Origin of the sequence: Pseudomonas sp. A-1, assembly GCF_004801855.1 — a bacterium.
GTDB lineage: Bacteria > Pseudomonadota > Gammaproteobacteria > Pseudomonadales > Pseudomonadaceae > Geopseudomonas.
Window position 1 is genome coordinate 1 of the sequence record NZ_SSTC01000025.1, and the last position, 54,297, is coordinate 54,297.

56 protein-coding genes and 2 tRNA genes (1 of these 58 only partly in view) are annotated in these 54,297 nt (G+C 69.3%); 29 read left to right on the forward strand and 29 right to left on the reverse strand.

Going from position 1 to position 54,297, the window contains the following annotated elements:
* Window positions 1–281: cold-shock protein (locus E5198_RS07645; protein ID WP_305956036.1), on the forward strand; the 281-nt coding region annotated here is incomplete at its 5' end.
* Between the two features lie 87 nt (window positions 282–368).
* Here E5198_RS07645 and E5198_RS07650 read toward each other — a convergent pair.
* The 9 genes from E5198_RS07650 to E5198_RS07690 form a co-directional block, all read right to left on the reverse strand.
* Window positions 369–575, reverse strand: a complete 207-nt coding sequence (locus E5198_RS07650; protein WP_136489407.1) for a SlyX family protein — start codon at window positions 573–575, stop codon at window positions 369–371.
* On the reverse strand, window positions 572–1,006 hold the full coding sequence (locus E5198_RS07655; protein ID WP_136489408.1) for an HIT domain-containing protein: 435 nt from the start codon (window positions 1,004–1,006) through the stop codon (window positions 572–574). Before E5198_RS07655 ends, E5198_RS07650 begins: the two co-directional genes overlap by 4 nt.
* Window positions 1,007–1,063: 57 nt before the next feature.
* Window positions 1,064–2,530, reverse strand: a complete 1,467-nt coding sequence (locus E5198_RS07660; protein ID WP_178084050.1) for an ATP-binding protein — start codon at window positions 2,528–2,530, stop codon at window positions 1,064–1,066.
* Entirely contained in the window at window positions 2,527–3,186 is a 660-nt protein-coding gene (locus E5198_RS07665; protein WP_136489409.1) for a response regulator, read from the reverse strand. The genes E5198_RS07660 and E5198_RS07665 overlap by 4 nt, the downstream gene beginning before the upstream one ends.
* 100 nt (window positions 3,187–3,286) lie before the next feature.
* A complete protein-coding gene (locus E5198_RS07670; RefSeq protein ID WP_136489410.1) occupies window positions 3,287–3,943 on the reverse strand; it encodes a TRAP transporter TatT component family protein in 657 nt (218 codons plus the stop codon).
* Window positions 3,944–4,059: 116 nt separating this feature from the next.
* A complete protein-coding gene (locus tag E5198_RS07675) occupies window positions 4,060–4,851 on the reverse strand; it encodes an SDR family oxidoreductase (RefSeq protein WP_136489411.1) in 792 nt (263 codons plus the stop codon).
* Complete coding sequence (locus E5198_RS07680) at window positions 4,838–5,512, reverse strand: TenA family transcriptional regulator (RefSeq protein WP_136489412.1); 675 nt, start codon at window positions 5,510–5,512, stop codon at window positions 4,838–4,840. The genes E5198_RS07675 and E5198_RS07680 overlap by 14 nt, the downstream gene beginning before the upstream one ends.
* Window positions 5,509–6,990, reverse strand: a complete 1,482-nt coding sequence (locus E5198_RS07685; RefSeq protein WP_136489413.1) for an AMP-binding protein — start codon at window positions 6,988–6,990, stop codon at window positions 5,509–5,511. Before E5198_RS07685 ends, E5198_RS07680 begins: the two co-directional genes overlap by 4 nt.
* Window positions 6,974–7,672, reverse strand: a complete 699-nt coding sequence (locus tag E5198_RS07690; RefSeq protein ID WP_178084051.1) for a thermostable hemolysin — start codon at window positions 7,670–7,672, stop codon at window positions 6,974–6,976. The genes E5198_RS07685 and E5198_RS07690 overlap by 17 nt, the downstream gene beginning before the upstream one ends.
* Window positions 7,673–7,930: 258 nt before the next feature.
* Between E5198_RS07690 and E5198_RS07695 the strand changes: the two genes are divergently transcribed.
* From E5198_RS07695 to E5198_RS07705, 3 genes are all read left to right on the forward strand, one after another.
* Window positions 7,931–9,238, forward strand: a complete 1,308-nt coding sequence (locus tag E5198_RS07695; protein ID WP_136489414.1) for an OprD family porin — start codon at window positions 7,931–7,933, stop codon at window positions 9,236–9,238.
* Between the two features lie 156 nt (window positions 9,239–9,394).
* Window positions 9,395–11,110, forward strand: a complete 1,716-nt coding sequence (locus tag E5198_RS07700; protein WP_136489415.1) for a proline--tRNA ligase — start codon at window positions 9,395–9,397, stop codon at window positions 11,108–11,110.
* A gap of 8 nt (window positions 11,111–11,118) precedes the next feature.
* Window positions 11,119–12,072, forward strand: coding sequence for a hypothetical protein (locus E5198_RS07705; RefSeq protein WP_136489416.1), 954 nt, complete (start codon window positions 11,119–11,121; stop codon window positions 12,070–12,072).
* On the opposite strand, the gene E5198_RS07710 is transcribed toward E5198_RS07705, so the two are convergent.
* Both E5198_RS07710 and E5198_RS07715 read right to left on the reverse strand, forming a co-directional pair.
* Entirely contained in the window at window positions 12,073–13,413 is a 1,341-nt protein-coding gene (locus tag E5198_RS07710) for a diguanylate cyclase domain-containing protein (protein WP_136489417.1), read from the reverse strand. It abuts the gene before it with no gap.
* 129 nt (window positions 13,414–13,542) lie between these two features.
* The gene (locus tag E5198_RS07715; RefSeq protein WP_136489461.1) at window positions 13,543–14,016 is read right to left on the reverse strand and encodes a TlpA disulfide reductase family protein; all 474 of its coding nucleotides are present in this window, start codon (window positions 14,014–14,016) and stop codon (window positions 13,543–13,545) included.
* A 198-nt stretch (window positions 14,017–14,214) separates the two neighbouring features.
* Here E5198_RS07715 and E5198_RS07720 point away from each other — a divergent pair, with 198 nt between their 5' ends.
* Window positions 14,215–14,586 (forward strand): hypothetical protein, encoded by a 372-nt coding sequence (locus tag E5198_RS07720; protein WP_136489418.1) that lies wholly within the window; start codon window positions 14,215–14,217, stop codon window positions 14,584–14,586.
* A 3-nt stretch (window positions 14,587–14,589) separates the two neighbouring features.
* Here the strand turns inward: E5198_RS07720 and E5198_RS07725 are convergent, their stop codons facing one another.
* Entirely contained in the window at window positions 14,590–15,825 is a 1,236-nt protein-coding gene (locus tag E5198_RS07725) for a YihY family inner membrane protein (protein WP_136489419.1), read from the reverse strand.
* 106 nt (window positions 15,826–15,931) lie between these two features.
* Between E5198_RS07725 and arsC the strand changes: the two genes are divergently transcribed.
* Genes arsC through E5198_RS07740 form a run of 3 tightly spaced genes read left to right on the forward strand, consistent with a single transcriptional unit; the run spans window position 15,932 to window position 17,287 of the window.
* Complete coding sequence (gene arsC, locus E5198_RS07730) at window positions 15,932–16,285, forward strand: arsenate reductase (glutaredoxin) (RefSeq protein ID WP_136489420.1); 354 nt, start codon at window positions 15,932–15,934, stop codon at window positions 16,283–16,285.
* Window positions 16,282–16,878 carry an NAD(P)H:quinone oxidoreductase gene (wrbA, locus tag E5198_RS07735; RefSeq protein ID WP_136489421.1) on the forward strand — a complete coding sequence of 199 codons (597 nt, stop codon included), beginning with the start codon at window positions 16,282–16,284 and terminating at the stop codon, window positions 16,876–16,878. The genes arsC and wrbA overlap by 4 nt, the downstream gene beginning before the upstream one ends.
* A 1-nt stretch (window position 16,879) precedes the next feature.
* The gene (locus E5198_RS07740) at window positions 16,880–17,287 is read left to right on the forward strand and encodes a DUF2069 domain-containing protein (protein ID WP_136489422.1); all 408 of its coding nucleotides are present in this window, start codon (window positions 16,880–16,882) and stop codon (window positions 17,285–17,287) included.
* Between the two features lie 58 nt (window positions 17,288–17,345).
* Here E5198_RS07740 and hda read toward each other — a convergent pair whose 3' ends face one another.
* The 3 genes from hda to E5198_RS07755 are packed head-to-tail and all read right to left on the reverse strand — an operon-like array spanning window position 17,346 to window position 20,223.
* Complete coding sequence (hda, locus tag E5198_RS07745; RefSeq protein ID WP_136489423.1) at window positions 17,346–18,050, reverse strand: DnaA regulatory inactivator Hda; 705 nt, start codon at window positions 18,048–18,050, stop codon at window positions 17,346–17,348.
* Window positions 18,047–19,141: an AI-2E family transporter gene (locus tag E5198_RS07750; protein WP_136489424.1), complete on the reverse strand. Its 1,095-nt coding sequence runs from the start codon at window positions 19,139–19,141 to the stop codon at window positions 18,047–18,049. The genes hda and E5198_RS07750 overlap by 4 nt, the downstream gene beginning before the upstream one ends.
* A gap of 38 nt (window positions 19,142–19,179) precedes the next feature.
* Complete coding sequence (locus E5198_RS07755; protein WP_136489425.1) at window positions 19,180–20,223, reverse strand: DUF2066 domain-containing protein; 1,044 nt, start codon at window positions 20,221–20,223, stop codon at window positions 19,180–19,182.
* 160 nt (window positions 20,224–20,383) lie between these two features.
* Between E5198_RS07755 and purM the strand changes: the two genes are divergently transcribed.
* The 4 genes from purM (at window position 20,384) to E5198_RS07775 (ending at window position 23,226) form a co-directional block, all read left to right on the forward strand.
* Window positions 20,384–21,442, forward strand: a complete 1,059-nt coding sequence (gene purM, locus E5198_RS07760) for a phosphoribosylformylglycinamidine cyclo-ligase (protein WP_136489426.1) — start codon at window positions 20,384–20,386, stop codon at window positions 21,440–21,442.
* Window positions 21,442–22,107, forward strand: coding sequence for a phosphoribosylglycinamide formyltransferase (purN, locus tag E5198_RS07765; RefSeq protein ID WP_136489427.1), 666 nt, complete (start codon window positions 21,442–21,444; stop codon window positions 22,105–22,107). The genes purM and purN overlap by 1 nt, the downstream gene beginning before the upstream one ends.
* Before the next feature lie 36 nt (window positions 22,108–22,143).
* Window positions 22,144–22,854 carry a DUF3108 domain-containing protein gene (locus E5198_RS07770; RefSeq protein WP_136489428.1) on the forward strand — a complete coding sequence of 237 codons (711 nt, stop codon included), beginning with the start codon at window positions 22,144–22,146 and terminating at the stop codon, window positions 22,852–22,854.
* A gap of 105 nt (window positions 22,855–22,959) precedes the next feature.
* Window positions 22,960–23,226 carry a Rho-binding antiterminator gene (locus tag E5198_RS07775; protein WP_136489429.1) on the forward strand — a complete coding sequence of 89 codons (267 nt, stop codon included), beginning with the start codon at window positions 22,960–22,962 and terminating at the stop codon, window positions 23,224–23,226.
* 9 nt (window positions 23,227–23,235) lie between these two features.
* On the opposite strand, the gene E5198_RS07780 is transcribed toward E5198_RS07775, so the two are convergent.
* The 5 genes from E5198_RS07780 to cysM form a co-directional block, all read right to left on the reverse strand.
* On the reverse strand, window positions 23,236–23,778 hold the full coding sequence (locus E5198_RS07780; RefSeq protein ID WP_136489430.1) for a DUF2058 domain-containing protein: 543 nt from the start codon (window positions 23,776–23,778) through the stop codon (window positions 23,236–23,238).
* A 79-nt stretch (window positions 23,779–23,857) separates the two neighbouring features.
* Window positions 23,858–24,691, reverse strand: a complete 834-nt coding sequence (gene mazG, locus E5198_RS07785) for a nucleoside triphosphate pyrophosphohydrolase (RefSeq protein WP_136489462.1) — start codon at window positions 24,689–24,691, stop codon at window positions 23,858–23,860.
* Window positions 24,692–24,698: 7 nt separating this feature from the next.
* Window positions 24,699–26,945: a GTP diphosphokinase gene (gene relA, locus E5198_RS07790; protein ID WP_136489431.1), complete on the reverse strand. Its 2,247-nt coding sequence runs from the start codon at window positions 26,943–26,945 to the stop codon at window positions 24,699–24,701.
* Window positions 26,946–27,045: 100 nt separating this feature from the next.
* A complete protein-coding gene (rlmD, locus tag E5198_RS07795; protein WP_136489432.1) occupies window positions 27,046–28,410 on the reverse strand; it encodes a 23S rRNA (uracil(1939)-C(5))-methyltransferase RlmD in 1,365 nt (454 codons plus the stop codon).
* Between the two features lie 69 nt (window positions 28,411–28,479).
* Window positions 28,480–29,385 (reverse strand): cysteine synthase CysM, encoded by a 906-nt coding sequence (gene cysM, locus E5198_RS07800; protein WP_136489433.1) that lies wholly within the window; start codon window positions 29,383–29,385, stop codon window positions 28,480–28,482.
* Between the two features lie 176 nt (window positions 29,386–29,561).
* On the opposite strand from cysM, the gene E5198_RS07805 reads away from it, so the two are divergent.
* Genes E5198_RS07805 through E5198_RS07820 form a run of 4 tightly spaced genes read left to right on the forward strand, consistent with a single transcriptional unit; the run spans window position 29,562 to window position 34,233 of the window.
* Window positions 29,562–32,345 (forward strand): response regulator, encoded by a 2,784-nt coding sequence (locus E5198_RS07805; RefSeq protein ID WP_136489434.1) that lies wholly within the window; start codon window positions 29,562–29,564, stop codon window positions 32,343–32,345.
* Window positions 32,346–32,357: 12 nt separating this feature from the next.
* The gene (locus E5198_RS07810) at window positions 32,358–33,344 is read left to right on the forward strand and encodes a 2-hydroxyacid dehydrogenase (RefSeq protein WP_136489435.1); all 987 of its coding nucleotides are present in this window, start codon (window positions 32,358–32,360) and stop codon (window positions 33,342–33,344) included.
* Window positions 33,345–33,391: 47 nt separating this feature from the next.
* A complete protein-coding gene (locus E5198_RS07815; RefSeq protein ID WP_136489436.1) occupies window positions 33,392–33,829 on the forward strand; it encodes a hypothetical protein in 438 nt (145 codons plus the stop codon).
* A complete protein-coding gene (locus E5198_RS07820) occupies window positions 33,829–34,233 on the forward strand; it encodes an META domain-containing protein (protein ID WP_136489437.1) in 405 nt (134 codons plus the stop codon). Before E5198_RS07815 ends, E5198_RS07820 begins: the two co-directional genes overlap by 1 nt.
* A gap of 1 nt (window position 34,234) precedes the next feature.
* On the opposite strand, the gene dinB is transcribed toward E5198_RS07820, so the two are convergent.
* On the reverse strand, window positions 34,235–35,287 hold the full coding sequence (dinB, locus tag E5198_RS07825; protein ID WP_168772495.1) for a DNA polymerase IV: 1,053 nt from the start codon (window positions 35,285–35,287) through the stop codon (window positions 34,235–34,237).
* A 219-nt stretch (window positions 35,288–35,506) separates the two neighbouring features.
* On the opposite strand from dinB, the gene E5198_RS07830 reads away from it, so the two are divergent.
* The 7 genes from E5198_RS07830 to tsaA all read left to right on the forward strand — a co-directional run bounded on the left by E5198_RS07830 (window position 35,507) and on the right by tsaA (window position 41,019).
* A tRNA-Met gene (locus E5198_RS07830) sits at window positions 35,507–35,583 on the forward strand.
* Window positions 35,584–35,716: 133 nt separating this feature from the next.
* A tRNA-Met gene (locus tag E5198_RS07835) sits at window positions 35,717–35,793 on the forward strand.
* A gap of 138 nt (window positions 35,794–35,931) precedes the next feature.
* Entirely contained in the window at window positions 35,932–36,474 is a 543-nt protein-coding gene (locus tag E5198_RS07840; RefSeq protein ID WP_136489439.1) for a cytochrome b, read from the forward strand.
* A gap of 141 nt (window positions 36,475–36,615) precedes the next feature.
* Window positions 36,616–37,941: a 30S ribosomal protein S12 methylthiotransferase RimO gene (gene rimO / locus E5198_RS07845; protein WP_136489440.1), complete on the forward strand. Its 1,326-nt coding sequence runs from the start codon at window positions 36,616–36,618 to the stop codon at window positions 37,939–37,941.
* A gap of 107 nt (window positions 37,942–38,048) precedes the next feature.
* Window positions 38,049–38,762, forward strand: a complete 714-nt coding sequence (locus E5198_RS07850) for a ZIP family metal transporter (RefSeq protein ID WP_136489441.1) — start codon at window positions 38,049–38,051, stop codon at window positions 38,760–38,762.
* A gap of 250 nt (window positions 38,763–39,012) precedes the next feature.
* Window positions 39,013–40,221 carry a tryptophan synthase subunit beta gene (gene trpB / locus E5198_RS07855; protein WP_136489442.1) on the forward strand — a complete coding sequence of 403 codons (1,209 nt, stop codon included), beginning with the start codon at window positions 39,013–39,015 and terminating at the stop codon, window positions 40,219–40,221.
* A 99-nt stretch (window positions 40,222–40,320) separates the two neighbouring features.
* On the forward strand, window positions 40,321–41,019 hold the full coding sequence (tsaA, locus tag E5198_RS07860; RefSeq protein ID WP_136489443.1) for a tRNA (N6-threonylcarbamoyladenosine(37)-N6)-methyltransferase TrmO: 699 nt from the start codon (window positions 40,321–40,323) through the stop codon (window positions 41,017–41,019).
* A 116-nt stretch (window positions 41,020–41,135) separates the two neighbouring features.
* On the opposite strand, the gene fpr is transcribed toward tsaA, so the two are convergent.
* On the reverse strand, window positions 41,136–41,912 hold the full coding sequence (gene fpr, locus E5198_RS07865; protein WP_136489444.1) for a ferredoxin-NADP reductase: 777 nt from the start codon (window positions 41,910–41,912) through the stop codon (window positions 41,136–41,138).
* 122 nt (window positions 41,913–42,034) lie between these two features.
* Here fpr and E5198_RS07870 point away from each other — a divergent pair, with 122 nt between their 5' ends.
* Window positions 42,035–42,961, forward strand: coding sequence for a LysR family transcriptional regulator (locus E5198_RS07870; protein WP_136489445.1), 927 nt, complete (start codon window positions 42,035–42,037; stop codon window positions 42,959–42,961).
* A gap of 16 nt (window positions 42,962–42,977) precedes the next feature.
* On the opposite strand, the gene E5198_RS07875 is transcribed toward E5198_RS07870, so the two are convergent.
* Complete coding sequence (locus tag E5198_RS07875; protein ID WP_136489446.1) at window positions 42,978–43,346, reverse strand: diacylglycerol kinase; 369 nt, start codon at window positions 43,344–43,346, stop codon at window positions 42,978–42,980.
* Between the two features lie 68 nt (window positions 43,347–43,414).
* Complete coding sequence (erdR, locus tag E5198_RS07880) at window positions 43,415–44,065, reverse strand: response regulator transcription factor ErdR (protein WP_136489447.1); 651 nt, start codon at window positions 44,063–44,065, stop codon at window positions 43,415–43,417.
* A gap of 192 nt (window positions 44,066–44,257) precedes the next feature.
* Between erdR and E5198_RS07885 the strand changes: the two genes are divergently transcribed.
* On the forward strand, window positions 44,258–45,163 hold the full coding sequence (locus E5198_RS07885; RefSeq protein ID WP_136489448.1) for a DMT family transporter: 906 nt from the start codon (window positions 44,258–44,260) through the stop codon (window positions 45,161–45,163).
* Here E5198_RS07885 and E5198_RS07890 read toward each other — a convergent pair.
* A complete protein-coding gene (locus E5198_RS07890; RefSeq protein ID WP_136489449.1) occupies window positions 45,136–45,849 on the reverse strand; it encodes a tRNA-uridine aminocarboxypropyltransferase in 714 nt (237 codons plus the stop codon). The genes E5198_RS07885 and E5198_RS07890 overlap by 28 nt on opposite strands.
* A 195-nt stretch (window positions 45,850–46,044) precedes the next feature.
* Here E5198_RS07890 and E5198_RS07895 point away from each other — a divergent pair, with 195 nt between their 5' ends.
* Entirely contained in the window at window positions 46,045–46,449 is a 405-nt protein-coding gene (locus E5198_RS07895) for a quorum-sensing-regulated virulence factor family protein (RefSeq protein WP_136489450.1), read from the forward strand.
* A gap of 52 nt (window positions 46,450–46,501) precedes the next feature.
* Here the strand turns inward: E5198_RS07895 and E5198_RS07900 are convergent, their stop codons facing one another.
* Complete coding sequence (locus tag E5198_RS07900) at window positions 46,502–48,907, reverse strand: xylulose 5-phosphate 3-epimerase (RefSeq protein ID WP_136489451.1); 2,406 nt, start codon at window positions 48,905–48,907, stop codon at window positions 46,502–46,504.
* Between the two features lie 122 nt (window positions 48,908–49,029).
* Between E5198_RS07900 and E5198_RS07905 the strand changes: the two genes are divergently transcribed.
* Together E5198_RS07905 and E5198_RS07910 are read left to right on the forward strand one after the other, a co-directional pair.
* Complete coding sequence (locus tag E5198_RS07905; protein WP_136489452.1) at window positions 49,030–50,433, forward strand: MBL fold metallo-hydrolase RNA specificity domain-containing protein; 1,404 nt, start codon at window positions 49,030–49,032, stop codon at window positions 50,431–50,433.
* A gap of 27 nt (window positions 50,434–50,460) precedes the next feature.
* On the forward strand, window positions 50,461–51,555 hold the full coding sequence (locus tag E5198_RS07910) for an LOG family protein (protein WP_136489453.1): 1,095 nt from the start codon (window positions 50,461–50,463) through the stop codon (window positions 51,553–51,555).
* A 70-nt stretch (window positions 51,556–51,625) separates the two neighbouring features.
* Here the strand turns inward: E5198_RS07910 and recX are convergent, their stop codons facing one another.
* The 3 genes from recX to E5198_RS07925 all read right to left on the reverse strand — a co-directional run bounded on the left by recX (window position 51,626) and on the right by E5198_RS07925 (window position 53,729).
* Window positions 51,626–52,087, reverse strand: coding sequence for a recombination regulator RecX (gene recX / locus E5198_RS07915; RefSeq protein WP_136489454.1), 462 nt, complete (start codon window positions 52,085–52,087; stop codon window positions 51,626–51,628).
* A 6-nt stretch (window positions 52,088–52,093) separates the two neighbouring features.
* On the reverse strand, window positions 52,094–53,143 hold the full coding sequence (gene recA, locus E5198_RS07920; RefSeq protein ID WP_136489455.1) for a recombinase RecA: 1,050 nt from the start codon (window positions 53,141–53,143) through the stop codon (window positions 52,094–52,096).
* Window positions 53,144–53,228: 85 nt separating this feature from the next.
* Complete coding sequence (locus E5198_RS07925; protein ID WP_136489456.1) at window positions 53,229–53,729, reverse strand: CinA family protein; 501 nt, start codon at window positions 53,727–53,729, stop codon at window positions 53,229–53,231.
* Between the two features lie 74 nt (window positions 53,730–53,803).
* On the opposite strand from E5198_RS07925, the gene mutS reads away from it, so the two are divergent.
* Window positions 53,804–54,297: the 5' end (the start) of a DNA mismatch repair protein MutS gene (gene mutS, locus E5198_RS07930; protein ID WP_178084052.1), read on the forward strand. The gene runs 2,086 nt beyond the window's last position; the window shows 494 of its 2,580 coding nt (coding positions 1–494); the start codon lies at window positions 53,804–53,806; its stop codon lies off the right edge, out of view.

Sequence of the window (54,297 nt, forward strand, 5' to 3'; positions counted from 1 at the left end):
AGCGCGCCCCGCAGCGCCCGGCGCCGAGCGCCAGGCCGGCCGCCGCCACCAGCCGCGGCGAGGCGAGAAGCCCGCGCGAAGCCGGCACGGTGAAGTGGTTCAACACCTCCAAGGGCTTCGGCTTCATCTCCCGCGACAGCGGCGACGACATCTTCGTGCACTTCCGCGCCATCCGCGGCGACGGCCACCGGGTGCTGGTCGAGGGCCAGCGCGTGGAGTTCACCGTGGTCCAGCGCGACAAGGGTCTGCAGGCCGAGGACGTGCAGATCCTCGAGGACTGAGCCCCTTCGCAACGACAGCGCCCGCCAATCGGCGGGCGCTGTCGTTTGCGGACTCGGTCATTCGCGACCCGGTCATTCGCGACCTGCTCAGTAGTGCGGCGGCGGCGCCTCGTCCTCGGCGGGACCGATCTGGCCGACCAGCTCGGCCTGGCGCGCGGCCAGCGCGGCGATCTGGCGCTGCAGCAGATCGATCAGCCGGCCCTGGGCGAGCAGCTCGTCGCTGAGCTGCTGCAGGGTGTCGTCCTGGAAGGCCAGGCGGGTTTCCAGTTCGGTGACGCGCAGCTCCAGACTCATGCGGCCTCCGGGGCGAAGCGGAAGTCCTCGGGATCGAGCACCAGGCGCAGCTTGGCGCGCACCTCGCGGACCTGCTCCGCGGTGTAGGGCTGCGCCGGCTGGCGCCCCCACACCGGCGCCGGCCAGGCGGCGTCGTTGCGCCGCCGCACGATCACGTGCATGTGCAGCTGGCTGACCACGTTGCCGAGGGTGGCGACGTTCATCTTGTCGGCCTTGAAGGTGTCCTTGAGCAGCTCGGCGAGCAGCAGGGTCTCGCGCCACAGCGAACGCTGGTCGGCCGCGTCGAGCTGGAACAGCTCGCTGACCTCCTCGCGGCGCGGCACCAGGATGAACCAGGGATAGCTGGCGTCGTTCATCAGCAGCAGGCGGCACAGGGGGAAGTCGCCCATGTGCAGGGTGTCCTGCTCCAGGCGCGGATCGAGGGCAAACATGGCTGCATCTCCTTGGGATGGGGTGGCGATGCGCGCCAGTGTGCCACAGCTGCCCCCTCAGCTGGCCGGCGACAGGCCGCGCGGCAGCCACACCTCGACCTGCAGCCCGCCGAGGGGCGACTCCGCCAGCTGGATCTCGCCGCGATGCAGCTCGACGATGCGCTGCACGATGGACAGCCCCAGGCCGGCGCCCTGCCCCTCGCCCTGGCGATAGAAGCGGCGGAACAGCAGCTCGCGCTGCTCGGCCGGCACGCCCGGGCCGCTGTCGGCCACCCGCAGACCGACGCGCTGCGCCTCGGCCTGCAGGCTGACGGCGATGCGCCCGCCCGGCGGCGTGTACTGCACGGCATTGCCGACCAGATTCTGCAGCAGGGTGCCGAGGCTCGGCGCATCGCCCAGCAGGCGGTGGTCCGCCATGTCGTCGCAGTCGAAGCTCAGCTCCTGGTCGCGCTCCAGCGCCAGCGGGATCAGCTCGGCCAGTTCGCCGCGCACGTAGCTCGCCAGGTCCAGCTCGGCCATGCCCAGCTGGCGGGCAGCCGGCTCCAGGCGCGCCAGGGTCAGCAGCTGGGTCACCACGCGGGTGGCGCGCTCGACCCCGGCCACCAGCTGGCGCAGGGCCGCCTCGCGGTCGGCGGCTTCCGGCGCCTCCAGAGCGTTCTGCGCGTGGATGCGCAACACCGCCAGCGGCGTGCGCAGCTCGTGGGCGGCGTCGGCGAGGAAGCGCTTCTCCCGCTCCAGCAGGGTGGTGACCTGGAGGAGCAGGCGGTTGAGTGCGGCGACCATCGGCTCCAGCTCCTGGGGCAACGGCGCCAGGGTCAGCGGGGCGAGGTTTTCCGCATCGCGCGCCTTGATCAGCCCGACCACCTGCTGCAGCGGCCGCAGGCCGAGGCCGACCGCCGACCATACCAGCAGCGCCAGCAGCGGCAGGCCGACAAGGTCGGGCAGCAGGCTGCGCAGGGTGATGCTGCCGACCAGTTCGCCACGCACATCCTCGCGCTCGGCGACCAGGATCCAGTGGCGGTCGGCCAGGTCCTGGCGCACGAACAGCCGCCACTTCGCATCCGCCAGGCTCAGCGTGTGGTAGCCGACCAGCCGCTCGGCCCGGGCGGCCAGCGACACGCCTGCCGGCGCCTGCGCGCCGGTCTGCTGCAGCAGGCTGGCCAGCAGCCCGGGGGGTGCGCTGGCCGACTGCAGCAGCACCTGTCCCCGCCCGTCGAGCACCTGGAAGGCCAGCTTGGTTTCGTAGCGGTGTCCCTCGACGAGCGCCGGGCCACCATCCGGCTCGTCCCGCACGCGCAGGGCGGCATCCAGCGCCTGCTGCAGGGTCGCACGCAGCGCCGGCGACAGCTCGCCGCCGACCATGCCCTCGAGCAGACGCGCACTCTGCGCCAGCTGGGCATCGAACAGCTCCTCGATCTCGTGCTTGGCGTCGCTGTAGCTGAGCCAGGAGATCACCGTCAGCGCCAGGATCAGCACCCCCAGCACCCGCGCCAGGGTGCGCGAGCGGATCGAGCGCAGCCTCACGCCTTGTCCACCAGATAGCCGACGCCACGCACGGTGCGGATCAGCTCGGGGAAGAACTTCTTGCGCAGGTGGTGCACGTGCACCTCGAGGGCGTTGCTCTCCACCTCCTCGTCCCAGCCGTAGAGCACCTGCTGCAGCCGGTCGCGGGTCAGCACCCGCCCGGGCTGGGCGAGCAGCTCGTGGAGGAGGAGAAACTCCTTGCGCGGCAAGTTGACCGCCACGCCCTGGAAGGTCACCTGCTGGCTGTCCGGCTCCAGACGGATGCCGCGATACTCCAGCGCCGGCTGGGCGCGACCGAAACTGCGCCGCAGCAGGGCGCGCAGGCGCGCCTTGAGCTCGGCGACGTCGAAGGGCTTGACCAAGTAATCGTCGGCGCCGGCATCGAGGCCGGCGATGCGGTCGCTGGTGGCGTCGCGCGCGGTGAGCACCAGCACCGGCATCGCATTGCCGGCGCCGCGCAGGCGGCGCAGCACCTCCAGGCCATCCATGCGCGGCAGGCCGAGATCCAGCACGCACAGATCGAAATCCTCGTGACTGAGGGCATGCCAGGCGCTGGCGCCGTCCTGCACCCAATCAACGGTATAGCCCTCGGGCTTGAGCGCAGTGCGGATACCCTCGCCCAGCCCCCTGTCGTCCTCCACCAGCAAAATCCGCATCCACGCCTCCTCGATTCGGGACCCTGACCGGCACGAAAACGCCGGGCGGGCGAGAGTATCGCACCCTCGCCGACCCGGCGCTCGAATCGTCGCCGGCGACTCAGCGCAGCTTGGCCCGCGCCTTCTCCAGCAGTGCCTGGGCCTCCTTGCGGCGGCCGGCGTCGGCCACCTCGCGCCCCGGGCGCGGCGGTGCCGCCAGCGCCTGCTCCAGCACCTTCTCGGCTTCGGCATAGCGCTTCTCGCGCAGCAGGAAGTCACCGTAGAAGTAGTTGGGGTCGATGCCATCGGGATTGAGAGTCAGCGCCTGCTTGAGCAACTGCTCGGCGCGCTCGTCGTCGCCGAAGCCGACCGGCCAGCCCGGCACCTGATAGTAGAGCGAGCCCAGGCTGGTATAGGCCGAACCATCGAGGGCCTTGGGATCGAGTTCGATCGCCCGCTCGAACTGGCTGCGCGCCTGCTTGACCAGGTCCAGGGCGCCCAGCCCGCCCTTGGCGCCGGCCCAGGTGCTGAGGATGATGCCGTTCCAGATCAGCAGCTCGGGGGCCTGCGGCTCGGCCTTGACGACGGCCTCGGCCTCGCCCGCCAGCCTGGCGAAGGCAGCCTCGCGCTGCGCCTCGGGCAGTTGGTAGTTGATCTCGGCCCAGCGCCCCTGCAACTGCTTCAGGCTCTGCTCGCCGGCAGCGGTGAGGGCGAAGCTCGGCAGGCTGAGCAGCAGGGCGCCGCCGAGGACCAGATTGCGCACGAAGGATTTCGACATGGTTCCACTCCATTCCCGGGATACGTGCCCGCTGGCCGGCCTCGGGCGCAGTCGCCGCGCCCTCGGACCGCACCAGCTCAGCATCGACGACACACAGCCAGCAGGGGCTGCGCCGCTCACGACTTGCCGCGCGCGAAGCGCTGGATGATCGGCAGCTGCTTGCGCAGCGCCTGGTCGACAACCCGCGGCAGCAGGCTGTTGAGACGCACGAAGAGCTTTTCCGGCCAGCCGAGGTAGAGCTCCTCGCTTTCGCGACCGATGGCGGCGACCACCGCCTCGGCCACCCAGGCCGGGTCGTCCATCGCCACCTTCAGCTCGTCGTTCATCGCCACCACGCTCTGCTCGTTCATGCTGGTGCGGGTGGCGCGCGGGGCCACGTACATGACCTTGACCCGGGTGTCGGCCAGTTCGCGACGCAGCGCCTCGGAAAAACCGCGCAGGGCGAACTTGCTGGCGCAGTAGGCCGCGAAGCCCGGATAGCCGATCGAACCGAAGGTCGAGCCGATGTTCACCACCAGCGCCCGCTCCTGCTGGCGCAGCATGGGCAGCAGGCGGTGGGTCAGCTGCAGGGTGGCCGTGACGTTGAGCTGGACCAGGGCGGCGATGGCCTCCTCGTCGTGCTGCTCAAGCAGGCTGAAGTGGTTGACCCCGGCCGCGTTGATCAGCAGGTTGACGCCGCCGATGCGGCGCGCGGCCTGCAGCACCGCATCGCGTCCGGCGCCCTGGGTGATGTCGGCGCACACGCTCTCGGCCCGTCCGCGGCAGCGCTCCACCAGTTGAGCCAGGCGTTCGGGCTGGCGGCCGACTAGCAGCAGCCGCGCGCCACCGGCGCAGAGGTGTTCGGCCAGTTGCTGGCCGATGCCGCCGGTGGCACCGGTCAGCAGGATACGGCACTCAGCGAGTTGCATGCGGGTTCTCCATCGGCAGCGGCAGGCTGCGGAACATGTCGCCGTAGAGACGGTAGACCACCTTGGCGGTGTGCACCACGGCGGCCTGGTCGTCGGCGTCGTCGAGACGGTTCATCAGTTTCTCGAAGAACGCCACGTGGCTGATGTCCAGGCTGCCATGGGAGGTCAGGTAGCTGAACGCCTGCGCCGGCAGCTGCAGGCGTTCCTGGATGATCTCCGCCGCCTGGGTGGCCAGGGCGATGCTGGTACCCTCCAGCACGTTGACCATGCCGAAGAAGCTCACCGGATTGCAGCGGGCGATGCGGTCGTAGACGTAGCTGACCATCAGCTCGGTAGGCAGGTTGGGGGTGGCCCGGCGCACCGCCTCGGCATCCGCCCCGCAGGCGCGGATGTCGTTGAGGATCCACTCCTGGTGGCCGTACTCCTCCTCGATGTACTCGGCGATCGCGCCCCGCAGCCACTCCAGGCGCTCCGGCAGGCGTGCGCCGCAGGCCATCAGCAGCGGCACTGTGTGCTTGACGTGATGGTAGGCCTGACCGAGGAAGGCCACGTAGGTGTCGAGACTGATCCGCCCCGCCAGCACCTCGCCGAAGATCGGCGCCGCCAGCAGGTACTCGCGTTCGGCCTGGGTCTGCTGCTGCAGGGACTCGTAGAAACTCATGGGTGCTGTTCCTCTTGAACTGGGACGCTCGATTCGGCCATCAGACTGGCGATGGCGCTGCGATAGTGCTGAAAGAGCGCGGCGCGGCGCAGCCGGCCGTTGCTGGTGGCCAAGCCGTTGGCCTCGCCGAAGGGCTGATCGGCGCGCAGCCAGCGGTGCGCACGGGCATAGTCGGGCAGGCCGGCGTTGACCGCGTCCAGCGCCGCCTGCAGCTGGGCATCGCTCACCTGTGCCGAGCGCGGCACCAGCACCGCAACGTTGGCCGGCAGCGCCTCGCCGTGCAGCCAGGCCTGGGCGATCGGCAACTGCTGGACCAGCTCGGCCTCGACCCACTCGGGGTTGACGTTGCGGCCGAAGGCGGTGACGAACTGGTGCTTCTTGCGCCCGTGCAGGACGAGGAAGCCATCTTCCCAGTGCCCCAGGTCGCCGGTGCCCAGCCAGGCATCGGTCTGCGCCGGCTCGCCGAGATAGCCGAGGAAGGTCGCCCCGCGCACCAGCACCTCGCCGTCGTCAGCCAGACGCACCTCGGCGTGCGGCAGCGGCCGGCCGACGCTGCCGATGCGGCGCTGCCCGGGGGTGTTCAGGCAGACCACCGAGGCGCACTCGGACAGGCCGTAGCCCTCGAACACCGGCAGGCCCAGCGCCTCGGCGCGCTCCAGCAGCTGCGGCACCACCCGCCCGCCGCCGACGGCGATGAAGTGCAGCGAATCCGGCAGTGCCTGGCCGCCCTCGGCGGCGGTGACCAGCGCCAGCAGCAACTGCGGCAGCAGGATCAGGCTGCTGGGCCGCACCCGCGCCAAGGTGGCGAGAAACGCCGGCAGCTCGAACTGGCTGGCGCCGCGCATGCCGACGCTCGCCAGCGAAGGGATCTCCAGGCAGGCGCCGAGCAGCAGCGGCGCATAGTTGCCGGCCAGGTTCTCCAGCAGCACTGCCAGCGGCAGCACGCACAGATGGCGCTCGATACCGCTGCCGGCGGTGGCCCCGGCGATGCTCTGCGCCACGCCCAGCATGGCTTCGGCCGACAGGCACACGCCCTTGGGCTGGCCGGTGGTGCCTGAGGTGTAGGTGATCTTCGCCGTACCGGCCGGTAGCGCCGCCTGTACCGCCGGCTCGCGCCGGTGCAATGCGCCGCAGGGAACGAAACCCAGGACGGCGAACGCCTGCGGCTCGCTGGCGATCAGCGCATCGACGCCGGCACTTTCCAGCACATGGCGCTGCTGCGACGGCGAGAAGAACCCCGGAACCGGCACGCAGGGCAGGCCGGCGAACAGCGCCGCCAGATCCCAGAACAGCCACTCGGGACCATTGTCCAGCGCCAGGGCCAGACGGCGTACGCCGTGGCGCTCGAGGAGTGCCCGGCGCTCGCCGACCTCATCGAGCAGCTCGGCGTAGCTCCAGCGGCGAGTACCATCATTCAGTGCAGGGCGCGCACCATGGGCGAGCAGCCGCTGGCGAAAACCTTCAACCACAGGCGACATGGGCAAGCTCCCCGTCCAGGCCATGACGCGGCTGGTAGCCCAGCCGCCGGTAGATGCCCAGCGCCTGCAGGCGCTGGTGGGCGGCCAGCACGTCGCCGACCATCACCTGCGGCTGGGTGGCGTAGTAGCTGCCCCAGTCGGCCAGCTCCGCCCCCAGGCGCTGGCCGTCGGCCGGCCCCAGGTGCAGCAGGCTCAGCCCCAGGCGCTGGAAGCTGTTGAGCAGCAGCGGCGTGCCGGTGAAGGCCACCCAGCGAAAGCCCGCGGTGGCCAGCAGCTCGGTGAGCGACACGATCAGCAGGCGCGCATGCCCGCCGCCCAGGGCGGCCAGGTTGCCGACCTCGGCGATCCGCCCGCGCGGCGGCAGGCCACCGCCACCCAGTTCGGCGATGCGCTGCTCGACCGGCGCGTCCAGATAGCGCTCGAGAAACAGCGGGGCGGACTGGCCGCAGCGCACGCCGAGGGCAGCCTGCAACTGCTGCTCCTGATCGTAGAGCCCCAGCAGGCAGGGCATGAAATGGCGCACCCGTGCGCCGTAATGTTCGGCGAAGCGCTCGCCGATGAAGTTTTCCAGCTGTCTGCGACGGCTTGTGCACGGCTCTTGCATGGCGACATGCAAGGCCAGCTCGGCGTTCGTACCGACCGTCGCCAGAAAATCGTCCCGACCAGCCTGAAGCGGTGCCATGAATGGGGCCTCCCCCTCTAGGGTACTGAAGCAATTCTGGTAGGTCAGACTTAACGCAGTCTTAAGTGCGACGAGAGGCGCAACCGGCAGGCCAGACACCGTGACTGCCGCCACGCAGGCGACGAGCGCAGCGGCACTGAACTTCCGCGGGACTTGAGCATCGTGATATAAGCTCTTGCCGACAAAAAGAAAGTAACGGTCCTGTCAGCACCAATCACGGGGCCACAAGCACTTCGCAAAAATCAGGGGCAATTCGTTATGCAATTCAAGAAGTTGAGCATCATCGCACTGGCCGTCGCGGCCGCTTCCGCGCAACTGGCCCAGGCCAGCGAGCAGTCGGAGTCCAAGGGCTTCGTCGAGGACAGCAACCTGGTCCTGCTGAACAAGAACTTCGCCTTCTACCGTGACTTCCACAACAACCCGGGCGGCCAGAACTACCGCAACGAGTGGGCGCACGGCATCCTGGCCACCTACGAGTCGGGCTTCACCCAGGGCACCGTCGGCTTCGGCGTCGACGCCCACGCCATGCTCGGCCTCAAGCTCAACAGCGGCGGCGGCACCAACGGTACCGGCCTGCTGCCGGTCGGTGACGACGGCAAGGCCGACGACGACTATTCCGAGGCCGGTGGCGCCATCAAGGTTCGCGTCTCCAGCACCACCCTGAAATACGGCAACCTGATGCCGACCGGCCCGGTGTTCGCCACCGGTACCGCGCGCCTGCTGCCGGGCACCGCCGAAGGCTTCCAGCTGCTGAGCAACGAGATCGACGGCCTGAACCTCGACGCCGGCCACTTCACCTCGACCAATGACGTCAACTCGTCCAACCACGATGGCGAGATCCTAGCCGCCTATGCCGGCGTCGCCGCGGACTCGGCCGACTACGTCGGCGGCTCCTACAGCATCAACGACGACGTCAGCGTGTCCCTGTACGGCTCCGAGTTCGAAGACGTGTGGCGCCAGTACTACGGCAACCTCAACTACAACATTCCGCTGGGAACCGAGCGCGCGCTGAACTTCGACTTCAACATCTACAAGACCAGCGAAACCGGCGACGAGCTGGTCGGCAAGATCGACAACACCACCTGGTCTCTGGCCGCCGCCTACAGCATGGGCGCGCACAAGTTCACCCTGGCCCACCAGCGCGTCAACGGCGACGAGCCGTTCGACTTCCTGGCCCTGGGCGAAGGCCAGTCCGGCGACTCGATCTTCCTCGCCAACTCGGTGCAGTACTCCGACTTCAACGGCCCGAACGAGAAGTCCTGGCAGGTGCGCTACGACCTCGACATGGCCAGCTACGGCGTGCCGGGTCTGAGCTTCATGGCCCGCTACATCACCGGCGATGACATCGACGGCACCAAGGCCGACCCGACTGGCGCCTACGCTGGCGTGTATGGCGACAACCAGAAGCACTGGGAGCGCAACCTGGAAGCCAAGTACGTGGTCCAGGAAGGCGCCGCCAAGGATCTGTCCTTCCGCATCCGTCACGCCACCCACCGCGCCACCGCCTTCGACAGCGACCTGGACGAAATTCGCGTGATCACCGAGTACCCGCTGGACATCCTGTAACACCCAGCTGCTTGCTCGCTGAAACGGAAGCCCGGCCCTCGCGCCGGGCTTCCGCTTTTCCGGCCCGGCACGGCCCGCCCCCGCCCTGTACGCCACCAGACCCGCGCCGTACAATGCGGGCATTTTTCCGTTCAGCGAAACCGGATCATCCTGCCCATGCGTACCAGCCAGTATCTGATCTCGACCCTCAAGGAAACCCCCACCGACGCCGTGGTCATCAGCCACCAGCTGCTGCTGCGCGCCGGCATGATCCGCAAGCTCGCTTCCGGCCTGTACACCTGGCTGCCGATGGGCCTGCGCGTGCTGCGCAAGGTGGAGAACATCGTCCGCGAGGAGATGAACGCCGCCGGTGCCCTGGAAGTGCTGATGCCGGCCATCCAGCCGGCCGAGCTGTGGCAGGAGTCCGGGCGCTGGGAGCAGTACGGCCCCGAGCTGCTGCGCATCAAGGACCGCCACCAGCGCGAGTTCTGCGTCGGCCCGACCCACGAGGAAGTGATCACCGACCTGGCGCGCAACGAGCTGAACAGCTACAAGCAGCTGCCGATCAACTTCTACCAGATCCAGACCAAGTTCCGCGACGAGATCCGCCCGCGCTTCGGCCTGATGCGCGGCCGCGAATTCCTGATGAAGGACGCCTACTCCTTCCACATGACCCAGGAGTCGCTGCAGGAAACCTACGACCGCATGCACCAGGCGTACTGCAACGTGTTCACCCGCCTGGGCCTGAACTTCCGCCCGGTGCAGGCCGACACCGGCTCGATCGGCGGTACCGGCTCCCACGAGTTCCACGTGCTGGCCGAATCCGGCGAGGACGACATCGCCTTCAGCGACAGCTCCGACTACGCCGCCAACATCGAGAAGGCCGAGGCCATCCCGCGCGAGAAGGCGCGTGGTGCGGCGACCGAGGAACTGCGCCTGGTCGACACCCCCAACGCCAGGACCATCGACGAGCTGGTCGCCCAGTTCGGCCTGGCCATCGACAAGACCGTGAAGACCCTGGTGGTGCACGCCGCCGAGGAAGGCAAGCTGATCGCCCTGATCGTGCGCGGCGACCACGAACTGAACGAGATCAAGGCCGCCAACCACGAGCTGGTCGCCAGCCCGCTGGTGTTCGCCTCCGAAGCCGAGATCCGCGCCGCCATCGGTGCCGGTCCCGGCTCGCTCGGCCCGCTGAACCTGCCGATCCCCTGCGTGATCGACCGCTCGGTGGCGCTGATCAGCGACTTCGCCGCCGGCGCCAACGTCGACGGCAAGCACTATTTCGGCCTCAACTGGGAGCGCGACCTGCCGCTGCCGGCGGTCGCCGACCTGCGCAACGTGGTCGAGGGCGACCCCAGCCCGGACGGCCAGGGCACCCTGGTGATCAAGCGCGGCATCGAGGTCGGCCACATCTTCCAGCTCGGCACCAAGTACAGCCAGGCGCTCAACGTCTCGGTGCTCGGCGAGAACGGCAAGCCGGTGACCCTGATCATGGGCTGCTACGGTATCGGCGTGTCGCGCGTGGTGGCCGCCGCCATCGAACAGAACTGGGACGAGCGCGGCATCCTCTGGCCGCAGGCGCTGGCGCCGTTCCAGATCGCCATCGTGCCGATGAAGTACGAGAACGCCGCGGTCAAGGAAGCTGCCGACCGCCTGTACGCCGAGCTGACCGCTGCCGGCTACGAAGTGCTGTTCGATGACCGTGACAAGAAGACCAGTCCGGGCGTCAAATTCGCCGACATGGAACTGATCGGCATCCCGCACCGCATCGTGGTCAGCGAGCGCGGCCTTGCCGAATCGGTTCTCGAATACAAGGGCCGCCGCGACAGCGAGGCGCAGAACGTGCCGCTCGCCGAGATCCAGGCGTTCCTCGCCGCCCGTATCAACCGCTAACCGAGATCATGCCCAGACGCCACCATCGCCTTGCCGGCGCCGCCCTGTGCGGCGCCGTGCTCCTCACCGGCTGTGCCAACCAGCTGCCCCAGCGCAGCGAACTCGAGGAGCGGGTCGAGCGCAAGCTGCTCGACCACAGCCTGCAGATCGACGCCGGCAGCTCGCCGGTGCTCGAGCTGCCGCAGCGGCGGGTGCGCATCCAGGAGCAGAAGACCTTCGAGGTCACCCCGTTCGAGGTGACGCGCCGCTACCAGCGCTACACCCCCTACCAGCCCTGGCGCGAACTCTACGAGATCCCGCTGGGCGCGCTGGCGGTGGTCGCCGGCATCGGCGCCAACGTGCTCAACGTGCCCCTGCTCGGCCACCTGCCGGAAAGCGCCACCCGCGACTGGATCAGCTACGGCTTCGCCGGCCTCAACCCGCTGATGAACGTCGAGTCCAACGGCCGCGCCCAGCAGAACCTCGCCGCGCTCGACGAGCAGCAGGGCGAGCCCCGTCTGGAATACTCCAGCCTGCCTTGGGCCGAGCGTCCGGTGCAGGTGCAGGTCGGCGAGCAGACCTACGAGCTGACCACCAGCCGTAACGGCGTGCTGCGTCTCAACCTGCTCGACAGCCCGTTCGCCGAGCAGGATCTGGGCCGCATCGCCAGGCTGCAACTGCGCGCCGAGGATCCCCAGGGACAGGCCCGCGCCGAAGTCACCCTGCGGCTCAGCCACAGCCTGCGCGGCCGCCTGCGCGAAGCCCACGAGCTGATCTACGCCGACCTGGAGGGCGACGACGTGGCCCACTGGGTACACCGGGTCAAGCGTCTGTCCGAACTGGGACTGGAAGAGGAAGCCAGCGAGCTGGAGCAGAGCCTGATCGAGCTGACCCGCAACGACCCCGAGCTGCAGCAGGAACTGGTCCAGGCGCTGCTCGAGGATGCCGGCCGGGTGGCCAGCGACACGCCCCGCGGCGACTGATCAGCCTCCGGCGCTTTCCCCCGCCGTCCTGCCGGGAGCGGCCGCGCCGAGGGCCGCCGCTCGCTGCGCCGCACGCTGCTGCTTGGCCACATACATGGCGGCATCCGCCTGGCGGAGCAGCTCGAACTCGCTCTCGCCATCTCCGGGATAGAGCGCGATGCCGATGCTCGGCAGCATGCATGGCGCGCCACCCGCCAGCTCGAGCGGCCGCCCCAGGGCCGCGCGAATCTTCTCCGCCACCTGCGGGGCCTGCTCCGCGTGCAGGATGCCCTCGAGCAGCACCACGAACTCGTCGCCGCCGATGCGCGCCACCGTGTCGCTGGCGCGCACCGTCTGCAGCAGCCGGCGCGCCGTCTCCTGGAGCAGACGGTCGCCGGCTGCGTGCCCCAGGGTGTCGTTGACCCGCTTGAAGTCGTCGAGGTCGAGGTAGAGCAGCGCCAGCAGCTGCCCGCTGCGCCGCGCACGGGCCAGCGCTCCCTGCAAGCGCTCGGAGAGCAGCTCCCGATTGGCCAGGCCGGTCAGGGCATCATGCTGCGCGGCGTGCGCGAGGCGCGCGTAGAGGCGCTTGCGCTCGATGGCGGTGGCGACCTGCGCCGAAACGAACTGCAGCAGTTCGCGCTCCTGCTCGCCGTAGCCGGCACCGCCGGCCGGGCTTTCCAGCAGCAGCGCGCCGATGACGCCCTGCTGGCAGTCGAGCGGGACACCGAGCCAGCAGCCATCGTCCGGCTGCACGCCGGCCTGCAACAGCGCCTGCCGACTGCGAACGATCTGCGCGCACAACTCGACGGCAGCGGCGGACTCGGCGGAGGATGGATAAGCGAGCGTCAGACGCTCGCCGCGCTCATCGCGCAGGGCAACGAAGAAGCCGCGCACCGGCAGCAGCTCGCCGATGATCCGTCGGATCTGCTCGAACAGCGCCAGTAGATCGCTGGCGGCATGGGCCGCCTCGGAGATGGCGTAGAGCGCCGCCTGTAGCCTTTCGGCGCGCCGGCGCGCACTGACGTCCCGCGCCACCGCGATCCGCACGCCGTCGCTCTCCAGCCAGCAGGCCGACCACTGGATATCGGCATAGCGGCCGTCCTTGCGCCGGTAGCGGTTCTCGAAATTGAGCTTGGGCTCGCCGGCCATGATCTCGCGGGCCGCCTGCAGGGTGCGCACGCGATCCTCATCGGCGACCAGCTCGATCATCGGCCGGCCGATCAGCTCCTCCGGCCGGTAGCCGAAGATGCGTTCGCAGGCGGCGCTGACGGCGAGAAAACGCCCCTCGACATCGACCACGCAGATGGCGTCCATCAACAGGTCGACGATCTTGACCAGCGTGGGGTGGTTGCCGTTGTTCATCGCAAGGCCCGGAGAAGTGCCGAAGGTACCCGCCGCGGTGCAGCGCAGGCGCCGAACCGGACGGGGCGTTCGGCGTGACGTATATCACATATCCGTGAACGTGCGCCAACCAGGCCGCACGCGCCGCCGTCATGGCAGCGTAGCCCCCAGCGCGCGCAGCCGCTCGCGCAGGCCCGACGCCGTCTGCTCGCCGCTCAGTTGCTCGCGCGCCCGGCCCTGCGGATCGACCAGCCAGGTCACCGGCAGCACCTGGCTGGGCGCCAGCCCCAGGCGCGGCGCCGGATCCTGCGCCAGGTTGGCGTAGCGGATGCCCAGCGCCTCGACGGCGCGGGCCAGCTCCTCGCCCTGCAGGCCATCGAAGTTCACCCCCACCACCCGCACCGGAGCGCTCTGCAGCTCCTCGGCCAGGCGATTGAGCTCCGGTATCTCCCTGCGACAGGGGCCGCACCATTCAGCCCAGTAGTTGACCACCAGCCAGCGGCCCTCCAACTGCTCCGCAGCCACCGGCCGACCGTGCTGGTCCGGGCCCCAGTCCTCCCCGCCACAGGCGGCCAGCAGCAGGCCGACCGCCAACGGCAGCAGTCTCCGCCATGTCTTCAGCATCATCTCCCTGCCCCCTCGCTTCCCGAGCCACCGCGAGCACATCGGCGCTCCCCGACCACCCTCACGGCCGCCCCACAAAACGACAAAAAACCGACCAACCAGCAAGGGCGAGAATCACAACACCCGAACAGCGCCACAAAACCGCCGAACACGACTACCTATAATGCCGCCGCTCGAGATCATTCAGCGGAGACTACCATGGCATCCCACCACGACCAGCTGCTGCACACCCTGACCACCGCCCAACTGGCCGCCGCAAGCCGCCAGGGCAGCCTGGGCAACGGCCGCGTCCTGGAGCTGGAGATCGCCGCCTGGCTGCACCTGCCCGGTCTCAGCGAGCTGCCGGTGTCGCTGCTGGTCAGCTACCTCGACGGCAACCAGTCACACGAGGTACCGATCGACCACGGTCGCCTCGACATGCGCCAGCGCATCCTGCTCTCCGGCGTGGCGCGCCTGCCGGTGCGGCAGCAGCTCGCCGCCGTCGAGCTGCGCCTGCGCAGTGCCGTCGCGCCGCGCAGCGTGCGCATCGAGGACATCTTCGTGCAGCCCGTGACCAGCGTGCTCATCTGAGACTCAGCTCCCGCCCTTCCCCGCCAGCCACTGCGCCAGGCTGTCGCCGAACCGTTCCGCGCGCGCCTGCTCCAGGGCCTGCAGGGCCTCGCGCAGGCGCGGATACCAGGGTGCCGGCAGCGTCTGCGGCAGACGCTCCGGCAGGCCGGACAGCGCCGGCAGCGGCCAGGGACTGCGCCCCAGCAGCTCGGCCAGCGACAGCCGCGACAGGTCGCGGCACAGCACCCAGTCGCCGCCGCCGGTGGTGCTGACCAGGCGCTCCCCCTCGAGGAAGTCGATCAGCGCCAGCCACTCCTCGTCGTCCACCCCCCAGCCCCGCTGCGCCAGCGCCTCGCGGGAAAGGGCGCGACCGCTCTGCTGGGCCTCGTGGAACTGCGCCAGCACGCCGAGCAGGTTGAGCAGCGCCGGGCGGGCGCGCCCCTCCCAGCTGTCCGGCGAGCCGAGATGGCAGACCAGCTCGGCACCGGCCAGCACGATCAGCCAGCCCAGGTAGATCCACAGCAGGAACAGCGGCACGGCGGCGAAGGCACCGTAGATCAGCTGGTAACCGGGGAACAGACTGACGTAGAGGGCGAAAAGCGCCTTGGCCGCCTCGAACAGCAGGGCGGTGAACACGCCGCCGACCAGCGCGTGGCGCAGGCGCACCCGGGTGTTGGGCACGGCCACGTAGAGCAGGGTGAAGGCGGCGATGCCGCTCAGCAGCGGAGTGAGGCCGAGCAGGGTCGCCGCACCGGGCAACGCCTCGGGGCCGGAAAGGAACTTCAGCGAGGTGACATAGGTGCTGGCGGCGAAACCGGCGCCGAGCAGCAGCGGGCCGAGACTGAGGATCGCCCAGTACAGCAGGAAACTCGACAGGCCGCGACGTGCCCGACGCACCCGCCAGATCTGGTTGAAGGCGCCCTCGATGGTGCTCAGGGTCAGCAGCGCGGTCGCCCCCAGCAGCGCCACGCCGATCCAGGTCAGCTCGCGCGCCTGGCTGCTGAAGCCGCGCAGGTACTGCTGCACCTGCTCGCCCGCCGAGGGCACGAAGTTGTGGAAGATGAACGCCTGGATCGGCTCGCCGAGATCGCGGAAGGCCGGCACGGCGGCGAGCATGACGAAGGTCACGGTCATCATCGGCACCACCGCGAACAGGGTGGTGTAGGTCAGGGCCGCGGCGCTCTGCGGCACGCGGTCGGCGAAGAAGCGGCGCACCAGCCGCTCGGCGAAGCGCCAGGCCTGCTGCAGGTGAGGATGCATCGACACTCCTTTGTAGGCGGCATCGTCCCGTCTCGCTCGGGAAGGTTCAGGGCCGGGGGTCGGCCCGGTTAGAATAGCGCCCTCCTCCAGTCACGGGCCAACCGAGATGACCGACCTGACCCTGTATCACAACCCGCGCTGCTCGAAATCCCGTGGCGCGCTGGAACTGCTCGAGGCCCGCGGCCTCGCCCCGCACGTGGTGCGCTACCTGGACACCCCGCCGTCGGCCGCGGAGTTGCGCGCGCTGCTCGCCAAGCTCGGCTACACGCCCCGCCAGCTGCTGCGCAGCGGCGAGGAAGTCTACCAGGAGCTCAACCTGGCCGACCCGGCGCTGGACGACGAGGCGCTGATCGCCGCCATGGTCGCCCACCCGCGACTGATCGAGCGGCCGATCCTGGTGGCCGGCGACCGGGCGGTGGTCGGCCGGCCGCCGGAGCGCGTCCTGGAGCTGCTGCCGTGAGCCAGCCCTACATCCTGGTGCTCTACTACAGCCGCCACGGCGCCACCGCCGAGATGGCGCGGCAGATCGCCCGCGGCATCGAGCAGGGCGGCCTGGCGGCGCGCCTGCGCTGCGTGCCGGCGGTCTCCCCCGAGTGCGCGGCGGTGGCCCCGGAGATCCCCGAGGAAGGGGCGATCTACGCCACCCTCGACGACCTCAAGCACTGCTCCGGCCTGGTGCTGGGCAGCCCGACCCGCTTCGGCAACATGGCCGCGCCGCTCAAGCACTTCCTCGACAGCACCAGCAGCCTGTGGCTGACCGGCGAGCTGGTCGGCAAGCCGGCCGGGGTGTTCACCTCCACCGCCAGCCTGCACGGCGGCCAGGAGAGCACCCAGCTGTCGATGATGCTGCCGCTGCTGCACCACGGCATGCTGGTCTGCGGCCTGCCCTACAGCGAGACCGCGCTGCTGGAGACCCGTGGCGGCGGCACGCCCTACGGCGCCAGCCACCACGCCGGCGCCGACGGCAAGCGCGCCCTCGACGAACACGAGACCGCCCTGTGCCGCGCACTGGGCCAACGTCTGGCGCAGACCGCGCTGAAACTGGGGAGCTGAAATGGCGCGCAAGAACAAACCGCTGCCGGCGCTGGAATGGCTGGAGCCACGCCGCCGCCTGGCGCGCTGGGCCAGCCTGGCCACCTTCCTCGCCCTGATCGCGCTGCTCGGCGTCTGGTACCTGCTGATCGTCGACCTGCACGGCGCACGCCCCTGGGCGATCCTCGGCGTGCACCTGCTGCCGCTGGCGATCCTCGCCCCCGGCATCCTGCTCGGCAACGTGCGCGTGCACGCCTGGGCCTGCTACGTGGTCAACCTGTACTTCATCCAGGGTGTGGTCACCGCCTTCGAGCCGGGCCGCCTGGTCTACGGCAGCCTGGAGGCGGCGCTCAGCGTGCTGCTGTTCTGCAGCGCCACCCTGTACACGCGCTGGAGCTTCCAGTATCAGCGCAAGCTGGCCGGGGAATGATGCGGGGATGCGCAGGGTGGGTCAGCCGCACCGCGGCGTAACCCACCCTACGCCAGCCTCACCAGCCGAGGGTTTCCTTGAGGAAGGGGATGGTCAGCTTGCGCTGCGCCTGCAGCGAGGCGTGGTCGAGCTGCTCGAGCAGGTCGAACAGCGAGTTCATGCTGCGCGAGCCGCGGGTGAGGATGAAGCGGCCGACCTCGTCGGTCAGGTGCAGGCCGCGACGCGAGGCGCGCAGCTGCAGGGCGCGCAGCTTGTCCTCGTCGGACAGGCCGTGCAGCTGGAACACCAGCGCCAGGGTCAGCCGCGACTTGAGGTCGGGCAGCTTGATCGGCACCTCGCGCGGCGGCGCCGAGGCCGACAGCAGCAGGCGCCGGCCGGCGTCGCGCAGGCGGTTGAACAGGTGGAACAGCGCTTCTTCCCAGGTCGGGTGGCCGGCCACCAGATCGACCTCGTCGATGCACACCAGGTCGCACTGCTCGAGGTTGTCCAGCAGCTGCGGGCCGTACATGGCCACCGTGTCCAGCGGCAGGTACACCGCGCGGCCGCCGAACTGCTCCATGCGCAGGCAGGCGGCCTGCAGCAGGTGGCTGCGCCCGACGCCCTCGGCGCCCCACAGGTAGATCAGGTTTTCCGCCCAGCCGACATCGGTCTCGCACATGCGCTCGACGTACCCCAGTGCGGCCGCGTTGGCCCCGGGATAGTAGTTGGCGAAGGTGGCGTCATCGCGCAGACGCACACCCAGAGGCAGCTGGATGGGTTTCATGGGGACTCCGACGGCTCCTGCGAGCCATCGCCTGACTCTCCGTAAAGTGCTGACAGTTTATAGAAGTCGTGCACATGGCGCAGCAGCACCATGATCACCGCCGCCACCGGCAGCGCCAGCAGCACGCCGGTGAAGCCGAACAGCTGGCCGCCGGCGAGGATGGCGAAGATCACCGCCACCGGATGCAGGCCGATGCGGTCGCCGACCAGCATCGGGGTCAGCCACATGCCCTCGAGCAGCTGGCCGACGGTGAACACCACCAGCACGCCGAGCAGCGGATACCAGTCGAGGCCGAACTGGAACAGCGCCGCCACCAGCGCCGCGGCGATGCCGACCACGAAGCCCATGTACGGCACCAGGCTGGCCAGGCCGGCGAGCACGCCGATCAGCAGGCCCAGCTCGAGGCCGAGCAGCATCAGCCCCGCCGCGTAGACCAGCGCCAGCGCCAGCATCACCAGCAGCTGGCCGCGCAGGAAGGCGCCGAGCACCTCGTGGCATTCGCCGGCCAGGCGCACCACCAGGCCCTCGCGGCGGCGCGGCAGCAGGTTGCGCAGGTGGGCCAGCATCAGGTCCCAGTCGCGCAGCAGGTAGAAGCTCACCACCGGGATCAGCAGCAGGTTGCCGAGCCAGGCCAGCAGCGCCAGGCTCGACGAGGTGACCTGGCTCAGCAGCAGGCCGGCGAAGTCGGTGGCCTGGCCTAGGTGTTCGGTGAACAGGGCCTTGAGGCGGTCCAGGCGCCAGAAGTCGGCGCGCAGGCCGAACTGCTGCTGCCCCCACGGCAGCGCGGTGCCCTGCAGCCAGTCGAGCATCAGCGGCGCCAGCTCGTAGAGGCGCAGCAGCTGGCGGCCGAGCAGCGGCACCAGCACCAGCAGCATGGCCAGCAGGATCAGGCTGAACAGGGTGAACACCGCCACCACGCCCCAGGTGCGCGACAGGCCGCGCGCCTCGAGGCGGTCGACCAGCGGGTCGCCCAGGTAGGCCAGCAGGGTGCCGACCAGGAAGGGCATCAGCACCGGCTGCAGCTGGTGGATCAGCCAGCCGAGCAGGACCAGGGCCGCCAGCCCCAGCCAGCTGCGCGAATTGCTCAACATGGGCGCACTCCTTGCCAGCCCCGGAGGAAGACGTCGCCTTACCAGGCGAAGCGCAGGCGATCGGCCGACGGCGCCGGCACCTGCAGCGGCGGCTGCTGGGGCTGCTGCGGCGCGGCCTGGGCGTCGACGGCCTGCGCCGGTACCTCGTGCAGGCGACCGAGCTGCAGCTGGGCGCGCAGTTGCTCGGGGCTGGCCTTGACCTGATAGACCAGGCTGCTGCCGACCACCGCCTGCAGGCGCGGCGCAAAGGGTTCGAGCAGGCGCTGCAGGGCGACATAGCGGCCGAGGTCGCTGCCCTGCACCTCGAGGGTCAGGCTCTGTGCCGCGGCGCTGGCGGCGAAACGGCCGGCCAGTTGCTCGCCGACCTCCAGCAGCACGGCGTCGGCCAGGGCGGCCTGGCTGGCGGCGCTGCTGGAGCCTGCGGCGCGCTTGTCGCCCATCCACAGCTGCCAGTCGGCCTGCCAGCTGTCAGCGGCGCCCTTGGCCACCACCGCGAGCAGGGCGTCGGCGGCGTAGCGCGCCGAGGCGCCCTGCAGGGCCTGGCCGTCGCTGCCGCGCAGGGTCTGCGCATTGGCCAGCAGTTGCTCGTCGAGATCGCCCAGCGGCAGGCTCAGCGGCACACCGCGATTGCGCGCGGCATCGCGCAGGGCGGCCGCGCCCTCCTGGTCCCCGGCCAGCAGGCTGCTGCCGGTCTCGCCCTCGTTCAGCCACCAGGCCAGCACGCTGGCGCGCTCGGCGTTCAGCAGGCTCAGACCGGCATCGCGCAGGGCGCGCTGGGTGAGCACTGGATCGAACACCACCGACAGGGTCACCGGCGTGCCGGACTCGTAGACATACTGCTGCACCAGCTGCTGCGGATCGGCCAGCAGCGGCTGCAGGCGGCTGTCCTGGGCCGACTCGCGCTTGCCGGTCAGGCGCACCACCAGGGTCTGCAGCGCGCGGCTCATCGCCGCGGCACGCTCGGCCGGGTCCTGCGAGGCCACCGGTTCGTGCACCTCGTACAATCCCTCGACCTGCGCGGCGGTGGCCGACAGGGTGGCGAACAACAGGCAGCAGGCGAACCAGCGGGCGATCAGGCACATGGGGCATCTCGACAGGGCAACGGACGCGCCAGATGCGCGCCAGACAAGGCCTATACCTTAAACAGCCGCCCGGACGGCGGCAACCGCCCGTGATGGCCGCTCCCGGGCAAGGATGCTAGAATCGCGCGCTTTCCCGCACTTCCCGCAAAGGCCCGCATTCATGAGCAAGCAACCCTCCATCAGCTACAAGGACGCCGGTGTAGACATCGACGCCGGCGAAGCCCTGGTCGAACGCATCAAAGGCGTGGCCAAGCGCACCGCGCGCCCGGAAGTGATGGGCGGGCTGGGCGGCTTCGGCGCCCTGTGCGAGATCCCCGCCGGCTACAAGCAGCCGGTGCTGGTGTCCGGCACCGACGGCGTCGGCACCAAGCTGCGCCTGGCGCTGAACCTCAACAAGCACGACAGCATCGGCCAGGACCTGGTCGCCATGTGCGTCAACGACCTGGTGGTGTGCGGCGCCGAGCCGCTGTTCTTCCTCGACTACTACGCCACCGGCAAGCTCAACGTCGACGTGGCCGCCACCGTGGTCACCGGCATCGGCGCCGGCTGCGAACTGGCTGGCTGCTCGCTGGTCGGCGGCGAGACCGCCGAGATGCCCGGCATGTACGAGGGCGAGGACTACGACCTGGCCGGCTTCTGCGTCGGCGTGGTGGAGAAGAGCGAGATCATCGACGGCTCGAAGGTGCAGACCGGCGACGCGCTGATCGCCCTGCCCTCCTCCGGCCCGCACTCCAACGGCTACTCGCTGATCCGCAAGATCCTCGAGGTGTCCGGCACCGACATCGAGGCCACCGAGCTGGACGGCTCCAAGCTGGCCGACCTGCTGATGGCGCCGACCCGCATCTACGTCAAGCCGCTGCTCCAGCTGATCAGGGACACCGGCGCGGTCAAGGCCATGGCCCACATCACCGGTGGCGGCCTGCTCGACAACATCCCCCGCGTGCTGCCGGAAGGCGCCCAGGCGGTGATCGACGTGGCCAGCTGGACCCGTCCGGCGGTGTTCGACTGGCTGCAGGAGAAGGGCAACGTCGACGAGCACGAGATGCACCGCGTGCTCAACTGCGGCGTCGGCATGGTCATCTGCGTGGCGCAGGAGCAGGTCGACACCGCCCTGGCCAGCCTGCGCACCGCGGGCGAAGCCCCGTGGGTGATCGGCAGCATCGCCGCCTGCGGCGAAGACGCCGAGCGCGTGGTGCTGAACAACCTGAAGGCGCACTGATGGGCAACACCTGCAACGTGGTGGTGCTGATCTCCGGCTCCGGCAGCAACCTGCAAGCGCTGATCGACGGCATCGCCGAAGGCGGCATCCCGGCCCGCATCGGTGCGGTGATCTCCAACCGCGCCGATGCCTACGGCCTGGTCCGCGCGCAGAACGCCGGGATCGCCACCGCCGTGCTGGACCACAAGGCGTTCGAAGGCCGCGAGGCCTTCGATGCCGCACTGATCGAGGCCATCGACGCCCACCAGCCCGACCTGGTGGTGCTGGCCGGCTTCATGCGCATCCTTTCCCCGGGCTTCGTGCGCCACTATGCCGGTCGCCTGCTCAACATCCATCCCTCGCTGCTGCCCAGGTACAAGGGCCTGCACACCCACCAGCGCGCGCTGGAGGCCGGGGATGCCGAGCATGGCTGCAGCGTGCACTTCGTCACCGAGGAACTCGACGGCGGACCGCTGGTCGTACAGGCCGTGGTGCCGGTGCAGGCAGGCGATAGCCCCGAGCGGCTGGCCAAGCGCGTGCAGATCGGCGAGCATCACATCTATCCGCTGGCCGTGCGCTGGTTCGCCGAGGGGCGCCTGCGTCTCGGCCACCAGGGCGCCGAACTGGACGGCACCCCCCTGCCGGCCAGCGGCCAGCAGATACGCGACTTGCCGCTGCCGCACTGAGGCAGCGGGCAAGCATCCGCCATCAAGGAGATCGTCATGCGCCGCGCGCTCACGCTTGCCCTGGCCCTCTGCGGCCTGCCCACCGCCGCCCTGGCCCTGGAACCCTTCAGCGCCCAGTACACCGCCGACTGGCAGCAGGTGCCGGTCAGCGGCAGCGCCGAGCGCCACCTGGCGAAGGCCGCCGACGGCAGCTGGACCCTGCAGTTCAAGGCCTCGATGCTGGTGGCCGGCCTGAGCGAGGAAAGCCGCTTCCGCTACGACAAGCAGCGCTTCGTGCCGCTCAGCTACCGTTTCGAACGCAGCGGCCTGGGCAAGAGCAAGAGCATCGCCCACGACTTCGACTGGCAGGCCAAGATGGTCACCGGCCACGACCGCGACCATCCCGTGAAACTGGTCCTGAAGAGCGGCCTGCTCGACAAGTCCACCTACCAGCTGGCCCTGCAGGAAGACGTCGCCGCCGGCAAGAAGAGCATGAGCTACCAGGTGCTCGACGGCGACGAGATCGAGACCTACGACTTCCGCGTGCTCGGCGAGGAGCAGGTGCAGACCGAGGCCGGCCAGATCACCGCCCTCAAGGTCGAGCGGGTGCGCGACCCCACCAAGTCCAACCGCAAGACGGTGCTGTGGTTCGCCAGGGACTGGGGCCACCTGCTGGTGCGCCTGCACCAGGTGGAGAAGGACGGCAAGGAATACCAGATCATGCTCAAGCAGGGCACGGTCGACGGCCGCGCCGTCAAGGGCAGCTGAAGCCCTCGTCCCCGCACAGCAAAACGCCCGGTCCATGCCGGGCGTTTTGCTGTGCGGAGCGCGCGCGTATGCTGGCAGAAACCATCCTGCCGCGAGGCCGCCATCATGTCCGACAGCTACCGGCCGCTGGCCTGCGACCGCCACGACTACCTGGAGATCGCCTGCCTGTACGGCTACCGCCTGCGCATCGAGCTGACCGACGGCAGCTGGCTGGAAGGGCGCGCACTGGACACCCGCACCCTGCCGAACAAGGAGGAAGTGCTGCTGGTGCAGGTGGCCGGAGCCACCCGCCAGCTGCGCCAGGACCGCCTGCGCGCCATCACGCCGCTGACGCCCGGCGCGCGCTTCGGGCGCATCGCACTGCAGTCCTGACCCGCAAGATCACCACATCAGGTCGTCGGGGATCACGTAATCCTTGTACGGATCGTCCTCGGCGTCCGGCACCTCGCTGGCGACGTTGAGCAGGACGATGCGCTGCGGCTCGCGCTCCTGCACCTTGAGCGCCGCCTCGCGCGGGATCAGCTCGTACTTGCCCTCCAGACGCACGATGGCCAGGGTGCCGCGGCTGAGCTTGTCGCGCAGCATCGGGTTGACCGCGATGCGCTTGACCTTCTTGTCGTCGACGAAGTTGTAGTAGTCGTCGCCATCCAGTCGCGGCAGGCGGCTGCCCTCGATCAGTTGCCTGACCTGGGCCGCCAGCGCCTTCTTCTGCGCCTTCTCCTGCTGCTGGCGGTTCAGCTCCTGGTCGCGGGCCAGCTTCTCGGCCTGCGCCTTGAGTGCCGCCTCGCGCTGCGAGTCGTCCTTCTCCGCCTGGCCCTTGTGCTCCAGACGCTGCTGCTTCTGCTTCTGCTTGGCCGCCTGCTTGGCCTGCTTCTCGTTGACCAGACCCGCCTTGAGCAGCTGGTCGCGTAGGGAAAGACTCATGACTTACCTTGTTGCCGGGGAATCTGACAGGGACGGCACGCCACCCGGGCGCGCCGTCGCGAATGGAGCGCGGGAGCGGCTAGCCGCAGGCCGGGCCTTCCCGCTCCTGGCGCTTGGCCTCGCCCCACAGGGCGTCCAGCTCTTCGAGGGGGCAATCATCCATGGCCTTGCCGGCGGCGCGCAAGGCCTGCTCGATGAACCGGAAGCGGCGCTCGAACTTGCGGTTGGCCGCGCGCAGCGCCGCCTCCGGCTCGACCTTGAGATGGCGGGCCAGGTTGACCGCGACGAACAGCAGGTCGCCGACCTCCTCGGCGATGTGCGCCTGGTCGCCCTCGGCCATCGCCTCGAGCACCTCGTCGAGCTCCTCCTGCAGCTTGTCCAGCACCGGCAGCGGCGCCGGCCAGTCGAAGCCGACCTGGGCGGCGCGCTTCTGCAGCTTGGCCGCCCGCGACAGCGCCGGCAGCGCCTGGGGGATGTCGTCGAGCAGCGACAGCTGCTCCGGCGCGGCCACCTGCTCGGCGCGCTCCTCGGCCTTGATCTCCTCCCAGCGCTGCCGGATCGCCGCCTCGGCGAGCCTCGGCAGGTCGGGCGCGCCGTACAGGTCGCCGTCGGGGAACACGTGGGGATGGCGGCGGATCAGCTTGCGGGTGATGCCGTCGACCACCCGGGCGAAGTCGAAGCGCCCCTCCTCGCGACCCAGCTGGCTGTAGTAGACCACCTGGAACAGCAGGTCGCCCAGCTCGCCCGGCAGGTGGGCGAAGTCGCCGCGCTCGATGGCATCGGCCACCTCGTAGGCCTCCTCCAGGGTGTGCGGCACGATGCTGGCGTAGTCCTGCTTGAGGTCCCAGGGGCAGCCGTATTGCGGGTCGCGCAGGCGGGCCATCAGGTGCAGCAGGTCGTCCAGCCGGTACATGTCCATCTCAGGCCCCCGAGCGGCTGCGCCGCGCTTCGATGATGTTGGGCAGCTGCGAGATGCGCGCCAGCAGGCGGCCCAGCGCCTCCATGCCGGGAATCTCGATGGTCAGGCGCATGTTGGCGGTGTTGTCGCTCTTGTCCGACTGGGTGTTGACCGCCAGCACGTTGATCTTCTCGTTGAGCAGCATCTGCGACACGTCGCGCAGCAGACCGGAGCGGTCGTAGGCGCGGATCTGGATGTCCACCGGATAGGTCTTGGCCGGCGCCTGGCCCCAGCTGACCTGGATGATCCGCTCGGGCTCGCGCTCGCGCAGCTGCAGGGCGCTCGGGCAGTCCTGGCGGTGGATGCTCACCCCGCGGCCCTGGGTGATGTAGCCGACGATCGGCTCGCCCGGCACCGGCTGGCAGCAGCCGGCCATCTGGGTGAGCAGGTTGCCGACGCCGAGGATCTGGATCTCGTCGCGTCCGCCGCGCGGGCCACTGGGACCACGGCGGCCGATCAGGTCGACCACCTCGAAGCTGCGCTCGGGCTCGACCAGCTGCTGGGCGGCGTTGACCACCTGCGACAGGCGCAGGTCGCCGGCGCCGAGAGCGGCGTAGAGGTCCTCGGCGGTCTTCAGGTTGCACTTCTCGGCGAGGCGCTCGGGGTCGACCGCGGTCAGCGCCAGGCGCACCAGCTCGCGCTCCAGGTAGTTCTTGCCGGCGATCACGTTCTGGTCGCGCGCCTGGGTCTTGAACCAGTGGACGATCTTCGCCCGCGCCCGCGAGGTGGTCACGTAGCCGAGGTTGGGGTTGAGCCAGTCGCGGCTCGGCGCACCGTGCTTGCCGGTGATGATCTCCACCTGCTCGCCGGTCTGCAGGCTGTAGGTGAGCGGCACGATGCGCCCGTTGACCTTGGCGCCGCGGCAGTTGTGGCCGATCTCGGTGTGCACCCGGTAGGCGAAGTCCAGCGGTGTGGCGCCGGTCGGCAGGTCGATGGCGTGGCCGTCGGGAGTGAACACATAGACGCGGTCGGGCTCGATGTCGACGCGCAGCTGCTCGGCCAGGCCGCCGATGTCGCCCAGCTCCTCGTGCCATTCGAGCACCTGGCGCAGCCAGGCGATCTTCTCCTCGTAGTGGCTGGAGCCGGAGTTGACGTCGGTGCCCTTGTACAGCCAGTGGGCGCACACGCCCAGCTCGGCCTCCTCGTGCATGGCGTGGGTGCGGATCTGCACCTCCAGCACCTTGCCCTCGGGGCCGATCACCGCGGTGTGCAGCGAGCGGTAGCCGTTCTCCTTGGGGTTGGCGATGTAGTCGTCGAACTCCTTGGGAATGTGCCGCCACAGGGTGTGCACGATGCCGAGGGCGGTGTAGCAGTCGCGCACCTCGGGCACCAGGATGCGCACGGCGCGCACGTCGTAGATCTGGCTGAACTCCAGACCCTTGCGCTGCATCTTGCGCCAGATCGAATAGATGTGCTTGACCCGGCCGCTGATGTCGGCCTCGATGCCGGTGGCGTCGAGTTCCTCGCGCAACTGGCTCATCACGCTGTTGATGTACTGCTCGCGATCGAGACGGCGCTCGTGCAGCAGCTTGGCGATCTGCTTGTACTGCTCGGGCTCGAGGTAGCGGAACGACAGGTCCTCGAGTTCCCACTTGATGTGACCGATGCCCAGGCGATGGGCCAGCGGCGCATAGATGTCGAACACCTCGCGGGCCACCCGGTAGCGCTTGTCGTCGGGGGCGTTCTTCACCGCACGGATGGCACAGGTGCGCTCGGCCAGCTTGATCAGCGCCACGCGCACGTCGTCGATCATCGCCACCAGCATCTTGCGCAGGTTCTCCACCTGCGCCTGGGCGCCAAGCACCATGGACTGGCGCGGATTGAGACTGGCACTGATCGCGGCCATGCGCAGCACGCCCTCGATCAGCTTGGCGACCTGGGCGCCGAAGCGCTGGCCGACCGCCTCCAGGCTGGTCTTGCCCTCGCGCACCGCACGGTAGAGCACGGCGGCGACCAGCGACTCCTGGTCGAGCTTGAGGTCGGCGAGGATCTCGGCGATCTCAAGGCCGGTACGGAAGCTCGACATGCCCTCGGCCCAGATGTTCTGCGCGGCGATCGCCTGCTGCTCGACCTCGCGGGCGAACTCGCAGGCCTTGCGCAGGCTGTCGCGATCGAGGGCCGGGTCGACATCGAGGATGTGATCCAGCCAGGCCTCGAGGTTGATGCTGCCGTCGGTGTTGACCGGCTGTTGCGCTCTTACCTGTACCATCGTCTTTCACCTTTCCTGCCAGGGCACGGAACAGCCGTGCCCGGTCAAGGGCCCGCCTCCGCGGGTCCTGCCTGCGCCGGCCTTCTGCGGACCGGTGCGCCTACGGACGCTCGGCGTCCGCCTCGAACAATGCCATCGCCTCCACATGCGCCGTCTGCGGGAACATGTCGAGGATGCCGGCGCGCTTCAGGCGATAGCCCTGCTGCGCCAGCGCTGCCGCGTCGCGCGCCAGCGTGGCCGGGTTGCACGACACGTAGAGCACGCGCCGCGCGCCCAGGGCACGCAGCTGGCCGACCACCGCCGCCGCGCCGTCACGCGGCGGGTCCAGCAGTACCGCGGCGAAACCGCCGCGCGCCCAGCCCGTCTGGCCCAGCGGCTGGGACAGGTCGGCGCGGAAAAAGTGCGCATTGCCCAGGCCATTGGCCGCGGCATTCGCCGCGGCCCGCTCGACCATCGCCTGCACGCCCTCCACCCCCACCACCTCGGCGGCGCGCCGGGCCAGCGGCAGGGCGAAGTTGCCCAGGCCGCAGAACAGGTCGAGCACCCGTTCGTCGGCCTGCGGCGCCAGCCAGGCCATGGCCTGGGCGAGCATCGCCTCGTTGACCGGGGCGTTGACCTGGACGAAGTCGCCCGGCCGCCAGGCCAGGGTCAGCCCCTCGCCCTCCAGCCGATAGCCCAGCTCCTGCGTCGGCTCGTCCGCCTGCGGCTCGCCCTCGCCCTGCCACCACAGCTGGGCGCCGTGCGCGGCGCAGAAGGCCCGCAGCGCGGCGCGATCCTCCTCCGCCAGCGGCTGGGTGTGGCGCACCAGCAGCGCACTGGCGGTGCCCTGGAACAGCTCGGCGTGGCCGATGGCCTGCGGCTTGCGCAGGCCGCGCAGCACCGCCGGCAGTTCGGCGAGCAGCGATTGCAAAGCCTGTACCAGTACCGCGCAGCGGTCCAGATCGACTATCGCCTGACTTGCCGCGGCGCGGAAGCCGACCTCCAGCCGCCGGCCCTTGGCATCCCAGCGCACCGCCAGGCGCGCGCGGCGCCGGTAGCCGAACTCCGGCCCGACCAGCGGCGGCGCCCACTCCTCGGGCGCCAGACCGGCCAGACGCTGCAGCTGCTCGGCCAGGGTGCGCTGCTTGAGCGCCAGCTGCTCGGCGTGCGGCAGGTGCTGCAGGGTGCAACCGCCGCAGCGTCCCGCCAGCGGACAGGGCGGCTCGCGGCGCAGGGCGCTGGGCTCGAGCAGCCGCTCGACCCGCGCGTCCACCACCTGGCTGCGCGCGGCCAGCACGCGGGCCTCGACCGTTTCCCCGGCCAGGGCCCCGGCGACGAACCAGGTGCGGCCGCCCTCGTGGGCGATGCCGCGGCCGTCGTGGGCCAGGCGTTCGATGCAGAGGCGTTGCTTCTTGCCGACCGGCAGTTGTGCGGCGCGTGCGCCGCCGCTCGGCTGGAAGCGCAGCCCGGTATTGCGTTTGGCCATCAGGCGACCTGCAGATTCAGTGTAGGGTGCGCCGGGCGCACCGCAGGGAAAGCGTGCTCGACCGCGGGCTCAGGCCTGCGGCTCGTCGTAGACGCCGGTGGACAGGTAGCGGTCGCCGCGGTCGCAGATGATCGCCACCATCACCGCGTTCTCCACCTCGCGCGACAGGCGCAGCATGGCCGCCACCGCGCCGCCCGAGGACACGCCGCAGAAGATGCCTTCCTCGCGCGCCAGACGACGCATGGTGTCCTCGGCCTCGCCCTGCGCCATGTCGATCACCCGGTCGACGCGGCTGGCGTCGAAGATCTTCGGCAGGTACTCCTGCGGCCAGCGGCGGATGCCGGGGATGGCCGAGCCCTCCTGCGGCTGCAGGCCGACGATCTGCACCGCCGGGTTCTGCTCCTTGAGATAGCGCGACACGCCCATGATGGTGCCGGTGGTGCCCATCGAGCTGATGAAGTGGGTGATGCTGCCCTGGGTCTGCCGCCAGATCTCCGGGCCGGTGCTCTCGTAGTGGGCCTGCGGGTTGTCGAGGTTGCCGAACTGGTCGAGCACCTTGCCGCGGCCCTCGGTCTGCATCCTCAGCGCCAGGTCGCGGGCGCCCTCCATGCCCTCGGCCTTGCTGACCAGCACCAGCTCGGCGCCGTAGGCGGTCATCGCCGCCTTGCGCTCGGCGCTCATGTTGTCCGGCATGATCAGCACCATCCGGTAGCCCTTGATCGCCGCTGCCATCGCCAGGGCGATGCCGGTGTTGCCGGAGGTGGCCTCGATCAGGGTGTCGCCGGGCTGGATGTCGCCGCGCAGCTCGGCGCGGGTGATCATCGACAGCGCCGGACGGTCCTTCACCGAGCCGGCCGGGTTGTTGCCCTCCAGCTTGACCAGGAGGGTGTTCGTGGTCGGGCCCGGCAGGCGCTGCAGGCGCACCAGCGGAGTGTTGCCGACGCAGTCGGCGATGGTGGGATACTGCACGGTCATGGAAGCGCTCGGTCATCGCAGCGGCCAGGGGGAGCGCTATGATAACGGCAAACCGGGCGGGCCGATAACACGGCACGATCGAACCTTATAACCTCAAGATATAAGGTTCGCGCGCTTGCCGACCTCTGGCGAGGCGCTACACTGCCGCCAACCCAGTAGTGCAGCGGAGAATCTGCGTGTTCGACAAACTCGGGATCAAGGGCCGCATCCTGCTGCTGTCCCTGCTGCCCACCAGCCTGCTGGCGCTGGTGCTCGGCAGCTACTTCACCTACACCCAGCTGGCGCAGATGCAGCACCAGCTCGACGACCGCGGCCAACTGCTGGCCGAACACCTGGCACCGCTCAGCGCCCGCCCGCTGGCCGCCGGCGACCGGGAGCTACTCGAGCGCCTGGCGACCCGCAGCCTCGAACAGAGCGACGTACGCGCCATCAGCCTGCTCGACGCCGAGGGCAGACCCCTGGCCCACGCCGGCCCGCGCATGCGCGGCGAGCCTCCCGCGGCGCAGCCCGGGCTGCTCAGCCAGGCCCGCAGCCTCAGCGCCACGCGCTTCCGCCTGCCGGTCTACGGCCACCACCGCCAGCTCGGCGGGCAGGCGCCGCAGAACGAGGACGACAACCTGCTCGGCTGGATCGAGGTCGAGCTGTCGCACCAGAACACCCTGCTGCAGAGCTACCGCAGCCTGCTCGCCAGCCTGCTGCTGACCCTCACCACACTGGGCCTGAGTGCCCTGCTCGGCCTGCGCCTGAGCCGCTCGATCAACCAGCCGCTGGCGCAGATCAGCCAGGGCGTGGCGCAGATCCGCGACGGCCAGCTGCACACCCGCCTGCCGAGCCTCGACAGCCGCGAGCTGAACGAGCTGGCCGCCGGCATCAACCGCATGGCCGAGGCGCTGGAGAGCGCCCACGACGAGCTGCAGCAGAGCGTCGAGCAGGCCACCGAGGACCTGCGCAGCACCTTGGAAAACATCGAGGTGCAGAACATCGAACTCAATCTGGCGCGCAAGGAGGCGGTGGAGGCCAACCGCATGAAGTCCGAGTTCCTCGCCAACATGAGCCACGAGATCCGCACCCCGCTCAACGGCATCCTCGGCTTCACCAACCTGCTGCGCAAGAGCGGCCTGGACAGCCGCCAGCAGGACCACCTGGCGACCATCGAGAAGTCCGCCGACAACCTGCTGGCGATCATCAACGAGATCCTCGACTTCTCGAAGATCGAGGCCGGCAAGCTGCTCCTCGAACAGGTGCCGTTCAACCTGCGCGACCTGATCCAGGACGTCCTCACCATCCTCGCCCCCGCCGCCCACGAAAAGCGCCTCGAACTGGTCAGCCTGATCTACCGCGACACGCCGCAGGCGCTGGTCGGCGACCCGCTGCGCCTCAAGCAGGTGATCACCAACCTGGTCAGCAATGCCATCAAGTTCACCCGCAGCGGCAGCATCGTGGTGCGCGCCATGCTCGAGGAGGACCTCGGCGACCGCGCCCACCTGCGCATCAGCGTGCAGGACAGCGGCGTCGGCCTGTCCGAGGCCGAGCAGCGCAGCCTGTTCCAGCCGTTCAACCAGGTCGACAACTCCAGTTCGCGACAGGCCGGCGGCACCGGCCTCGGCCTGGTGATCTCCAAGCGCCTGATCGAACAGATGGGCGGCGAGATCGGCGTGACCAGCGAGAGCGGCCATGGCGCCGAGTTCTGGCTGCTGCTCGACCTGCCCAAGGCCGCCGAGGAAAGCGACGAACTGCCGCGCGCCCTGCTCGGCGGACGCTGCGCCGCGCTGCTGGAAAGCCACGAACTGGCCCGCCAGTCGCTGCGCCACCAGCTCGAGGACTGCGGCCTGCAGGTGATCGAGTTCGGCAACCTCGACGCGCTGATCGAGGAGGCGGCCCTGCGCCAGCACGGCAGCGCGCCGCTGGCCATCGCCCTGATCGGCATCGATACCAGCGAGCATCCGCCCGAGCGCCTCAGCCGCCAGCTGTGGGAGCTCAACCAGCAGGGCTGCCAGAGCCTGCTGCTGTGCCCGACCACCGAGCTGATGCTGTATCACGCCAGCCTGCCGGCCGACCACGGCCAGCTGCAGGCCAAGCCGGTGTGCACGCGCAAGCTGCAGCGCACCCTGATCGACATGCTCAGCCCGCGCGCGCAGCGCAGCGAACCGAGCGGCAGCAACCACGCCACCGGCGCCAGCCGCGCGCCGCGCCTGCTGTGCGTCGACGACAACCCGGCCAACCTGATGCTGGTCAAGACCCTGCTCGGCGACATGGGCGCCCAGGTCACCGCCGTCGACAACGGCTACGCCGCACTGTGCGCGGTGCAGCAGGACAACTTCGATCTGGTGTTCATGGACGTGCAGATGCCCGGCATGAACGGCCGCGAGACCACCGAGGCGATCCGCCAGTGGGAGCTCGAGCAGCGCCAGTCGCCCCTGCCGATCGTCGCCCTGACCGCCCACGCCCTGGCCAGCGAGAAGCGCGCCCTGCTGCAGTGCGGCATGGACGACTACCTGACCAAGCCGATCAGCGAGCGCCAGCTGGCCCAGGTGGTGCTCAAGTGGACCGGTCTGTCGCTGCGCGGCAGCGAGCCGGCGGCCAGCCACCTGCCCGAGCGCGGCAGTGCCGCCCCGGAGCTGCGCGTGCTCGATCCCGAGGAGGGCCTGCGTCTGGCCGCCGGCAAGGCCGAGCTGGCCGCCGACATGCTGGCCATGCTGCTCGACTCGCTGGAGTCCGACCAGGCGGCGATCCGCCAGGCGCGCGCTGCCAACGACACCACCGCGCTGCTCGAGCGCATCCACCGCCTGCACGGCGCCACGCGCTACTGCGGCGTGCCGCAGCTGCGCGCCGCCTGCCAGCGCAGCGAGAGCCTGCTCAAGCAGAACGCCCCGGCCAGCGTCGCCCTCGACGAGCTGGATGCCGCCATCACCCGCCTGGCCGAACAGGCCGCCCGCCCCGCCCCGGATACGGCGTCGTAACGAGGAGTCCCCGTGCGCATCACCCTGTTCAGCAGCAAGCCCTACGACCGCGACAGCTTCGCCGCCGCCAACGCCGGCGGCTTCGAGCTGCACTTCCTCGACGCGCGCCTGGACGTCGACACCGCTGCCCTGGCCGCCGGCAGCACGGTGGTCTGCGCCTTCGTCAACGACGACCTGTCCGCGCCGGTGCTGGAGCGGCTGGCGCAGGCCGGCACGCGGCTGATCGCCCTGCGCTCGGCAGGCTACAACCACGTCGACCTGCACGCCGCCGCACGCCTCGGCCTGCCGGTGGTGCGCGTGCCGGCCTACTCGCCGCACGCGGTGGCCGAACATGCCGTGGGCCTGGTGCTGGCACTCAACCGACGCCTGCACCGCGCCTTCAACCGCACCCGCGAGGGCGATTTCTCCCTGCACGGCCTGACCGGCTTCGACCTGCACGGCAAGACCGTCGGGGTGGTCGGCACCGGCCAGATCGGTGCGGTGTTCGCCCGCATCATGCTGGGCTTCGGTTGCCAGGTGCGGCTGTTCGACCCGCAGCCCGACGCCGGCCTGGTCGCCCTCGGCGCGCGCTACGTGGCGCTCGACGAACTGCTGGCGAGCAGCGACATCCTCAGCCTGCACTGCCCGCTGACCGCCGCCACCCGCCACCTGATCGACCGCTACAGCCTGGCGCGGATGAAGCACGGCGCCATGCTGATCAACACCGGGCGCGGCGCCCTGGTCGACACCCCGGCGCTGATCGGCGCGCTGAAGAGCGGCCAGCTCGGCTACCTGGGCCTGGACGTCTACGAGGAAGAGGCCGACCTGTTCTTCGAGGACCGCTCCGACCAGCCGCTGCAGGACGACGTGCTGGCGCGCCTGCTGACCTTCCCCAACGTGATAGTCACCGCCCACCAGGCCTTCCTCACCCGCGAGGCGCTGGCGGCCATCGCCGGCACCACCCTGGACAACGTCGTCGCCTGGCAGGCCGGACGGCCGAGCAACCTGGTGCAGGCCTGAACCGTTACGGACAGCGTGCTAGCATGCCCGCCTTGCCCGGAGGCTCCATGACCGAACACGATTTCCGCTACACCCTGCTCAACCCGCAACACACCCTCACCGAGTGCCGCGCGCTGGCGCCCGGCCGCTATCAGGTCACCGGCAACGGCGGCTCGATCAAGGTCGGCGACATCCTGCTGGTGACCCTCAAGGGCAGCCGCGACCTGTCCATGCGCCTCGCCGTGGAAAAGGTCCGCCACCTGATCACCCCGCCCGGCCAGTGGCTGGCGGTGGCCCGCGGCCCGGCGTTCCGCGAGCTGAACATCCACACCTGGCAGGTGGCCTGCGACGGCTGCGGCGTGCAGCTCGACCTCGAGTTCGCCGTCGACGGCGCGCTGGGCGACAAGGCCCGCGCTCCGGCAGCCGAGGCGCGCCTTGCCGAACTGGGCTGGGCCAACCGCGCCGGCCGCCATCTCTGTCCGCAGTGCAGCGCCAAGGAGGCCTGATGTTGCCGCGTACCGCCTTGCTCGTCGCCGCCGCCGCGCTCGCCGGCTGCGCCGCCACGCCACCGCCTCTGGAGCAGGAGCGCACCTACCGCGTCGAGTGGATCGACGAGCGCCCGCTGCTCGAGGGCAGCCACCTGACCATCACCTTCGGCGCCGACGACCGCGCCTACGGCACCGGCGGCTGCAACCACTGGTTCGCCGGCTACGGCCTGGAAGGCGAGATCCTGCGTTTCAGCCAGGTCGGCAGCACCCGCAAGCTCTGCTCGCCGAGCCTGATGGAGCAGGAAGCACGCTTCTTCCGGGCGTTGCAGCAGGTGCGCCGCTGGGACGTCTCGCCGCTCGAGCAGCTGCGCCTGTGGCCGGAACAGGGCAAGCCGATCCGCCTGTGGCCGGACGAAGGCTGAGCTATTCGAACAGCACCAGTTGCTCCCCCCCCTCGCGCAGGTCGACCAGGCGCACGCCCACACCGATCAGCCGCACCGGCCTGCCGCCGCGGGCGAAGGCTGCCGCCAGCAGACGCTGGTAGCTGCCGCCATCGCGCCCGGCGCCGGCCTGCTCCAGGGTAGTCTGGGTGAAGTCGTGGAACTTCAGCTTGACCAGCGGCTTGTCCGCCCGGTAAGCGCTGTCCAGGCGCGCCAGGCGGTGCTCCAGTTGCTCGAGCAGCGCCGGCAGCTCGGCCACGCAGGCGGCCAGGTCCGGCAGGTCGCGATCGAAGGTGTGCTCGACGCTCAGCGTCTGCCGGCGCCGCTCGACCCGTACCGGGCGCTCGTCGATGCCACGGGCCAGCTGCCACAGGCGCTCGCCGAAGCTGCCGAACTCGCGCACCAGCGCCAGCCGCTGCCACTCGCGCAGGTCGCTGCAGCGCTGGATGCCGAGCCGCGCCAGACGCTCGGCGGTGACCTTGCCCACTCCGTGCAGGCGCGCCACCGGCAACGCGGCGACGAAGGCATCGACCTCCGGCGGCGTGATCACGCACAGGCCGTCGGGCTTGTGCCAGTCGCTGGCGATCTTGGCGAGGAACTTGTTCGGCGCCACCCCGGCCGATACCGTGATGTCCAGCTGCTCGCGCACCCGCCGGCGGATGTCCTGGGCGATGCGCGTGGCGCTGCCGGAGAAATGCGCCGAGTCGGAAACGTCGAGGTAGGCCTCGTCCAGCGACAGCGGCTCGATCAGCTCGGTGTAGTCCTGCAGGATGGCGTGGATCTGCCGCGAGGCCGCCTTGTAGGCCTCGAAGCGCGGCCGCACGATCAGCAGCTGCGGGCACAGCGCCAGCGCCTGGCGCGAGGCCATCGCCGAGTGCACGCCGAAGGCGCGCGCCTCGTAGTTGCAGGTGGCGATCACCCCGCGGCGGTCCGGCGCACCGCCCACCGCCATCGGCCGGCCGGCCAGACGCGGGTCGTCGCGCATCTCGATGGCGGCGAAGAAGCAGTCGCAGTCGATGTGGATGATCTTGCGCACGGCGCGGGACGGCAGAGGCCGGACTCCGGAACGATACAGGCGGACCGCCAGTGTAACGCCTGGCGCCAGCAAAGGGCGCAGCACTCTGGCGGCCGCGCCGGACGGGGCCTGGTGGCTGCCAGGCGCTCTGCCCGGGCGCATAACTGCTTGATCCGGCGAACGTTTTTCAAGATGGCGCTTGACACCGCAGCGCTTTTGCGTAAAATCGACAACCACAGACGCGGGGTGGAGCAGTCTGGTAGCTCGTCGGGCTCATAACCCGAAGGTCGTAGGTTCAAATCCTGCCCCCGCAACCAAATCTCGAAAAGGCCATTCTCCGGAATGGCCTTTGTCGTTTCTGCTCGCAGCCGTTTCTCGCAGCAAGCCATTGATTCAGAAAAACTATTGGTTGACTGCCAGCCATTTGCGAGTAGAATGGCCGACATCAGACGCGGGGTGGAGCAGTCTGGTAGCTCGTCGGGCTCATAACCCGAAGGTCGTAGGTTCAAATCCTGCCCCCGCAACCAAATCTCGAAAAGGCCATTCTCCGGAATGGCCTTTTTCGTTGCTGCGCGAAAAGCACAGCCGCCCCACCCCCTCAGCTTGGCTTAAGGTTGGCGCCCTAGACTACCGGCATCGATTCGAATCGCCTGTCCGGAGTCAGCATGGCCTCTTCCCCCTCACGCTACAGTCCCCTGTCCATCGCCCTGCACTGGGTCATGCTGCTGCTGATCGCGGCGGTCTATGCCTGCATCGAACTCAAGGGCAACTTCCCCAAGGGCAGCGACATCCGCGAAGGCCTCAAGTACTGGCACTTCGTCCTCGGCCTGTGCATCTTCGCCCTGGTCTGGCTGCGCCTGCTCGGCCGCCTGGCGGGCAGGACGCCGGCGATCCAGCCGGCACCGCCGGCCTGGCAGACCGGCATGGCCCACCTGATGCACCTCGCCCTCTACGCCCTGATGATCGGCATGCCGCTGCTGGGCTGGCTGCTGCTCAACGCCGAGGGCAAGCCGGCGCCCTTCTTTGGCATCGAGCTGCCCATGCTGGTGCCGCAGAACCACAGTCTGGCGGAAAACATCGAGGAACTGCACGAGTTCGGCGGCCAGGCGGGCTACTGGCTGATCGCCCTGCACGCCGCTGCCGGCCTGTTCCACCACTATGTCAGCCGCGACAACACCCTGACCCGCATGCTGCCGGGCCGCGACTGAAATCCTCCGCAGCAGGCCCCGCCCGCACTGTCGCGGGGCCTGCGTTCCTCCCTGCAGCACTGGCCAAGCGCGCCCGGCACCGCTAGAATTGCGCACTTTTTGATCAAGCGCCCGCGCGGCGTCACCCAGAGGTCAGCCTGCATGTCCAGCTCCACCCCCAAAGTCGGCTTCGTAAGTCTCGGTTGCCCGAAAGCGACCGTCGATAGCGAACGCATCCTCACCCAGCTGCGCATGGAGGGCTACCAGATCGTCCCCTCCTACGAGGATGCCGACGTGGTGGTGGTCAACACCTGCGGCTTCATCGACAGCGCCAAGGCCGAGTCGCTCGACGCCATCGGCGAGGCGCTGGCCGAGAACGGCAAGGTGATCGTTACCGGCTGCATGGGCGTCTCCGAGGACAGCATCCGCAACGTCCACCCCAGCGTGCTGGCGGTCACCGGCCCGCAGCAGTACGAGCAGGTGGTCAACGCGGTGCACGAGGTGGTGCCGCCCAAGGTCGACCACGACCCGTTCGTCGACCTGGTGCCGCCGCAAGGCATCAAGCTGACCCCGCGCCACTACGCCTACCTGAAGATTTCCGAGGGCTGCAACCACAGCTGCAGCTTCTGCATCATCCCGTCGATGCGCGGCAAGCTGGTCAGCCGTCCGGTCGGCGACGTGCTGTCCGAGGCCGAGCGCCTGGTCAAGGCCGGGGTCAAGGAGCTGCTGGTGATCAGCCAGGACACCAGCGCCTACGGCGTCGACCTCAAGTACAAGCTGGACTTCTGGAACGGCCAGCCGGTGAAGACCCGCATGCTCGAGCTGTGCGAGGCGCTCTCCGGCATGGGCGTGTGGGTGCGCCTGCACTACGTCTATCCGTACCCCAACGTCGACGACGTGATCCCGCTGATGGCAGAAGGCAAGCTCCTGCCGTACCTGGACATTCCCTTCCAGCACGCCAGCCCGAAGGTGCTCAAGGCGATGAAGCGCCCGGCCTTCGAGGACCAGACCCTGGCGCGGATCAGGAAGTGGCGCGAGATCTGTCCGGAGCTGACCATCCGCTCGACCTTCATCGTCGGCTTCCCCGGCGAGACCGAGGAAGACTTCCAGTACCTGCTCGACTGGCTGACCGAGGCGCAGCTCGATCGCGTCGGCTGCTTCCAGTACTCGCCGGTCGAGGGCGCCCCGGCCGAGGAGCTGGGCCTGGAGGCGGTGCCGGACGAGGTCAAGCAGGAGCGCTGGGAGCGCTTCATGGCCCACCAGCAGGCGATCAGCGCGGCACGCCTGCAGCTGAAGATCGGCAAGGAGATCGAGGTGCTGATCGACGAAGTCGACGAGCAGGGCGCCATCGGCCGCTCCGCCGCCGACGCCCCGGAGATCGACGGCAACGTCTACGTCGACAGCGACCGCGACCTGCAGCCGGGCGACAAGGTGTGGGTGCGCGTCACCGACGCCGACGAGTACGACCTCTGGGCCGAAGTGATTTAAGCCCCCTCCCCCGACGAGCCCGGCCCAGTGCCGGGCTCGTCGTCTCTGGGCCCGACGCGGGGAATGGGGTGTAATGTCTGCTCGTCCGGCATGGATGGAGACCGCCGATGAATCCCTGGCTGCAGATACTCGCCCTCACCCTGTTCGCCGGACTGGCCATGCCGGCCGGCGCCTTGCTCGCCATCCGCGAACACATCCACCCGCGCTGGCTGGAAACCGAACTGCGCCACACCATTCTCGCCTTCGGCGCCGGCGCCCTGCTCGCCGCCGTGACCCTGGTGCTGGTCCCCGAGGGCATGCGCACCCTGCCGGTCTGGCTCGGTGCGCTGTGCTTCGCCGCCGGCGGCGTGCTGTTCATGCTGATCGACCGCTACCTTGCCGCCCATCGCACTTCGGCCAGCCAGGCGGTCGACATGCTGTTCGACTACATCCCCGAAACCCTCGCCCTCGGCGCGGCCATGGCGCTCGGCAGCCACGCCGGCCTGCTGCTGGCCCTGCTGATGGCCCTGCAGAACCTGCCGGAAGGCTTCAACGCCTACCGCGAACTGCGCCGCTCCTCGCGCCTCGACAACCGGCAGATTCTCGGCCTGTTCACCCTGATCGCCCTGCTCGGCCCGTTCGCCGGCCTCTGCGGCTACCTGTGGCTGGCGCCCTACCCCGAGGTCGTCGGCGCCATCATGCTGAGCGCCTCCGGCGGCATCCTCTACTCGGTGTTCCAGGACATCGCTCCGCAGATCCCGCTGCGCCGCCACTGGGCTCCGCCGCTGGGCGCGGTGGCCGGCTTCCTGCTGGGGATGATCGGCCAGCCCCTGGGGGCCTGAGGGGCCGATTCGGCCGGCCAACCGCCCCGCAACGGAAACACCTTGCGATCTTCGTCACCGCGACGACAGGCGAGCCGGCGAACTGGCCGGCATCCCGGGATGCGACTGCCGCCGCCCGGTGGCCGCTCGCCGCCGCGGACGACTGCCTGCGAGTTCCGCTGCGGGGCGCGACTCGTTAAGATCATCACGACCCAGCGGGACGCCCTGCCCGCCCCGCCCCCTTGCGCCCACTTCAGGAAGAGTGCCCACGATGAGTTCCACCTCCCGCTTCGCCCCCATGCCCGATGCCCGCGGCTACTTCGGCCCCTACGGCGGCCAGCTGGTGCCACCGGAACTCAAGCAGGTGATGGACGAGATCGACGCCGCCTACGAGGAGATCCGCCAGCGCGAGGACTTCCAGCAGGAGCTGGCCAGCCTGTTCGCCGACTACGTCGGCCGTCCCAGCCCGATCTTCCATGCCCGCCGCCTCTCCGAGCAGCTCGGCGGCGCGCAGATCCACCTCAAGCGCGAGGACCTCAACCACACCGGCGCGCACAAGATCAACCACTGCCTGGGCGAGGCGCTGCTGGCCAAGTTCATGGGCAAGACCAAGGTGATCGCCGAGACCGGCGCCGGCCAGCACGGCGTGGCGCTGGCCACCGCCTGCGCGCTGGTGGGCATCCCCTGCGAGATCCACATGGGCCAGGTGGACATCGAGAAGGAACACCCCAACGTCACCAAGATGAAGATCCTCGGCTGCAAACTGGTGCCGGTGACCCGCGGCGCGGCGACCCTCAAGGAGGCGGTGGACAGCGCCTTCGAGGAATACCTCAAGGACCCGCACAACTTCATCTACGCCATCGGCTCGGTGGTCGGCCCGCACCCGTTCCCGAAGATGGTCCGCGACTTCCAGTCGATCATCGGCACCGAGGCCCGCGCGCAGTTCCTCGGCAAGCACGGCCGCCTGCCCGACCACGTCGCCGCCTGCGTCGGCGGCGGCTCCAACGCCATGGGCATGTTCACCGCCTTCCTCGACGACGAGAGCGTCAACCTGGTCGGCGTCGAGCCGGCCGGCGAAGGTCTGGACAAGCCCGGCCGCCACTCGGCCACCCTGTCCAAGGGCAAGCCCGGCGAGCTGCACGGCATGGCCTGCTACGTGCTGGAAGACACCGAAGGCAACCCGGCCGCGGTGCACTCGATCGCCTCCGGCCTCGACTACCCCGGCGTCGGCCCGCAGCACAGCTACCTGAAGGACATCGGCCGGGTCAGCTACCAGACCGCCAGCGACCAGGAATGCCTGGACGCCTTCATGACCCTGTCGCGCGTCGAGGGCATCATCCCCGCCCTGGAAAGCGCCCACGCGGTGGCCTGGGCCATGCGCGTGGCACCGACCCTGCCGAAGGATGCGCACATCCTGGTCAACCTGTCCGGCCGTGGCGACAAGGACGCCGATTACGTGGCCAAGCTGCTCGGCCTGTAACCGCTCGCACACCCCGCGCCCCCCCGGGACGCGGGGTGCTCTCCCGCCGTCCGGCGCGTATCATCCCCGCTGCCCCGTCGCCTCCCCGGTCTCCCCGCCATGTCCTACAGCGTCAGCCCCGTCGGCTACCTGCGTTCCTGCTTCAAGGAAAAGTTCGCCATCCCGCGCCAGCCGCAACTGGCCCCGGCCGCCCGCGGCGTGCTGGAACTCGTGCCGCCGTTCGACGATGGCTCCGCGGTGGCCGGGCTGGAGCAGGTCAGCCATGTCTGGCTGCTGTTCCTCTTCCACCAGGCGCTGGAGGACCGGCCGCGGCTCAAGGTCCGCCCGCCACGCCTGGGCGGCAACCGCTCGCTGGGCGTGTTCGCCACCCGCGCCACCCACCGCCCCAACGGCATCGGCCAGTCGGTGGTGAAACTGGAGCGGGTCGAGGCGGGCCGCCTGCACCTGTCCGGCATCGACCTGCTGGACGGCACCCCGGTGCTGGACATCAAGCCCTACGTGCCCTACGCCGACATCGTCGACGAGGCCCGCAACGCCATCGCCGACGCGCCGCCGCCGGCGATCCCGGTCGACTGGTGCGCTAGCGCCCTGGCCCAGGCCCGCGAGCAGGCGCTGCGTCTGGGCGAACCGGTGGTCGAGCTGATCGAGCAGTGCCTGGCCCAGGACCCGCGTCCGGCCTACCAGGTGCCTACGCCGGAGCGCCGCTACGGGGTGCGCTTCTGGGACCTGCAGGTGCGCTGGCACTACCCCGCCCCCGAGCGCATCCGGGTGCTGGAGGTGGTGCGAGCCGAAGCGTAGGGTGCGCTATGCGCAGCACCGTTGGCTGCTCGCTGCGCTGCTTGAGCGGCCGTCCATAAGCGAAAACGGCGGAGTCCCTCACCGGGACTCCGCCGTTTTCCGTTGCACGGTTCGTCTTATTTTTCGACGAAGGCGCGCTCGATCAGGTAGTCGCCCGGGTCGCCCATGCGCGGGGAAACCTTGAGGCCGAAGCTGTCCAGCACCTGGCTGGTCTCGTCGAGCATGCTCGGGCTGCCGCAGAGCATGGCGCGGTCGTCCTGCGGGTTGATCGGCGGCAGGCCGATGTCGGCGAACAGCTTGCCGCTGCGCATCAGGTCGGTCATGCGGCCCTGGTTGCGGAACGGCTCGCGGGTGACGGTCGGGTAGTAGATCAGCTTCTCGCGGACCATCTCGCCGAAGTACTCGTGCTGCGGCAGCTCCTGGGTGATGAAGTCGGCATAGGCCAGCTCGCTGACCCAGCGCACGCCGTGGACCAGGATCACCTTGTCGAAGCGTTCGTAGGTTTCCGGATCCTGGATCACGCTCATGAACGGCGCCAGGCCGGTGCCGGTACCGAACAGGTACAGGTGCTTGCCCGGCAGCAGATCGCCGAGGATCAGGGTGCCGGTGGGCTTGCGGCTGACCATCAGCTCGTCGCCCGGCTGCAGGTGCTGCAGGCGCGAGGTCAGCGGGCCGTTCGGCACCTTGATGCTGAAGAACTCCAGGTGCTCCTCGTAGTTGGGGCTGGCGATGCTGTAGGCACGCATGAGCGGACGCCCCTCCACTTCCAGACCGATCATCACGAACTGGCCGTTCTCGAAGCGCAGTCCCTGATTGCGGGTGGTCTTGAAGCTGAACAGGGTATCGTTCCAGTGATGCACGCTGATCACGCGCTCGCTCACCAGGTTGCTCATGGATGACTCCTTGCAGATGCGAAAGTAAGTACGGCCGGCTGGCCGTGTTGCGCTGCATTCTATAGTCGCGCAAGATATCCGTTAAATGAATAATCAATATATTGTTAATCGGTTATATCGATATGCGTTTCACCCTCAGGCAACTGCAGGTCTTCGTCGCTATCGCCCGTCTGGAAAGCGTGTCGCGCGCCGCCGAGTCGCTGGCCCTGTCGCAGTCGGCGGCCAGCACCTCGCTCGCCGAACTGGAGCGCCACTATGACAGCCCGCTGTTCGACCGCATCGGCAAGCGCCTGACCCTCAGCGCGCTGGGCAGCCAGTTGCTGCCCAAGGCAGTGGCCCTGCTCGACCGCGCCGAGGAGATCGAGCAACTGCTGCAGGGCAAGATCGGCTTCGGCTCGCTGCAGCTGGGCGCCACCCTGACCATCGGCAACTACCTGGCCACCCTGCTGATCGGCCGCTTCATGCAGGCGCACCCCGAGTGCCGGGTACGCCTGCATGTGCAGAACACCAGCCACGTGGTGCAGGGCGTGGCCCAGCACGGCCTCGATCTCGGCCTGATCGAGGGCGACTGCCAGCATCCGGACATCGAGGTGCAGCCCTGGGTGGAGGACGAACTGGTGGTGTTCTGCGCGCCGCAGCATCTGCTTGCCCGGCGGCGCACGGCGAGCCTGGACGAGCTGGTGCGCGAGGCCTGGATACTCCGCGAGCAGGGCTCGGGCACGCGGCTGACCTTCGACCAGGGCATGCGCCATCACCCCACGCCGCTGAACATCCGCCTGGAGCTGGAGCATACCGAGGCGATCAAGCGCGCCGTGGAGTCGGGCCTGGGCATCGGCTGCATCTCGCGCCTGGCGCTGCGCGACGCCTTCCGCCGCGGCAGCCTGGTGGCGGTGGAAACCCCGGAGCTGGACCTGCGCCGCCAGTTCAGCTTCATCTGGCACAAGCAGAAATACCAGAGCAGCGCCATGCGCGAGTTCGTCGAACTGTGCCGCAGCTTCACCGCCGGCGCGCAGCGCAGCGATCAGATCCGCCTGCAGGAAATTCCCTGAGCTACGCGCCCGACGCTCAGCCGAGCAGGACGATGCCCCACACCAGGGCGATCATGGCCAGCACCACCGACTGGGCGGCGCTGCCCATGTCCTTGGCGTTCTTCGACAGCGGATGGCGCTCGAGGGAGATGCGGTCGATGGCGGCTTCCACCGCCGAGTTGAGCAGCTCGACGATCAGCGCCAGCAGGCACACCGCCACCAGCACGGCGCGCTCGCCACGGCTGACGTCGAGGAAGAAGGCCAGCGGCACCAGCACGGCGTTGAGCAGCACCAGCTGGCGGAACGCCGCCTCGCCGGCGAAAGCGGTACACAGGCCGTCCCGGGAATAGCCGGCGGCGTTGAGGATGCGCTTGAGGCCGGTGCGGCCCTTGAAGGGTGACTGCATGATGGAGCGTTCCGTTGCAAAAGACGCCAGTCTGTCATTCCCGCCTTGGCGGAAGCTTAAGAGCGGCCTCAGCTCGACGGCATCGACTCCATCTGCTGCAGCAGCAGCGCCGCCTGGGTACGGGTGCGCACGCCGAGCTTGCGGAAGATGGCGGTGACGTGGGCCTTGACCGTGGCCTCGGAGACGCTCAGTTCGTAGGCGATCTGCTTGTTGAGCAGGCCTTCGCAGACCATGGTCAGCACACGGAACTGCTGCGGGGTGAGGCTGGCCAGACCTTCGCTGGCGGCGCGCACCTCGTCGGAGAGGGCGGCGGCTTCCTCGACCTGCGGCGGCCACCAGGCGTCGCCGTCGAGCACCGCGCGGACGGCCTGCTGGATGGTTTCCAGCGGGCTGGACTTGGGAATGAAGCCGCTGGCGCCGAACTCGCGCGAGCGCTGCACCACGGCGGCCTCCTCCTGAGCGGAGACCATCACCACCGGAATGTGCGGGTACTGGCCGCGCAGCAGGACCAGCCCGGAGAAGCCGTAGGCGCCGGGCATGTTGAGGTCGAGCAGGACCAGATCCCAGTCGCGCTTCTCGTTCAGGCGCGCTTCCAGTTCGGCGATGCTGGCCACCTCCACCAGATGCGCCTCGGCCCCCAGTCCCATGCTCAACGCCTGCTGCAGGGCGCTGCGGAACAACGGGTGGTCGTCGGCAATCAGTATTTCGTAGGCGGCCATGATAAGTCCTGTTGTTGTTCTGAGCGGGCGGGGGCTCGAGCGGCGCTCAGGATGCCGAGCACACCCCGCACGGTCAAGAAAAATACCCGGAAAAGCCTCAGGGACTTGCTCGCGCGACAAGCCGAGCTCATGCAGGCTCCCCAATTCTACCCTTTCAGGGCAGAATTTCGCCTTTTTTCTGAGGTGAACCCCATGCCTGGCCAGGCCCTGCGTGCCGATCTGCTGATGCTGCTGACCGCCCTGATCTGGGGCAGCGCCTTCGTTGCCCAGCGCCTGGGCATGGACGCCATCGGCCCCTTCCTCTATTCCGGCCTGCGCTTCGCCCTCGGCGCCCTGGTGCTGCTGCCGCTGCTGCTGCGCCGCCCCGCGGGTGGTGGCGGCGAGCCGCTGAATCGCAGCCTGCTGCTCGGCGGCCTGCTGCTCGGCCTGGCGCTGACCGCCGGCATCAACCTGCAGCAGGTCGGCCTGCTGTTCACCAGCGTGACCAACTCCGGCTTCATCACCGGCCTGTACGTGATCATCGTGCCACTGCTCGGCCTGCTGCTCGGCCAGCGCGCGGGCCTGGGCATCTGGCTGGGCGCCAGCCTGGCGGTGGCCGGCATGGCGCTGCTGAGCATCGGCCCGGATTTCCGGATCGCCGCCGGCGACTGGCTGCAGCTGGCCGGCGCCCTGGTGTGGGGCGTGCACGTGCTGCTGGTCGGCGCCCTGGCCGGTCGCCACGACCCGGTGCGCATCGCCTTCCTGCAGTTCCTCACCTGCGCGCTGCTCAGCCTGCTGCTGGCCGTGCTGTTCGAGGACATCGACCTCGAGGCCATCGGCCGCGCCGGGCCGGCGATCCTCTACGGCGGCCTGGTCTCGGTGGGCATCGGCTACACCCTGCAGGTGGTGGCGCAGAAGCACGCCATCGCCTCCCATGCGGCGATCATCCTCTCCCTGGAGGCGGTGTTCGCCGCCATCGCCGGCGCCCTGCTGCTCGACGAGGCGCTGGCGCCGCGCGGCTATCTGGGCTGCGCGCTGATGCTCGCCGGCATGCTGGTCGCCCAGCTGTGGCCGCGGCGCCTGCCGGTCGTTCAGGCGCGGAACGGCAGCAGGCGCTGATGCGCCGCACTCCCCTCGTCCAGCGGCAGGTGGCGCTTGAAGCTCAGGTAGCGTTCGCTGAACACGTCGAGATAGGCATCCAGCGCCTCGGCGGCCTCGCGGTCGCCAGCCAGTTCCAGGCAGAGCGCCGCCACCTCGGCGGTGCACAGGTGCTCGCCGCGGGTCGAGCGGCGCAGCCGATAGCGCGACTGCTGCTCCGGGGTCAGGCTGAGCACCGGGAAGCGGTCCAGGTAGGGACTCTTGCGGAACATCTTGCGCGCCTCGGTCCAGGTCGCGTCGAGCAGGATGAACAGCGGGCGCCGGCCGGACTGTGGCTCGACCGTCTGCACCACCCGCTCGGGTGCGGCGTACTCGCCGGGAAACACCACGTAGGGCTGCCACTGCGGATCGTCGAGCAGCGCCAGCAGACGCGGATCCACCTCGATGCGCGACCAGCCGAAGGCGCTGTTGTCGACCAGCACGTCGGCGATCAGCCAGCCGGTGTTGCTCGGCTTGAGCGCCTCGATGTCGTGCATCAGCAGGCACACCCCGCTGCGCGCGGCCACCTGCGGGCGCCAGGCGCACATGCAGTGGCTCTGCGCCAGGCGGCAGGCGGGACAGCGCGGCATGCGCGAGCCGCGGGCGACGAAGGGCTTGGCGCTGCGGGCGAGGCGCTCGGCGCGCAGGCGGGCGACGCTGTTGCTCATCGAGCACCCCGGCAGACGGCGGTGGTCGGGGCGCGACGGGCGGATGACGGCATGGCAACTCCAAGGGCAGCGTTCCAACGGGCGCGGCAGTCTAGCAGACGCGCCCGCCGGCTCCAGCGCAGGGCGTATGATGGACGCCCTGCGAACCCGCTGCGCCAGCACGGGTCGAAGGCTCAGTTTCCCAGGAGAATCCCCATGCGCCGTATTCACGTCCTGCTGGCCGTCCTGCTGGCCGCCTCCGCCGCCCACGCCGCCTCGCTGCAGGACCACGAACTGGGCAAGCTGCTCGAGGACGTCGCCCGGCAGAGCAGCGTCGGCACTCCGCGGGCGATCAACGCCGACATCCTCGACCAGGGCTACACCACCGAGGGCAACCAGCTGATCAATCACCTCAGCGTGCGCCCCAGCCACGCCGCCGAGATGCGCAGCAATCCCGACGCCGTCCGCCAGCAGCTGCGCGCCAGCGTCTGCCGGAACCCCGGCTACCGCCAGTTGCTCGGCAAGGGCGCAGTGCTGATCTATGACTTCAGCGAGCACAGGAGCAATCGCCCGGTGACCACCGAGCGCTTCCGCGCCGCCGACTGCGGACTGAAGAAGTAATCCGGCACCACCGAGAAAGGCCCGCCCCGGCTCCGGCGGCGGGTCTTTCTCGTCAGCGCAGCACGGCAGGATCGCCCTTGCCGGCCAGCGCGGCCGCCTCGTCGGCGGTCAGCAGCGCAGTGCGCGGTACGTCCATCAGTTGCGCACAGGCGGCCACCACGTTGGCCCAGCAGGCGCGGTTGGCGAACAGCATGCCCGCCTCGTCGAGGGTGCCGCCGCGGTTGCGGTAGCCCAGTACCGCGCTCCGGCAGGCATCCGGCAGCAGCAGCCACAGGTGGCCGCGGGCCACCTCCGGGCGCATGTGGGTGAGCAGCACGCGGCGCGCCATGGCGGCAGGGAACAGCCGCTCACGCAGCGCCTCGTCGGCGACCGTCTGCTGCTCCAGCAGGTCACGGGGGGCACGGAAGCGCCCCGGTTCCTGCAGGTAGACCAGCCGGTAGGCATAGCCGGCCTCGGCCAGCCGGGCAGCGGCGCGGCGCATCTCGGCGAGCTGGTAGCTGCCGTTGGCGATCAGCAGCAGCGGCTCGCTGCCCGCCCGCTCGGCCACCACGCAGGCCCCGTCGCGAGCCAGTCGCTGCGCCTGGGCGGCGTCGAACACGCAGGGCCGCTCGCGCTTGGGCACCACCAGGCAGGCCAGCCGGCCGCGCGTCTGGTAGATCTGCGGCAGCAGCGCCAGGGTGCTGTTGTGGTCGGCCGGGAACAGCACGCGCACCGTGTCACCCATCTCCCCCAGCAGTGCCTCGCAGAAGGTGGTGTCCTGGTGCGACTGCTGGTTCTTGCCGTTCTCCCAGGTATGCGAGGTGGCAACCAGCGGCCAGCCCAGCCAGCCGGCGGGGCGACCGGCCTCCGTCTGCTGGCGGGCGAAGATCAGGGTCTGGCGCACTGCGCCGAGCATCTTCACGCAGAACGCCTCGTAGCTGGCCACCAGGTTCAGGCCGCCCTGGTTGGCCAGGCAGGCCGACACCACGGCTTCCTCGTTGAGCACGGTGATGATCCGGCCGTCCACCGCCTCGTCGTCGGCCTCCGGCACGCAGACCCGGTGCCTGAGCGCCTGCAGCACGCCGTGCAGGCGATTGCTGGCCAGCTCGTCGGGATTGCCGACGCGCGGGCGCAACTGCGGGTTGGCCGCCGTCAGGTCGACAAAGAAGCGATCGATGGCGCTCATTGGCGAGCAGTCCCGGTCGTGGAAATGCAGCTCGGGGAGCTGCGGCAGCACCGGCCGGCGTACCGCCAGCGGGTGATCGCGCTCCAGCGCGCGTCCCGGACGCAGGGCGGCGAAACAGTCCAGTGCCCGGCGCAGCTCGTCCGGCGCCACCCACAGGGCCGCGGCGCTGGCGTTGAACAAGCGGCGCGCCTCGACATCGGTATGCGGGTTGCCCGGCAGCGGCAGATTGTGCGCGGCATTCTCGCCAGCGCCGTGGAAGCCGAACCCCTTGACCGTCTCGGCGATGGCGAAAGGGATCGGCAAGGGGTACTGGAGGATGCCGCGCTGCAGCTCCTCGACCCGGTTCCCCAGATGGCGCTCCATCTCGTGCAGGGTGCAGACGAAGGCGGCCGGATCGCGGCCATCGAAGCGCAGCGGATCGAAGCCACAGCGGCGCAGGTGCTCGACGAAGGCGGCCAGTCCCTCGGCGGTGCCCAGCTCGGTGCGCTGCTCGATGCGCCGGCCGTTGGCGATCAGCACCGGCAGGGCCACGCCGCAGTCCTCGGCACGCCACCAGCGCGGCATCCAGTCGCTGCCGCGCTGCTCCTCGGCGGCGCCGTCGGAGAGGAAGGCCACCAGGGTCTCGCCCGGCAGCGGCTGGTGGGCATACTGCAGCTCGGCAAAGCCGAGGTAGCCGCCCTCGGCGATGCCCCCGGCGGTGTGCGGGGTGACGTGGCTGCCCAGCGGCACGCCGGGCAGGCCGTCGGGAGCCTGGGCGTAGCTGTAAAAGTCGGCGACCAGGCAACTCAGTCCGGCCTCGTCGTGACCATAGCGCGCCGCCTGTTCCGGGTGCAGGTTACCGGTGAGCACGTTGAGCGCCTCGATGGCCGCCACGCAGTGGCCCTGGCCCATGGCCCAGGCGCGGGTCTCGCCGGTCAGCGCATTCAACGCCAGGTAGCCGGCATAGGCCGGCACCATGTTCAGCGCCCCACCGGTATGCCCCTCCGGACGGGCCTTGAAGTCGTCGGCCTCGAGTTCGGCGCCATCCAGGCGCACCCGGCGTGCGTAGGTCATGTGCGCCACCAGCCACAGGCCGGTGCAGGTCAGGCGGTCGAGCGCCTGCAGCAGGCGATAGACGCTGGCAAGGTCCGGCTGGCAGCCGGACTGCACGAGGCGATGGGCCAGGCGGAACACCGCTGCCTGGGTGGCCGCGGTGTGCTGCAGCGGGCCACAGCCCCGAGCCCACTCGGCGAAGCTCGGCTCCGCCAGGGCATGGGCCTGCAGCTCCTCGGCGCAGGGCAAAAGCTGACTCATGGGGCAAGACTCCGGGATGGGGTTGGGAGTAGTCTAGAACCACAAGCCCCCCAGCGGCTGACTTGCATCAAGGACCCGCCCGCGCCGGCAGGCGGGCGCGACAATCGGAACCAGGAGATCACATGGCCCTTCTCACCTTCATCGGTGCCATCCAGGAAGTCACCGGATCCTGCTACCTGATCGAGACCCGCGACGGTGCCCGGGTGCTGCTGGAGTGCGGCATGCACCAAGGCCGCCGCGAGGAGGAGTCGCGCAACAGCGAACCCTTTGCCTTCGACCCGAAGAGCCTCGATGCTGTGGTGATCTCCCACGCCCACATCGACCACAGCGGCCTGCTGCCGCGTCTGGCGGCCAAGGGCTACCGCGGGCCAATCTACGCCACCGACGCGACCTGCGAGCTGCTGCAGCTGATGCTGATGGACTCGGCGCACATCCAGGAAAGCGACGCCGAGTGGGAAAACAAGTGGCGGGCACGCCTCGGCCGCGAGCCGGTGGTGCCGCTGTACACCGAGGCCGACGCCGAGCAGGCGCTCAAGCTGCGCCGCCCGGTGGTCTACGGCCAGCGGGTGGAGGTGGCGCGCGGCATCGCGGTGACCTTCCACGACGCCGGGCACATCCTCGGCTCGGCCATCGTCGAGATGGAGGTCCATGACCACCAGTTGACCCGCCGCCTGGTGTTCTCCGGCGACCTGGGCAACACCTGCACGCCGCTGATGCGCGACCCGACCCCGCTCGGCGAGGCCGACGTGGTGCTGATGGAATCGACCTACGGCGACCGCGACCACCGCTGCGACGAGGCCACCCTCGACGAACTGGCCGACATCCTCCAGCAGGCCCACCGCGACGGCGGCAACGTGCTGATCCCCGCCTTCGCCGTCGGCCGCACCCAGGATCTGATCTTCCACCTCGGCCGCTTCTACCAGCAGGGCCGCCTGCCGCAGCAGGCGGTGTTCCTCGACAGTCCGATGGCGATCCAGGCCAATGCCATCTACCACCGCTTCCACGCGCAGTTCGACCCCAAGGACCGCGAACTGCTGCGCAGCCACGACGTGACCAAGGTCGAGGACTGGCTGCCGATCCTGCGCTGCACGCCGCGGGCGGAGGACTCGATGGCGATCAACCGTATCCAGAGCGGCGCGATCATCATCGCCGGCAGCGGCATGTGCAACGGCGGACGCATCGTCCACCATCTCAAGCACAACCTGTGGCGCAAGGAGTGCCATATCGTGTTCCCCGGCTTCCAGGCCAAGGGCACCCTGGGCCGGACCATCGTCGACGGCGCACCCACCGTGCGCGTGCTGCGCCAGCGCATTGCGGTCAAGGCCCAGGTGCACACCCTGGGTGGCTTCTCGGCCCATGCCGGACAATCGCAGCTGCTCGACTGGGTGAAACACTTCGATCACCGACCGGAGCTATATTTGGTCCATGGCGAACTGGAAAAGATGAAGGTGCTGCAACAGGCACTGCACGATCGCCTGCAGTGGACTGCCAACATCCCGGAACCGGGTGAGCAGATCGCGCTGTAGCGGTCCACAACAACAAGGAGTAATCACATGCCTTATGAGTCGGATGACTACCTGTCGAGACACTTCCAGACCAGCGGCATCGATGTCGGCCTGAAGGTCGACGAACTCGTCAGCCTCAGCGTGCCCCCCGGAAGTCCCAACCAGTCGCTGTACCGCGAGATGCTGATGACCGTGGTGCGCATGGCCGAGGCCGACCGCAATCGCTGGGACGCCAAGATCATGATGCAGACGCTGCGCGAGATGGAGAACGCCTTCAGCGTCCTTGAGCAGTTCAAGCGGCGGCGCAAGGTCACGGTGTTCGGCTCGGCCCGCACCCAGCCGGACCACCCGCTCTATCTGCTGGCCCGCGACCTCGGCCGCCTGCTGGCCCACCACGAGCTGATGACCGTGACCGGCGCCGGCGGCGGCATCATGGCCGCCGCCCACGAGGGCGCGGGACTCGAGCACAGCCTCGGCTTCAACATCAGCCTGCCGTTCGAACAGCGGGCCAACGATGTGGTGCACGACACCGGCAACCTGCTGCCGTTCCACTTCTTCTTCCTGCGCAAGCTGTTCTTCGTCAAGGAGGCCGACGCCCTGGTGCTCTGCCCCGGCGGCTTCGGCACCCTCGACGAGGCGCTGGAGGTACTGACCCTGATCCAGACCGGCAAGAGCCCGATCGTGCCGGTGGTGCTGCTCGACGTGCCGGAGGGCCGCTACTGGAAGGACGCCCTGCACTTCATCCGCGAACAGCTGGAGGAGAACGGCTACATCCTGCCCAGCGACATGCACCTGCTGAAGCTGGTCACCAGCGCCGAGGAGGCGGTGGTGGAGATCACCCACTTCTACCGCAACTACCACTCCAGCCGCTGGCTCAAGGGGCTGTTCGCCATCCGCATGAACCGCCCGCTCAACGCCCATGCCCTGGCCTACCTGCACGACGAGTTCAGTGACCTGTGCCTGGAGGGTGGCTTCCATCAGCAGCCCTACTGCGAGCTGGAGCAGGACGAGCCGGAGTTCTGCAAGCTGATCCGCCTGGCCTTCCGCTTCAACGGCCGCGACCACGGCCGCCTGCGCGAACTGATCAACTTCATCAACCAGCCGGAGAACTGGCAGCGCGAGCTGCCGCGTTACAACGACTGAGCCCGCCCCAGCAAACGACAACGCCCGCACCGGTTACCCGGTGCGGGCGTTGTCTTTGGCCCGGTCCGAGCTACTCGTCGCTACCGCCGCGCAGCAGGCGATTAACCCCCTCCAGGGCAAACCCCCGCTGCAGCAGGAAGCGCCCCTGCTTGGCCCGCTCGCGGGCATCCTGCGGCAGGCCGGCGAAGCGCCGTCGCCACAGCTGGCGCAGGTTGTCCGCCCAGTCGATGCCGCTGTCGGCCAGCGCACGCTCCACGGCTGAGCGCGGCAAGCCGCGCTGGCCCAGCTCATCGCGGATGCGCAGCGGCCCATAGCCGGCGTTCGCCCGGCTGCGGATGAAGCACTCGAGGAAACGCTGGTCGCTGAGCAGGCCCTCCTCGGCCAACCGCTCGAGTTCGGCGTCGATCATCTCGCCAGCCGCGCCGCGCTGACGCAGCTTGCGGGCCAGTTCAGCGCGGCCGTGCTCGCGGCGGGCCAGCAGATCCATGGCCGCCCGCCTTACTGCGGCGGGAGTATCGAGCACCACCGGCATGCCGCCTTAGATGTCCACTTCCGCGTCGGCGTCTGCCTCGCTGGCCGTGGCTGCCTTGAGCGCCCCCGGCTGGCTGAGCAACTGCGCGCGAATGGTGCTCTCGATGGTCTCGCGCACCTCGGCATTGTCCTCGAGGAAGCGCGCGGCGTTGGCCTTGCCCTGACCGATCTTGTTGCCCTGGTAGCTGTACCAGGCACCGGACTTCTCGATCAGGCCCTGCTGCACGCCGAGATCGATGATCTCGCCGGTGCGATAGATGCCCTTGCCGTAGAGGATCTGGAACTCGGCCTGGCGGAACGGCGGGGCCATCTTGTTCTTCACCACCTTGACGCGGGTCTCGTTGCCGATCACCTCGTCGCCTTCCTTGACCGAGCCGGTACGGCGGATGTCCAGACGTACAGAGGCGTAGAACTTCAGCGCGTTGCCGCCGGTGGTGGTTTCCGGATTGCCGAACATCACCCCGATCTTCATGCGGATCTGGTTGATGAAGATCACCAGGCAGTTGGCGTTCTTGATGTTGCCGGTGATCTTGCGCAGGGCCTGGGACATCAGGCGGGCCTGCAGGCCGACGTGCTGGTCGCCCATCTCGCCCTCGATCTCCGCCTTGGGCACCAGGGCGGCCACGGAGTCGACGATGACCACGTCGACCGCATTGGAGCGCACCAGCATGTCGGTGATCTCCAGGGCCTGCTCGCCGGTGTCCGGCTGCGAAACCAGCAGGTCGTCGACGTTGACGCCGAGCTTGGCGGCGTAGTCGGGATCCAGTGCGTGCTCGGCGTCGACGAAGGCACAGGTGGCGCCCTGCTTCTGCGCCTCGGCGATCACCGACAGGGTCAGGGTGGTCTTGCCCGAGGATTCCGGGCCGTAGATCTCGACGATCCGCCCCTTGGGCAGGCCGCCGATGCCGAGGGCGATATCGAGGCCCAGCGAGCCGGTGGAGATGGCCGGCACCGCCAGCCGCTCGTGGTCGCCCATGCGCATGACCGCGCCCTTGCCGAACTGGCGCTCGATCTGTCCCAGGGCCGCGGCCAGGGCACGCTTCTTGTTCTCGTCCATTGAAGTCCTCTCGTTTCGGAGCGGCCAGCCGGCCACGATAAACTGTATAATTAGCCAGTATTATTCCATAGGGTAGGGCACCCGCCTACCCCTCGACGGGATTTTCCCCTGCCGCCAGTCGCAACAAGCCCTGCAGGGCCAGCAGCACGGTCTGCTCGCGCACCGACAGGCGGTCGCCGGCGAAGCAGCGACGACAGCTGAATACCTCGCCGCCCGCCAGCCATGCCAGCCACACGGTACCCACGGGCTTGTCCGGCGTGCCGCCGTCGGGGCCGGCGATGCCGCTGACCGCCACCGCCAGCGAGGCGCCGCTGCGCGCGCAGGCACCACGGGCCATGGCCTCGACCACCTCGCGACTGACCGCGCCCTGCATGGCGAACAGTGCTTCCGGCACGCCCAGCAGCAGGTTCTTCTGCCGGTTGGAGTAGGTGACATAGCCGACCTCGAACCACTGCGAACTGCCGGCGATGCGGGTGATGGCCTCGGCGATGCCGCCGCCGGTGCACGACTCTGCGGTGGTGACCTGCAGCTGGCGCTGGCGCAGCGCCTCGCCCAGCTCACCGGCCAGAGCGGTGATGCGATCCATGGATGTCTCCGGGGTTAAGCCTGTCGGGGCGATACCGTACACTAGACGCTTTTTCGACCTGAAGCCGGACAGCGATGAGCAACAGCGATTTTTCCGCCCACACGCCGATGATGCAGCAGTACCTGAAGATCAAGCAGCAGCATCCCGAGCAGTTGCTGTTCTACCGCATGGGCGACTTCTACGAGCTCTTCTACGCCGACGCACAGAAGGCCGCCAGGCTGCTCGACATCACCCTGACCGCGCGCGGCCAGTCGGCGGGCCAGCCGATACCGATGGCCGGCATTCCCTTCCATTCCGCCGAAGGATACCTGGCCCGCCTGGTCAAGCTGGGCGAGTCGGTGGCGATCTGTGAACAGATCGGCGATCCGGCTACCAGCAAGGGCCCCGTGGAGCGCCAGGTGGTACGCATCATCACCCCCGGCACGGTCAGCGACGAGGCCCTGCTCGACGAACGCCGCGACAACCTGCTGGGCGCCCTGCTCGGCGACGAGCGCCTGTTCGGCCTCGCCGTGCTGGACATCACCAGCGGACGCTTCAGCGTGCAGGAGATCAAGGGCTGGGAAGCGCT

What these genes read in the sequence shown, in the direction of transcription:
- E5198_RS07900 (WP_136489451.1), bottom strand. Translation starts at nt 48,907, where the DNA reads ATGAGTCAGCTTTTGCCCTGCGCCGAGGAGCTGCAGGCCCATGCCCTG.
- E5198_RS07885 (WP_136489448.1), top strand. Translation starts at nt 44,258, where the DNA reads ATGCCTGGCCAGGCCCTGCGTGCCGATCTGCTGATGCTGCTGACCGCC.
- E5198_RS07820 (WP_136489437.1), top strand. Translation starts at nt 33,829, where the DNA reads ATGTTGCCGCGTACCGCCTTGCTCGTCGCCGCCGCCGCGCTCGCCGGC.
- purN (WP_136489427.1), top strand. Translation starts at nt 21,442, where the DNA reads ATGGGCAACACCTGCAACGTGGTGGTGCTGATCTCCGGCTCCGGCAGC.
- E5198_RS07905 (WP_136489452.1), top strand. Translation starts at nt 49,030, where the DNA reads ATGGCCCTTCTCACCTTCATCGGTGCCATCCAGGAAGTCACCGGATCC.
- E5198_RS07695 (WP_136489414.1), top strand. Translation starts at nt 7,931, where the DNA reads ATGCAATTCAAGAAGTTGAGCATCATCGCACTGGCCGTCGCGGCCGCT.
- E5198_RS07715 (WP_136489461.1), bottom strand. Translation starts at nt 14,016, where the DNA reads ATGCTGAAGACATGGCGGAGACTGCTGCCGTTGGCGGTCGGCCTGCTG.
- tsaA (WP_136489443.1), top strand. Translation starts at nt 40,321, where the DNA reads ATGTCCTACAGCGTCAGCCCCGTCGGCTACCTGCGTTCCTGCTTCAAG.
- E5198_RS07890 (WP_136489449.1), bottom strand. Translation starts at nt 45,849, where the DNA reads ATGAGCAACAGCGTCGCCCGCCTGCGCGCCGAGCGCCTCGCCCGCAGC.
- E5198_RS07720 (WP_136489418.1), top strand. Translation starts at nt 14,215, where the DNA reads ATGGCATCCCACCACGACCAGCTGCTGCACACCCTGACCACCGCCCAA.
- relA (WP_136489431.1), bottom strand. Translation starts at nt 26,945, where the DNA reads ATGGTACAGGTAAGAGCGCAACAGCCGGTCAACACCGACGGCAGCATC.
- E5198_RS07675 (WP_136489411.1), bottom strand. Translation starts at nt 4,851, where the DNA reads ATGCAACTCGCTGAGTGCCGTATCCTGCTGACCGGTGCCACCGGCGGC.
- E5198_RS07815 (WP_136489436.1), top strand. Translation starts at nt 33,392, where the DNA reads ATGACCGAACACGATTTCCGCTACACCCTGCTCAACCCGCAACACACC.
- E5198_RS07650 (WP_136489407.1), bottom strand. Translation starts at nt 575, where the DNA reads ATGAGTCTGGAGCTGCGCGTCACCGAACTGGAAACCCGCCTGGCCTTC.
- fpr (WP_136489444.1), bottom strand. Translation starts at nt 41,912, where the DNA reads ATGAGCAACCTGGTGAGCGAGCGCGTGATCAGCGTGCATCACTGGAAC.
- E5198_RS07775 (WP_136489429.1), top strand. Translation starts at nt 22,960, where the DNA reads ATGTCCGACAGCTACCGGCCGCTGGCCTGCGACCGCCACGACTACCTG.
- E5198_RS07705 (WP_136489416.1), top strand. Translation starts at nt 11,119, where the DNA reads ATGCCCAGACGCCACCATCGCCTTGCCGGCGCCGCCCTGTGCGGCGCC.
- arsC (WP_136489420.1), top strand. Translation starts at nt 15,932, where the DNA reads ATGACCGACCTGACCCTGTATCACAACCCGCGCTGCTCGAAATCCCGT.
- E5198_RS07895 (WP_136489450.1), top strand. Translation starts at nt 46,045, where the DNA reads ATGCGCCGTATTCACGTCCTGCTGGCCGTCCTGCTGGCCGCCTCCGCC.
- E5198_RS07850 (WP_136489441.1), top strand. Translation starts at nt 38,049, where the DNA reads ATGAATCCCTGGCTGCAGATACTCGCCCTCACCCTGTTCGCCGGACTG.
- E5198_RS07740 (WP_136489422.1), top strand. Translation starts at nt 16,880, where the DNA reads ATGGCGCGCAAGAACAAACCGCTGCCGGCGCTGGAATGGCTGGAGCCA.
- rlmD (WP_136489432.1), bottom strand. Translation starts at nt 28,410, where the DNA reads ATGGCCAAACGCAATACCGGGCTGCGCTTCCAGCCGAGCGGCGGCGCA.
- E5198_RS07870 (WP_136489445.1), top strand. Translation starts at nt 42,035, where the DNA reads ATGCGTTTCACCCTCAGGCAACTGCAGGTCTTCGTCGCTATCGCCCGT.
- E5198_RS07670 (WP_136489410.1), bottom strand. Translation starts at nt 3,943, where the DNA reads ATGTCGAAATCCTTCGTGCGCAATCTGGTCCTCGGCGGCGCCCTGCTG.
- rimO (WP_136489440.1), top strand. Translation starts at nt 36,616, where the DNA reads ATGTCCAGCTCCACCCCCAAAGTCGGCTTCGTAAGTCTCGGTTGCCCG.
- E5198_RS07780 (WP_136489430.1), bottom strand. Translation starts at nt 23,778, where the DNA reads ATGAGTCTTTCCCTACGCGACCAGCTGCTCAAGGCGGGTCTGGTCAAC.
- trpB (WP_136489442.1), top strand. Translation starts at nt 39,013, where the DNA reads ATGAGTTCCACCTCCCGCTTCGCCCCCATGCCCGATGCCCGCGGCTAC.
- E5198_RS07925 (WP_136489456.1), bottom strand. Translation starts at nt 53,729, where the DNA reads ATGGATCGCATCACCGCTCTGGCCGGTGAGCTGGGCGAGGCGCTGCGC.
- E5198_RS07680 (WP_136489412.1), bottom strand. Translation starts at nt 5,512, where the DNA reads ATGAGTTTCTACGAGTCCCTGCAGCAGCAGACCCAGGCCGAACGCGAG.
- E5198_RS07750 (WP_136489424.1), bottom strand. Translation starts at nt 19,141, where the DNA reads ATGTTGAGCAATTCGCGCAGCTGGCTGGGGCTGGCGGCCCTGGTCCTG.
- E5198_RS07710 (WP_136489417.1), bottom strand. Translation starts at nt 13,413, where the DNA reads ATGAACAACGGCAACCACCCCACGCTGGTCAAGATCGTCGACCTGTTG.
- recA (WP_136489455.1), bottom strand. Translation starts at nt 53,143, where the DNA reads ATGGACGAGAACAAGAAGCGTGCCCTGGCCGCGGCCCTGGGACAGATC.
- mazG (WP_136489462.1), bottom strand. Translation starts at nt 24,691, where the DNA reads ATGTACCGGCTGGACGACCTGCTGCACCTGATGGCCCGCCTGCGCGAC.
- E5198_RS07770 (WP_136489428.1), top strand. Translation starts at nt 22,144, where the DNA reads ATGCGCCGCGCGCTCACGCTTGCCCTGGCCCTCTGCGGCCTGCCCACC.
- cysM (WP_136489433.1), bottom strand. Translation starts at nt 29,385, where the DNA reads ATGACCGTGCAGTATCCCACCATCGCCGACTGCGTCGGCAACACTCCG.
- hda (WP_136489423.1), bottom strand. Translation starts at nt 18,050, where the DNA reads ATGAAACCCATCCAGCTGCCTCTGGGTGTGCGTCTGCGCGATGACGCC.
- E5198_RS07655 (WP_136489408.1), bottom strand. Translation starts at nt 1,006, where the DNA reads ATGTTTGCCCTCGATCCGCGCCTGGAGCAGGACACCCTGCACATGGGC.
- E5198_RS07665 (WP_136489409.1), bottom strand. Translation starts at nt 3,186, where the DNA reads ATGCGGATTTTGCTGGTGGAGGACGACAGGGGGCTGGGCGAGGGTATC.
- purM (WP_136489426.1), top strand. Translation starts at nt 20,384, where the DNA reads ATGAGCAAGCAACCCTCCATCAGCTACAAGGACGCCGGTGTAGACATC.
- E5198_RS07910 (WP_136489453.1), top strand. Translation starts at nt 50,461, where the DNA reads ATGCCTTATGAGTCGGATGACTACCTGTCGAGACACTTCCAGACCAGC.
- E5198_RS07755 (WP_136489425.1), bottom strand. Translation starts at nt 20,223, where the DNA reads ATGTGCCTGATCGCCCGCTGGTTCGCCTGCTGCCTGTTGTTCGCCACC.
- E5198_RS07690 (WP_178084051.1), bottom strand. Translation starts at nt 7,672, where the DNA reads ATGGCACCGCTTCAGGCTGGTCGGGACGATTTTCTGGCGACGGTCGGT.
- recX (WP_136489454.1), bottom strand. Translation starts at nt 52,087, where the DNA reads ATGCCGGTGGTGCTCGATACTCCCGCCGCAGTAAGGCGGGCGGCCATG.
- E5198_RS07685 (WP_136489413.1), bottom strand. Translation starts at nt 6,990, where the DNA reads ATGTCGCCTGTGGTTGAAGGTTTTCGCCAGCGGCTGCTCGCCCATGGT.
- E5198_RS07700 (WP_136489415.1), top strand. Translation starts at nt 9,395, where the DNA reads ATGCGTACCAGCCAGTATCTGATCTCGACCCTCAAGGAAACCCCCACC.
- erdR (WP_136489447.1), bottom strand. Translation starts at nt 44,065, where the DNA reads ATGGCCGCCTACGAAATACTGATTGCCGACGACCACCCGTTGTTCCGC.
- E5198_RS07840 (WP_136489439.1), top strand. Translation starts at nt 35,932, where the DNA reads ATGGCCTCTTCCCCCTCACGCTACAGTCCCCTGTCCATCGCCCTGCAC.
- E5198_RS07875 (WP_136489446.1), bottom strand. Translation starts at nt 43,346, where the DNA reads ATGCAGTCACCCTTCAAGGGCCGCACCGGCCTCAAGCGCATCCTCAAC.
- E5198_RS07725 (WP_136489419.1), bottom strand. Translation starts at nt 15,825, where the DNA reads ATGCATCCTCACCTGCAGCAGGCCTGGCGCTTCGCCGAGCGGCTGGTG.